A 57,671-nucleotide genomic window follows, 5' to 3' on the forward strand; every position below is an offset into this window, starting at 1 on the left:
TTTAAAATTAAAAAATTATGTACAATTTAATTAAATTATGTATAATAGAGAATGTAGTAATTTTTCAGAATAATAGAAAAGGGAGGTCTACAAGTGAAGAAATCAAAACTTTCACTACTTTTAGTATTATCACTAGTACTAAGCATGTTTCTAGCTGCATGTTCAGGCGGCGACAAAGACACAGGCTCAGACAAACCGAAAGACAAGGGCGGCGATAAAGCTGCAACTGAACAACTTGCCGACAAACAGGAGCTTAATGTTCTGGAGTCTGCCGAGATCCCAACAATGGACAGCGTTATGGGACAAGATACTTTAAGTTTCACAACTTTAAATGCTGTAAACGAAGGTCTTTATCGTTTGGATCAGGACCAAAAAGTTATCCCTGGTGTAGCTGATGGTATGCCAACTTATAATGATGACAAAACTGTTTTAACTATTAAATTGAAAAAAGATGTAAAATGGTCTAACGGTGACCCTGTTACTGCTAATGACTTTGTGTTTGCATGGCAACGTGCTATCAATCCAGATGTAGCTGCTCCATATGGTGCATACTTCATGGAAGGTAAAATCAAAAATGCATCTGAAATTGTTGCAGGTACTGCAAAGTTAGCAGATTTAGGAATTGTTGCTAAAGATGATAACACTTTGGAAATCACTTTAGTAAGAGCACTTCCATATATTGAATCTTACCTAACATTCCCATTGTTCTATCCACAAAACCAAAAGTATGTTGAAGCAGAAGGCACTAACTATGCAAAAGATGCTTCTCACTTACTTTACAATGGTCCATTCAAAATGACTAAGTGGGATGGCCCAACAGCTACTGAATGGGTATTAGAAAAAAATGCAGATTATTGGAATGCTAAAGATACTACTTTAGAAAAGATTAATTTTAACGTTTCTAAAGATCCACAAGCTTCAGCAAATGCATACACTGCTGGCGAAGCTGATATTACGCCTAAACTAGCACAAGCTGCCATTCTTTCACAATTTGAGGGTGCAGAAGATTTAATGCAATACTTAGAGCCATCTATCTGGTGGTTAAAAATGAATGAAAAGAACCCAGCATTGAAAAACGTAAACATCCGTAAAGCAATTGCCTTAACGGTAGATAAAAAAGCGTTGGTTGAAGATGTACTTGCAAACGGTTCTGTTGCGGCAGATTACCTTGTTCCAAAAGGTTTTTCTTTCAACCCAGTTGATAATAAGGATTTCCGTGAAACTGCAGGAACTTATTTGAAAACAAACAAAGAAAAAGCTGCAGAACTTTGGAAAAAGGGTCTTGAAGAAACAGGCCTTAAAGAAGTGAAATTCACTTACGTTGGTCAAGATACTGAAACATCAAAAGTTACTGATGCTTTCATTAAAGACCAATTAGAGAAGAACCTTCCTGGATTAAAGATTACAATCGAGGCTGTTCCATTCAAAATTCGTATCGCACGTGAAGATGCGGAAGATTATGATCTATTAATGGGTGGTTGGGGACCTGACTATGCAGACCCAATGACTTATATGGATCTTTGGGTTACTGGTGGCGGACAAAACCACATGAGCTATGGCAATCCGGAATTTGATAAGCTAATTAAATCAGCTAACGAAGAACTTGTTGCTGCAGGAAAAGAGCAAGATCGCTGGAAAGCACTTCAAGATGCAGAAAAAATCATGTTAGAGGATGATGCAGCAATTGCACCACTTTACCAACGTTCTGTTAACATCTTGATTAATCCTAAAGTAAAAGGATTTGCACACCATGCATTCGGTCCTGACTATAGTTATCAGTGGATTAAAATCACTAAATAATAGCAATTACTAATTAAATAAAAAGAGAGTATATTAAAGAAATATACTCTCTTTTTACCTGTATCGAAAATGTCGAAAAACGTCGAATATTCAATCAATTAGGAGGTGTAGGCATGGTAAAATATATATTACAACGTGTTGGCTATATGATCATTACACTATTTATTGTAACAACACTTACATTTTTCCTCATGAAGCTAATTCCTGGTAGCCCTTTTAATAACTTCGAAAAGCTCAATGAAGTTCAACGTCAGATCTTGTTGGATAAATATGGCTTGGACGAACCCGTGCCTGTTCAATATTACAATTATATGGTGAACATGGTTAAAGGTGACCTTGGAATCTCCTTTCAGTTTGATAATACCCCTGTAACAGAATTAATTGCTAACCGTATTGGTCCCTCCGCTCAACTAGGTTTGCAAGCAATGATTGTTGGTGCAATATTAGGTATTTTCTTGGGTGTAATAGCTGCCTTAAAGCAAAATACATGGGTGGATTACGGTTCTACATTTATTGCGGTAGTAGGGAAGTCAGTTCCTTCATTTATCTTTGCTGGATTGCTCCAGTATTACGTCTCGGTTAAATTAGGATGGCTGCCTGTTATGTTATGGAAAGGACCAGAATATACAATCCTTCCGACCATTGCATTAGCTATGTTTCCGATATCAATTGCTGCGCGGTTTATGCGTACTGAAATGATTGAGGTATTAGGGTCCGACTATATTACCCTTGCAAGAGCTAAGGGAGCAAGCCGCTGGCAAATTAGTATTAAACATGCATTAAGGAACGCCTTAATTCCTGTTGTAACTGTCCTTGGGCCATTGGCGGTAAGTTTAATGACTGGCTCTCTAGTTATTGAGCAAATTTTCGGAATCCCTGGATTAGGTGAGCAATTTGTTAAATCAATTAACATGAATGACTACCCCGTTATTATGGGAACGAATATTTTATTTGCGGTTTTATTTGTAGTAGTAATCTTGATTGTTGATATTCTATATGGAATTATCGACCCACGTATTCGGATATCGGGGGGGAAAGCTAAATGAGCAACAAAGAAACGACCATTTCAAAGGATATGTTTGCTCCTGCCCATATTGACCCATCCAAGAGTGAAAAAATTTCTAAACCAAGTTTAAACTTTTGGCAGGATTCATGGCTAAGGGTTCGGAAAAATAAAGGTGCAGTTGTAAGCATGGTGATTCTTGTTATTTTAATATTAATGGCATTTGTTGGCCCATTGATTACACCATATGCATTTGATACACAGAACACTAAACATAATAACCTGCCACCTCGTATACAGGGCATTGAAAATGTTCACTGGCTACCATTTGATGGTACTTTAACAAGGAGAGATGGGACAGAGTACAATGCGTACGAAGTACGAAAGGTTGATGCATATTATTGGTTTGGAACTGATAATTTAGGCCGGGACCAATTTGCACGTATTTGGAAAGGTACACAGGTATCGTTATTCATTGCTTTCATGGCCGCTTTAGTTGATATGGCCATAGGAGTCGCATATGGAGCTATTTCTGGCTATTTGGGAGGCCGTGTTGATGGTGTCATGCAACGTATTATAGAGGTTATTGTGGGTATACCAAACCTTATAGTCGTTGTTTTGATGATTCTAGTGTTAAAGCCGGGGATTATTCCGATTATTATTGCTTTAACAATCACAGGCTGGACAAGTATGGCTCGCGTTGTTCGAGCACAAGTATTGAAATTTAAAGGTCAAGAATTTGTATTGGCCGCAAAAACATTAGGGGCAGCGAATTCTTCTATCATTTTTAAGCATATGATTCCGAATATGTTTGGGGTCATCATTATTAACACGATGTTTTCCATTCCAAATGCTATTTTCTTTGAAGCATTTCTAAGCTTTATTGGTTTGGGTTTACAAGAACCGAATGCATCTTTGGGTACATTGGTAAACAGCGGATTTAAATCGATGATAGCTTTTCCATATCAAATGATAATTCCTTCCATTATGATTGCATTAATCATGGTATGTTTTAACTTAGTTGCTGATGGATTACGCGATGCGCTTGATCCAAAAATGCGCGATTAGAAGGTAGGTGAAGTAAAATGGAGAAAATTTTACAAGTAAAAGATTTAAATATTTCGTTCCATACCTTTGGCGGTGAAGTAAAAGCGATCCGTGGGGTAAACTTTGATTTATATAAAGGTGAAACTTTAGCAATCGTTGGCGAATCTGGTTCTGGAAAATCGGTTACAACAAAATCAATCATGCGCTTACTTCCGGAACATAATTCAGAGATAAAAAGTGGCGAGATTCTTTTTGCAGGAAAAGACCTTACAAAGCTGTCGGATAAACAAATGCAAAAAATCCGTGGCCATGATATCTCGATGATCTTTCAGGATCCAATGACCTCATTAAATCCAACGATGAAAATTGGAAACCAAATTATGGAGCCGCTAATAAAGCATCAACATATGAGCAAGCATACTGCAAAAGAAAGAGCACTTGAATTATTAAAACTTGTTGGAATACCAAAACCGGAGATTCGGATTAATCAATATCCACATCAATTTTCCGGTGGGATGAGACAACGGGTCGTTATCGCCATTGCTTTAGCTTGTAATCCTAAAGTACTTATCGCGGATGAACCAACTACGGCACTTGATGTAACGATTCAGGCGCAAATTTTAGAGTTAATGAAGGATTTGCAGAAGAAAATTGATACTTCAATTATATTTATCACACATGACCTTGGTGTAGTTGCTAATGTTGCCGACCGTGTAGCCGTTATGTATGGTGGAAAAATTGTGGAAATGGGGACAGCGGACGAAATTTTTTATAATCCACAGCATCCATACACATGGGGATTAATTAGTTCAATGCCTGATATGGATACAGATGATGAGGAATTGTTCTCTATTCCAGGTACGCCGCCTGATTTATTGGATCCGCCGAAGGGTGATGCATTTGCTCCACGAAACCCATTTGTAATGAAAATAGATTTAGAACAAGAACCACCATTCTTCAAAGTTTCGGATACACATTATGCAGCAACATGGTTACTGCATCCGGATGCACCAAAGGTCGAACCGCCAGCTGCGGTTAAAAGACGTCATATTCAATATGCAGGAAATACCGGCTCAACTTCAAAAGAAAATTTATTAGAGAAGACAGGTCAAAGTCAATTCCCTGGGAAGAAGGAGGGAAAATAAATGGCGCAACGAGAAAAATTACTTGAAATAAAAAACTTAAAGCAATACTTTAATGAAGGAAAAGTAAACGAAGTAAAGGCAGTGGATAACGTCTCTTTTGAAATATTTAAAGGTGAGGTTATGGGACTAGTTGGTGAGTCTGGCTGTGGAAAGTCCACAACAGGCCGTACCATAATAAGATTGTACGATGCAACTGGTGGAGAAGTGCTGTATAACGGTGTCAATGTCCATGGTAAAAAGTCAAAAAAACAATTAAAAGACTTTAATCGTAAAATGCAAATGATTTTCCAAGACCCGTACGCTTCCTTAAATCCAAGATTAAAAATTGCCGATGTTATTGCCGAGGGAATCGATATTCACGGATTGGCAAACTCAAAAAAAGAACGAATGGAACAAGTATATGAGCTGTTAGAAACCGTTGGTTTAAACAGGGAACACGCAAACCGCTATCCACATGAATTCAGTGGTGGTCAACGGCAGCGGATTGGTATTGCGCGTGCACTTGCTGTCCAACCTGAATTTATTATTGCCGATGAGCCGATTTCGGCGTTGGATGTTTCAATCCAAGCTCAGGTTGTTAACTTAATGAAAAAGCTGCAAAAAGAGAAAAACTTAACCTATTTGTTCATTGCCCATGACCTTTCAATGGTTAAATATATAAGTGATCGGATTGGCGTTATGTATTTTGGGAAAATGGTCGAGCTTGCACCAGCTGATGAGCTTTATAAAAACCCACTACATCCCTATACGCAGTCACTTTTATCGGCGATTCCCGCTCCAGATCCAATTAGTGAGCGGACACGAAAACGTAAATCCTATGATCCGGCATCTCATAATTATGCTGATAACGAATCAATTGAATTTAGAGAAGTTACCCCAGGACATTTTGTCCTTTGTTCGGAAAAAGAATATAAGCAATATCAGGCACAATCGAAATAATAATAAAAAAACGATCTCACTTTTTGAGATCGTTTTTTTTAATTCACTTTTACTTTCTATTCCCGCCAACAGTTTTCCAGCCTGTACGATATTTTGCACCTTCATCTGTAAATTCGGTTCGACGTTTACCACCGAAGATCTTTTCGCCAATGCCGTTAGAGATCCCACCCATAAAGGCAGTCAACCCAATGATTAGCAGTGCAACCATAGTTAAATCCGCTATGTAAGCCATCATGATAAAAACCCCTCCGTTTTAACTAATCAGAATACTCATCATGCTAAATTAAATATCCCCTTAGCTTTATTTTAAAAGAACTGATGACTTATTGAAAGAGGAAAATAGTGATTCTATCATAAAGTTTTCTAAAATAATGAATGCGTTTTCAATGGGAGTTTTTAATTGAGAATGAAGGTACTAAACTGGTAAGAATCTGAGGGTACAATCAAGTAATGCAATGAGGAACATATTATTTTAAAAAAGCACCCTCAAAAAAGGCTCCGGTAAAAACGAATCTTTTAGAAAAGATAGAAATGTTAATGAAATGTTTTACGATGAAATGGTACTAATTTATGAAACTTTTTGAGGAATCATTCGTCTAATATAATGTAACTAAAAAAATGATATATATTAGCCGATCAATAATTTTTGAAAAAAGGATACCTTTTTTAGAAACAGTGGTGTATAATTGATGATATAAATTACTTATTTATAATAATTTTAATTTAGAAAGTTTAATCCTTCACAATTGCATGTTTCAAATCCATTATATAGGGTATTAATAACATAAATCGTAAATAAATGAGGAGTGTGAATAACGATGGTAACACTATACACTTCACCAAGTTGTACATCATGTAGAAAAGCTAAGTCATGGTTGGAAGAACATGAAATCCCATACACTGAAAGAAATATTTTCTCTGAACCATTATCAATGGAGGAAATTAAAGAGATACTTCGTATGACGGAAGATGGCACTGATGAAATCATTTCCACCAGATCAAAAACGTTCCAAAAACTAGATGTCAATTTAGATTCAATGCCGCTGCAAGATTTATTCCGCTTGATTAAAGATAATCCAGGGCTATTACGGCGTCCAATCATCATTGATGAAAAACGATTACAGGTTGGATATAATGAAGATGAAATTAGACGATTCCTGCCAAGACGTGTGAGAACGTTCCAATTGCGCGAAGCACAACGTATGGTAAATTAAATAAAAAGACCTTCTAAACGGAGGTCTTTTTTTGTACAGTGGCAGAATATTTGTGGATTGGGATTCATTTTGCTACAATAAATAGAATACCTTAATAATAACCAATAGGCATTATAATGGTTTTTTAGATTTTCGCTTTTTTTATTTCCCTTATTAGTACTTTTGTCATAAAATGAAAGTACAAGATTATTTGCTTTTTTAGAGGTAATTTTTCATTGGATGATCTGCTTGGGGGTATTTAGTCCCTTCAATATGGAAAATGGAAGGGAGAGGTAATGATGGAGATTGAACGCATAAATGAGAATACTGTGAAATTCTACATTTCCTACGGTGATATTGAAGAAAGAGGCTTTGATCGCGAGGAAATTTGGTACAATCGGGAACGCAGTGAAGAACTCTTTTGGGAGATGATGGATGAGGTTCATGGTGAAGAGGATTTCGTTGCCGAAGGTCCACTATGGATTCAAGTTCAAGCACTTGATAAGGGTTTAGAGGTTCTTGTCACTAAAGCGCAATTGTCGAAAGATGGTCAAAAGTTTGAGCTCCCTATTCCAACTGATAAATTAAAAGATGTTCCTGTTGATGATAAAATCGAAGAGCTCTTGGATCAGCATTTTAACCCAAATCATCCTGCTGATGATGACCTGTTGATTGAGGAAGAAGCATTAGAATTCCTCCTTGCTTTTAAAGATTTCGAAGATGTTATCAGTTTATCGAATCGGGCAGGTTTAGATGATCTAGTGACCAAACTTTATCACTTTGAAGGTAAATATTATTTATATATAGAATTTCCGGAAGATTTATTTGAAGAAGAAGAAATTGACGATCTCCTTAGTGTATTGCTCGAATACGGGTATGAAACACAACTAACCATTCATCGGGTACATGAATATGGAAAAGAAATTATTTCAAACGATGTTTTTGAAGAGTTGCGAAAATATTTTAGATAATAAGTTTACCGATTTCATTTTGAAATCGGTATTTTAATATTATTCTTACTATGAAAAATTTGGCAGGTGAGTCCTTTGAAAAACACGGTTAGGGTGATCATATTTTTAGCGGTAATAGCCGGGCTCCTGTTTTTCTTTAGGGATCGATTGGAAAGTGGCATTTTTGGAATCTTAAGCGTTATGATTTCAATGTCAGTTATTTTTATTGGATTTGTTATTTTTCTTGAAAATCGCCACCCTACGCAAACAATCACATGGTTAGTAGTCTTAGGAAGCTTCCCGCTAATTGGTTTTATTTTTTATCTGTTATTTGGACGGAATTATCGGAAAGAGAAAACGTATAGAAAGAAATATTTTCTCGATAAACAAGCCTTTTTAACAGTTGAAGGGGATGATGATCCCAGGAGTGAGGAAAAGCTTCGGTTGATGGGTGAACACCAAGGCAGATTATTTAATTTAGCTCAAAAATTGGGTAACAGCCCAATATCGTTTGATACCGCTACAGAAGTGTTAACAAATGGTGAAGAAACCTTTCGCCATATAATTGAACAATTAAAAAGGGCTAGGCACCATATTCACCTTGAATATTATATCGTTCGCCATGACCATATTGGGCAGGAAATCAAAGACCTTTTAATTGAAAAGGCAAATCAGGGAGTAAAGGTTCGATTTTTGTTTGATGCGGTTGGGTCATGGAAGTTATCGAAGAGCTATATTCTTGATCTTAGAAATGCTGGTATAGAAACGGTTTCATTTGGCCCAGTAAAGCTACCGTTTTTAAATAATAAATTTAATTTCCGTAATCATCGAAAGATCATTGTCATTGATGGGACAATTGGATTTGTGGGCGGATTAAATATTGGCGATGAATATTTGGGAAGAAACAAAGAAATTGGCTATTGGCGTGATACACATTTAATGCTAAAAGGTGAAGCAGTTCGGACCCTGCAGCTCATTTTTTTGCAAGATTGGTATTATATGACGAATCACAGTTTTTTAACAGCGGAATACTTATCACCCCAAATTGATCAGAAGAGTCATGGTGGTGTTCAGCTTATTGCTGGCGGACCTGATAATGAATGGAGCGTTATAAAAAATATCTTTTTCTCAATGATTGCTTCAGCGAAAAAATCAGTTTGGATTGCTTCTCCCTATTTTATTCCGGATGAAGATATTTTTTCAGCCCTTAAAGTTGCGGCCCTTAGTGGTGTTGATGTCAGGTTGCTTGTACCGAATCGACCTGATAAACGAATTGTCTTTCATGCCTCAAGGTCTTACTTCCCTGAGCTTCTTGAAGCGGGGGTAAAAGTATTTGAATATGAACGAGGCTTTATGCACAGTAAAATAGTGATTGTTGATGATGAACTTGCCTCGATTGGGACATCCAATATGGATATGCGTAGTTTTCACTTGAATTTTGAGGTAAATGCATTCTTATTTCGCACAAAGAGTACACAAAAGCTTGTAGAAGAATATAGGAATGATCTTGAATATACAAAACAGTTAGAATTAAAGACGTTCCAAGAACGACATATTGGCTTTAGATTATTAGAATCAACGGCGCGGTTACTCTCACCGTTACTATAAGATTGTCTGAAACAAGTCTCGTCGAATTTCGACGGGATTTTAATTTTTTTATAGAAGGAATCTGATGGAATTTATCGAAATAGTAAGGAAAAAGGAGGGAGATTCATTGTTAACAGCAAAAACAAAAACAGGTAAAACGCTTTGCCTTGGGTATGATTATAAAAAGGAAACTCTTTTTGCATTACGAAAGAAAGAAGAATTTATTTGTCCGGATTGTGGTGAAAGTGTCGTACTAAAATTAGGTGACCAACGGATTTTTCACTTTGCACATAAACAAGGCAGCACTTGCCGAGTTATTTATGAAAATGAATCATATGAACATTTAGAAGGGAAACGGCAGCTATTTCAATGGCTTATCAGGCAAAAAGTTCCTTCGGTTTTGGAGTACTATGATCGGGAAATTCAGCAACGTCCAGACATTTTATTCAGGCATAATGGAAAGAAATATGCATTGGAGTACCAATGCTCAACATTACCGGAACATGTTTTTACGAAGAGAACGAAAACCTATCTTGAAAATGATTATATTCCATTATGGATAATAGCTGCCAGCCACATACATCCCAAGAGGAACGAAACACTTTCACTATCCAATTTTCATTATTCATTTATACGAAGCTCATCAACCGGTATTCTTTATATTCCTGCCTATTGCCCCGTAAAACATCTTTTTCAATTGGTAGAATCAATAACACCCTTCTCGATAAAAAATACCTTTGCGCACCAATCCTATTTTCCATCAGATAAAATTGATTTAGATGCCTTGCTGGAACCTAATCCTGTGAAAAAAATCCAGGTTCTACTTTCTAACTGGAACACAGAAAATGAAAGATATATTTTGAATCGGGTTCTCCATCCACAATTGGATCAAAAGATATTACTTCGTGAAATGTATAGCCATGGAATAAATCCTTTTTTATTACCTCCCGAAATTGGTCTCCCCGTTACACACTCTGTGCTTATTCAAACACCACCTATTATTTGGCAGACGTATATATTTCTTGATGTTTTAGCCAATAAAAACCCAAACGATGAACTTACAATTCAAGAGATTAGCAGCCATTTTAACAAGAGAATTCGAAGGAATAATATTAAATTAAGGGCATTGCCGCAGGTAGCGGATATTAAACCGATCCTTCCTGTCATCGAATATTTACAGACATTACAGTCACTGGGAATATTAACTCGAAAAGGAAGCCTGGTCTTTCAAGTACAAAGGAAACTAATCCTGCCGAAATCAAATCGGGAAAGGGAGGAAATAAAACGGTTATTTCTCCAAAAAAATAATATGCTCCTTTCAAAAAATAAATGAAAATGAACAAATGGGCATAATATAGTGGAGTGGAATGGTATTTCTTATGTTTTAAGAGGAAATAGCAGGTAAAAGGAGAATATATATTTTATGGAGTGAATTCTTTTCACTTTTCGAAAAACTGTATGGAGGTTAGAACATGGCAAACGAAACGGCTATAAAATCGCTCCCCTCAAGAAGTGACATCGCTGTGGAAGACACTTGGAAATTAGAAGATATTTTTGCAAGTGAACAGGAATGGGAAAAAGAGTTTCAAGAGGTAAAGAGTCAAATTTCCGGGATAAAAGAATATGAAGGTAAATTAGACGAAAATGCAGAAACGCTTTATAAGGCCCTTCAATTTCAAGATCAATTGTTAGAGCGGATTGGCAAGCTTTATACATACTCACATATGCGTTATGACCAGGACACGACAAACTCCTTTTACCAGGGGTTGGATGATAGAATGAAAAATCTATACTCACAAGCAGCGAGCCAGCTGGCATTTATTGTTCCAGAAATACTTTCGATTGATGAAAGTAAAGTTTTGCGCTTTTTGAAAGAGAAACAAGAGCTTAAGCTTTATGAACATGCGATTGAAGAAATTAATCAACAACGACCCCATGTACTAAGTGCTGAGCAGGAAGCCTTGTTGGCTGAGGCAGGAGAAGTGATGGATGCTTCAAGCAACACTTTCGGTATGTTGAACAATGCCGATATTAAGTTTCCAACAATTAAAGATACGAACGGGGAAGAGGTTGAAGTTACCCATGGACGGTACAGTAGGTTCTTAGAAAGCAGTGACCAGCGCGTTCGTCATGATGCGTTTAAGGCTGTTTATAAAACATATGGTGATTTTAAAAATACCTTTTCAAGTACGTTAAGCGGTAATGTTAAAAAGGACAACTTCAATGCAAGAGTAAGAAAATATGATTCGGCAAGACATGCAGCACTCTCAGCCAACAATATTCCTGAAAGTGTCTATGATAACCTTGTGAATACTGTTACTGATAATCTTCATTTATTGCATCGCTATGTGAAGCTACGAAAAAAAGTCTTAGGCTTAGAAGAACTTCACATGTATGACTTGTATACACCGTTAGTAAAAGATGTGAAAATGGAAATTAAGTATGATGAGGCAAAGGATTTAGTGATAAAGGGATTAGCCCCGTTAGGTGAGGAATATTCGAAGATTCTAAAAGAAGGTTTTGAGAACCGCTGGGTGGATGTCCATGAGAATAAAGGCAAGCGCAGTGGTGCTTACTCCTCCGGAGCCTATGGTACACATCCATATATTCTGATGAATTGGCAGGATAACGTAAACAATCTATTCACCTTAGCACATGAATTTGGCCATTCCGTCCATAGCTACTACACAAGGAAATCACAGCCGTATCCGTACGGAAACTACTCCATCTTCGTTGCTGAGGTAGCTTCTACTTGTAATGAAGCACTGTTAAATGATTATTTGTTAAAAACGATTGATGATGAGCAAAAACGAATTTACCTGCTTAATCATTATTTAGAGGGTTTTAGGGGCACCGTCTTCCGTCAGACAATGTTTGCAGAATTTGAACATTTGATTCATCAAAAAGCACAAAATAATGAGGCGCTAACAGCTGATGCTTTAACTGAAGCTTATTATGCGTTGAACAAGAAATATTTTGGTGAAGAGGATATTATTATTGATGAGGAAATCGGTTTAGAATGGGCTAGAATTCCGCATTTCTATTACAATTATTATGTGTACCAGTACGCAACCGGCTTTAGTGCAGCGACAGCCTTAAGCAAGCAGATCTTGGAAGAAGGCGAACCGGCAGTTAAACGCTATATTGAACAATTCCTAAGTGCTGGAAGCTCTGATTACCCGATAGAAGTACTTAAAAAGGCGGGAGTGGACATGACGAGCGCTGATCCAATTAAGAATGCATGTAAGGTATTCGAAGAGAAATTGAATGAATTAGAGCAGTTGCTGTCATAAATAATGTTAAAAGGGATGGCGCCGACTCGGCAGCCATCCCTTTAAAAGCCTCTAAAGCGTTTTCGATCATTAAGATATAATAGAAAAATCAGAATGGAAAAAAACAAAATGGGGGTACTGAGTAATAGCGGAAAAATCTTTAGTAAAGCTAATATATGGAGAAAAAAAGCCAACAATATAAAAAGAATGATAATAAAGAAAGGAATCTTGCGCATATTGAATTCCACCTTTACAAGGATATTCATTATTAGTCTATTGTCCATTTTATGTTTATATGACTTTTTGACAATTATGTGAAATAAAGCACATACTTATTGTCATCCATATAAATTGCATGGTATATTTAATGCGTGAAGTTAATCACTACAAACATATACCCCTTTGTTTGACCGTGAAAAATTTCTCCCATCCCCTTTGTTCGTATTTATAGAAAATGCCTTGCAGTTCGGAAAAACTGCAAGGCATTTTTTGTTTCCTAATATAGAGATAATACCTGATCAATAGTGAACCGACATGTAGTTATTCCTTAATATATCTCCAAAATGTTCCGTACTTTGCGGGAATTTGTTCCACAACTTGTTTTAAAAGCAGCTTTTTCATTTCCCTTTCAATTTGTGAAACTGACATATTGTAAACAACAGCAATTTCCTTTGAAGCAACAAATTTAAAAACTTTCATAAACGACTCTAATGATGGTGGAGGAGATATGATCGGTTTTTCCGATAGCATTTCCTCTAGTATTTGGACATATACCTCATATGGATAAGAACCGGTAATTTTGATACCTTCATCCTCAATATTTTCATTAAAAAAGACTAAGGTAGGAATTTCATTAACAGCCATTTCGGAAGTGATTTTCAAATCACATTGGAAGGCCTTGGCTGCGCTGTCAGAATGAATATCTGCCATAAATTCTTCTACATCTAAACCTGAACTTCCTGCACAGCCCTTTAACACCTCAAGATTAGAAGTATTCTGTTTTTCTAGAAATAACATTTCTTGAATTCTCCGAAGAAAACGTAGACCTGCTCTTCTGCCTTGTAATTCGGCTGCTTTTAAGGCAATGGAGACCGTATAGGGATTGTCCACCGGATTTTCTAACCACAAGCTGCCATCACATGACATACCCGTTCTGCTCGCTGTTTTTTCCCATAATTGAGCGATATTTTCATAGTTCCTTTTTTTGTTTAAATCGGCCAATCGCCCGCTTAATACATGCTTAATTGAAAAATATCTTCCATATTCAATTTGCAGCTTCTTTAAGATTGGTTCAAGTGCCCAGCATTCGGGACACAATGGATCAATAAACATATAAATTTCAATCGGTTTTTTATCACTGCCGCTGCAACGGTTCCCGGGGCCCGGCAATTTAGCATTACTCACGATTCTTCACCTAGTATCTCGCCTTCATCAGGCGTGTTAATCATATGCTGTGCTGTAAGTGTAAGTCGGTAGTAAAATTCATCCCTAATGGGGCCTTGTAAGTCAATCTGATCCATTGCCTGTTTCATGCAGGCTAACCAGGCCGCGGCACGGCGGGGCGTAACCGGAAATGGCAAATGGCGTGCACGCATCATTGGATGTCCATGTTCCTCTGTGTAGGCTTGAGGACCGCCTAAGTATTGTGTCAAGAATTGCTTTTGCTTTCGCGCAATTTCTGTAAATTGATTTGGGAATATTGGAGCTAAATCAGGATGTTGTGCAACAAGGCCATAAAATGTGTCGACAAGTGTGTTTAATGTTTCTTCACCAATGGCCTCAAAAGGTGAAGGCTTTTTTTCAATCATGTTGACAACTCCTTTAAGTCTTTTTGTATTCATATTTTATCAATGCCTATTTCATATCTCAAATGAATTGCCTTGAAAAAGGTAATTTTCAACCCAAATATGTTATTAATGTTTACATTGAGTTGTTTTCTTAGTAGTACGGGAGAAATTTATCAAATGGTAAAAAATACTGTGCTTACCATTGGCTAGAGTCTGACTCCGTATATTTTTGCTGATAAAAGCGGCGGATTTTATTATCCGTTTGCCGTTCGGGAATCGTAAATTGTGCCAGCAGCTCTTTGAATTCCTCCAGCCCTTCTGTATAGTTTTCAACTTCGTATTCTAGTTCATAATCTTCTTTAGTTAGATAGCAACTATGATCAAGAACCAGTAATCCATTCTTGTAGTTAACTTCTACTCTATTTGTAGTCAGCGACCCAAAATATTGGATTTCCGAAAAAGGGATTTTCTGCGCTTCGATTAAACGTTGAATTTCTCCCCCCGGCAGCTTTCCAAATTTGATGGAGTTCACCGCTTCATCTTCACTAATGATTTGATTGGTTTCAAGAAGTCCCACTGAAGCAGGCTGCTTTAAAGTCATTTCGAAGGCATCGCCTTTTTTTCGAATTCTTAATGCAGCACCCATTCCTTTTAAGGAAAAATTCACTGTATCAAAGTAGTGGTTTTCTTGTGAAAAAATATCGCTTTTTTTAATGTGGAATGCCTTTAGTAATTTTTCATATTCCATGTGTGTAAGCATATTTTTAAATTCAATTTCAATATTTTGTGACATCCGTTGTCTTCCTTTCGCAGGCGGTGTTAGTTAATCATACCTATGAATGCGGTTACCTGTCTACTTGGAGGATTCCAACTGCAATCCTTGGGAGAAATGGATGAATTATGCTAAAATGAGGAGGTGAAAGATGGAGGGAAGAAGGATGCAGAAAAGAATAACAATCTTAAAAGCAAACATGCAAGAAAGCAAACTTTTATTAGAAAGTAATGAACCGATAAATGGATTAGTTCCGGGGGAACAGATTCTCGTGGATTCTGACCATTATTCCTTCATATACTTAATGGAGAACCAAGAAGATTATACATATATCGTTCTACCTGAAGAATTATGGTCCAGCTTAAAGGCTGCAAACGAACAGGGGATTCCTGTATGCCTTTTATTTGAGGGTGAACAGATAGAACTACTCAATTTTCATGATGAATTAGAATATGTAATAAGTAATATTAAAGGTAATAGTAACTATGGGAATGAAATGGTTACAAGGGTAGATCGGATTTTCTAAACTGTTTTTTGAGGTGGAATCATGAAGCATTGGGATCAATTTTTAGCCCCATATAAACAAGCTGTTTCAGAACTAAAAATAAAATTAAAGGGGACGAGGGGGCAATTTGAACTTGACTCCTCACATTCTCCAATCGAATTTGTGACAGGCCGTGTAAAACCAATCGCCAGTATTCTCGATAAAGCGAATCAAAAGGGGATTCCGCTTGAGAGATTGGAAGAGGAAATGCAAGATATTGCCGGGATGCGCATTATGTGCCAGTTCGTCGATGATATACATACGGTTGTCAATTTATTAAGGAACCGCAATGATTTTGAAATCGTGGAAGAAAGAGATTATATTTCCCATAAAAAGACCAGTGGGTACCGCTCATACCATGTGGTGATTCAATACCCTGTTCAAACCATCCATGGAGAAAAGAAAATTCTTGCTGAAATTCAAATCAGGACGCTTGCCATGAATTTTTGGGCGACCATTGAACATTCACTAAACTATAAGTATAAAGGGGCATTTCCATCAGATATCCGGATGAGATTGCAACGAGCCTCGGAAGCAGCCTTTCGGTTAGATGAGGAAATGTCATTAATTCGCGGAGAAATCCAAGAAGCTCAAGCCTTTTTTACACGAAAGAAAGAATTGAAGCAAGAGGAAAAACATTAGTGGCAGGTCCTTGGTTTAAAGGCCATTCTGCATAAGGAGCATAACAATATGAAATTTGCGATTACGTCAAAAGGAGATCAAAAATCAAACATATTGATGCATAAAATGCGGACATATTTACTTGATTTTGATCTTATATACGATGAGGATCAGCCCGATATAGTTGTTTCTATTGGCGGTGATGGAACATTACTTTACGCTTTTCACCGCTATAGCAGCCGTTTGAGTAAAACTGCATTTGTCGGAATCCATACGGGACACCTGGGTTTTTATGCTGACTGGATTCCGGATGAAATTGAAAAGCTTGTGATCGCGATAGCGAAAACTCCTTACCAAGTTGTTGAATATCCTTTGCTTGAAGTGATCATTCGTTACTCGCATGGTGGAAAGGAATCAAGATATTTGGCACTTAACGAATCGACTGTGAAAAGTGTGGAGGGGACACTTGTCATGGATGTGGAAATTCGCGGCGAGCATTTTGAGCGGTTCCGTGGAGATGGCCTCTGTGTTTCAACCCCATCTGGAAGTACGGCATATAATAAGGCCCTCGGCGGCGCGATTATCCATCCTTCGATTTCGGCCATACAGGTCGCAGAAATGGCATCGATTAATAATAAGGTATTTAGAACAGTTGGTTCACCCTTAATTCTACCGGCACATCATAATTGTATGCTGAAACCTGTTAACCGCTCTGATTTCCAGGTGACAGTTGATCATCTGACCCTGCTCCATAAAGACGTTAAATCGATTCAATTTAGAGTGCCGGAGGAAAAAATCCGCTTTGCCCGCTTCCGTCCGTTTCCATTTTGGAAAAGAGTTCATGATTCGTTTATTTCTGATTAAGCAGAGGTACCTTTATAATGACTTCTCGATTTACGTTGAAATGGGTTATAGAAAACGAACAAGCTGGATTGTTAATAAAGGATTTTTTGAAAAATGAGGAGATCTCCCGTACAGCTTTAACGGATATCAAGTTTAAGGGCGGAAGTATCCAGGTAAATAAAGAAGAGGTAAATGTCCGCTACAAGCTAAGGGAGGGCGAGGTACTAACAGTAATGTTTCCTGCTGAGCATCCTAGCGTTGGAGTTCTTGGCGAGGATATCCCGTTAACCATTCTGTTTGAGGACGAGTATCTACTTGTAGTTTGCAAACCCCCTGGCATGAATACGATTCCCTCAAGGGAACACCCTTCGGGCAGTCTTGCCCATGCACTTGTCGGCTATTATCAGCGAATTGGGCTTGAGGCAACGTCTCACATCGTCACTCGGCTTGATCGTGATACTTCTGGGATTGTATTAATTGCTAAGCATCGGCACGTGCATCATTTATTTAGTAAAATGCAGCAGAGCGGGCTGGTAAAAAGAACATATGAGGCTTTTGCAGCTGGTCTGCTTGCTGGAGAAAATGGGACAATTGTGGAACCGATTGGCCGCAAAGAGGACAGTATCATTGAAAGAGAAGTCCGGGATGACGGTCAATTCGCCTGTACACATTATCGTGTGCTTAAAAGATATCGTACCTTTACACACATAGAGCTACAGCTTGAAACGGGGAGAACCCATCAAATAAGGGTACATATGTCCTACCTTGGTCATCCGTTGCTTGGGGATGATTTATACGGTGGGGATACAACGATGATGAATCGCCAGGCTCTTCATTGCCGAAAAATTATATTTACACACCCATTCCTTGGTAAGGAAATGACATTTGAAGCACCGTTGCCTAAGGATATGTGGGATATTTTAGAGGCTGATCCGCTTTTATAGGGATCGCCTCTATTTTGTTGAATTAGGCTTATTATTTGTAGAATCCTTCGATTAATTGTTAGAATAACCTATAACATTTGTAGAAAAGAAAGCTATTCAATCAAAGTCTTTAAACTTTCCCTCGGCATATGGCATTGTAGAAGGGACCGAAATGAGTTCCATTTCAGGATATCTTAATGCAGTAAGCTGCCCGCCGAACACGGCTCCGGTATCAATGTTATATGTATGGTTGAGGATTCGGGGAGCTTTTACTGGCGTATGCCCATAAACAATACAGGCTTCTCCGTGATAGGATTTCGCCCAATCTCGTCTGACGGGTGAACCGTCAGGGTGTTTTTCACCTGTGATATCCCCATATAGGACAAATTCTTTGACCTTTGCATGCTTCTGCCCGATCAAGTCTTCTTTAATTCCTGCATGCGCAATAATGAGCTTATGATTGTCTAATACTACATACAAGGGTGCTTTTTCATAAAGCTCGATAAATTTTTTACGAATGGATTGCCGGTCTTTTTTATATAATGATTCATATTCTGCAACGGTTGTTTCGAGACCGTGAGCGATTTGGACTTTGTTCCCAAGAAAAAAGCGGTATAGCTTATTACAATGGTTTCCGGGCACGTAATATGCCTGGTTCCGCTGGATGACGAGCTCCCAAACCAGCTCAATCACTCTCAATGATTCGGGACCTCTGTCAGTTAAGTCGCCAACAAAACCAAGAGCTCTATTTTCTGGATGGCTAGGAATCCCTCCAGTCTCCCATTTGTAGCCAAGTTTTGAGATCAGTTCTTTTAATTCACTAAAACAACCATGGATATCACCAATTATATCTATTTTCATATGCTGCATCCTCCTATTCATTATTTTTTGTTTTAATGTTAGTTTTTAATCAGAATCCTTATTTGAGAGAGGTGAAACAAAGATGGAACAACACGTATCCGTCATTTCCTTACTTGTTGTTGTCACAATGGCCTTTTTAACTCCTATTATCCTTCATCGGTTTAAATTAAATTTTATCCCGGTGGTTGTTGCCGAAATCATAATGGGCCTAATTATTGGAAAAACAGGCTTCAATATCGTTCATCAGGATGTCTGGCTTTCAACACTTTCATCACTTGGCTTTATCTTTCTTATGTTCTTAAGTGGACTTGAAATTGATTTTACGGCCTTCACGGGGAGTAAAAAGCGGGAAATTCTCCCGAATGGAAAAAAGGAACCTAATACCTTTGTTGTAGCGAGCATCATCTTTACTGGGGTCTTTATTTTTTCTCTGGGACTATCCTATTTGTTTGTTATCGCAGGCTTTATCGATAATGCCTTTTTAATGACATTGATCATTTCCACGATTTCATTAGGAGTGGTTGTGCCCACCTTAAAGGAGGCGCACCTAATGAAGACTGTTATCGGGCAAATCATTTTACTAATTGCAGTTATTGCAGATTTGGCCACGATGATTTTGCTCGCCGTTTTTGTCTCGCTGTATGAAGCAGGGCACGGAAATACATGGTTACTGTTAATTTTATTCGCTGCCGGGATCGTCCTTTATTTTGTGGGCAAAAGATTTAAGAATCGCACCTTTATTGAGACATTATCAACTGGGACTGTCCAGATTGGAACAAGAGCCGTGTTCACACTGATTATCGTCTTAGTAGGTTTATCTGAATCAGTCGGTGCCGAAAATATTCTTGGAGCCTTTCTAGCGGGCGTGCTCGTCTCCTTATTATCACCCAACCAAGACCTTGTACATAAGCTTGATTCCTTTGGCTACGGGTTTTTAATTCCGATATTTTTCGTGATGGTTGGTGTGAATCTTGATGTGTGGTCCTTATTTAGTGAGAAGAAGCTCTTGTTGTTAATCCCGCTTTTACTGATCGGACTGTTATTATCAAAGCTTGTACCAGTTTATCTCTTGAAAATTTGGTATGATATGAAAACAGTTATTTCTTCAGGCTTTTTACTCACCTCAACGCTGTCACTCGTCATTGCGGCGGCAACGATTGGGGAGAGAATAGGGGTTATTACAGAACATATGAAGGGAACATTAATTTTGGTTGCGGTCATCACATCCATTTTTACCCCGATTGTGTTTAAGAAGCTGTTCCCTAAAGAGACGGTAGCAGGAAAAAAGGTCAGTGTCGCTTTCTTGGGGGCCAATCAAGTTACATTGCCAGTATCGCGGGAGTTAAAGTCTGGTCTATATGATCCGATCCTTTATCATCCAAAAATGGAAAAGTCGGAAAAACAGATTGCAAATTCACTATTTGATATTGTGGAAATCCCGGATTATTCACTCGATACCATTTCCCAAACAAAAGTTTTTCAATCAGAAATTGTGGTCATTTCAACCGGTGATGAGAACCGAAATGCGACCCTTTCCATCGCTGCCAAAGAAAATCACGTTCCAAGGGTTATTGCCCGAATTGAAAGCCCTGATTTGGAGCAAAGCCTGCGTGAGCATGGGATCGAAATGTATTCTGCATTTAAATCATCGCAAACGCTGCTTAGGGCATTAATTGAGTCACCAACCCTCATGAATATTCTTACGAACGAGGAAGAAGGACTTTTTGAAATTGTGATGAAGAATCCATATTTTGAAGAAATGTCATTACGAAAATTCCCCTTTACGGGTGATATCATTATTGTTCGGATTTTTAGAGGCAAGGATTCAATCGTACCCCATGGTGATACAGAATTACAGATGCATGACCGCTTGATAGTAACGGGCTCGAAGGAATATGTAGATGAGTTGAAAAGAGAATTGGAGTTTTGTGAAATCTGCTAACCGAAACCGTTTTAAAAAATCACATGCTTTTCATTTGTGGGAAATTAGTGTAAAATTAGTACCAAGTGCTAATATCTTGTAATTATCCTAGGAGGACTTTTAAATATGAATCTTTCTTTAACCGGAAAAACATATGTTGTAATGGGTGTGGCAAATAAACGAAGTATTGCATGGGGAATTGCCCGTTCACTGCATAATGCAGGAGCAAGATTGATTTTTACGTATGCAGGGGAAAGAATTGAGAGTAGTGTTCGCGAATTAGCCAATTCTTTGGAAGCCGAAGGGACACTTGTTCTACCTTGTGATGTGACTAGTGATGAAGCGATTGCCACTTGTTTTGCCGAAATAAAAGAGGCTGTGGGAACGATTCACGGGCTGGCACACTGTATTGCCTTTGCTAAAACAGAGGAGCTGAAAGGTGAATTTGTTAACACATCAAGGGATGGATTCCTGCTTGCGCAAAATATCAGTGCATTTTCCTTAACAGCTGTTGCAAAAGAAGCACAAGGCCTGATGACGGAAGGCGGCAGTATTGTGACCTTAACCTATTTAGGCGGCGAACGTGCCATTCCGAATTATAATGTAATGGGTGTCGCGAAAGCATCTTTAGATGCCAGCGTCCGTTATTTAGCCGCAAACCTTGGGCAATATGGAATTCGAGTAAATTCTATCTCTGCAGGACCGATTCGTACCTTATCAGCTAAAGCTATCGGGGAATTTAACACTATTTTAAATGAAATTGAAGAGAAGTCCCCATTACGGAGAACCACTTCACCAGAAGAAGTTGGCGACACGGCTGTATTCCTTTTCAGTGACCTTTCTCGTGGAATTACCGGTGAAAACATTCACGTTGATTCCGGATTCCATATTCTTTAATACGATTTTAACCAAGCCCGCTTAAAATAAGCGGGCTCTTATTATATATTCTTTTACTAAGTGAAAAAACCTTATGAACCGGTATAGGCATTTCGCATACATATAAAGTGTAGGAATTACGTCGATAGGAGGTGCCATGCATGTCGAAAATGAAGAGTAGGGGTCCGCTTTTATATGTCCATCAGTCATTTTCAAGGACTCCAACAAACAACAACATGCAGGAAGTTTATTCAAACAGGAAAGAGCAGGAAACACCAGAGGAAGTAGTACCGCAGGGAAAAGAAACCCTAAAGAAAATTTCACTTGCAAAAAAGGAGCTTTTCCAAGAGCAAATTCCGATTGAAATAGTGAAAGCAGAAACTCCACATGCGGTACAGCAACAGCAAACATCACGGACTTCATTAAAAAGAGTAAAACCCTTTAAGGAGATGGAATTAACCGAGCGTTTAGACTATCTAATCAATTTTCCAAAAGTACTGCCTCCAGTCCCGTGCAACTTTTATACAGTTGAAGGAAACTATCAAGGATACCTAGCGGAATACAATCAGCATCAGGTAACCATAACATTTCATGATCAAACATCAAAAACCTTACCTATAGAAGAATTAAAGGATGTCATGATGATTGGGATAAAAAAAGTGTAAACAAGGAAACAAAGAAGCCAGCCGATTTACCGACTGGCTCATTTCATTGGATATCTTCTTAATCACATAAACCTAGGTTAACGTCGGCAATGCATTGGACTGCACAGAAGCAGCTTAAGTCAACAGTGATGCAATCTCTGCTTGCGCGGAATCTTTCAACCTGGCAAACCTTTGTAAGGTCAACACAGCATTTATCGCTGCTTGAAACAAGGTTTACTGGAGCAAAGTGTCCGCTGCTATCGCGGTGTCCAGGTACTAACACGCGAAGTGTGGCACAGCAATTATCGAATACCTCTTCTACGCGGAAGTAGATGGATACACAAGCATTGCCCTCGTGTGTTAAAAATGCATGAAACGGTGACCCGTCTGCTGTACTTAATACAAACACCCGTGTATCAACAGGCTCTCTCCTAGCAGGCGACACCATTGATCCTAAAGGCTCCGTAAAACAACTGGAACACTCTGCACATTCTTCTTCTACGGCATTATCTTGTATATCTTTAATGGCACGAACTACTTCACACACACAGTTACCAGTGCGAAAATCGTTATTATTATTTCCACAACCCATTTATTTTTCCTCCTTATTCCGTGATATATCTTACATTACTAACATATTTCACAGACCGCTTTTGGGTTACGGACAATTGCCTTGTTTGGCAAAATTAGGCGGATGTTTGGTTAATTTCACATAGAAAGGATCAATTTGGGATGAAAATAACCTTTTTAAGCTTTGTTATATTTTCACTTTCGAGCTTTCGGCTAACAAGATTACTTGTTTTCGATAAAATTACCGAGTTTATTCGCGAGCCATTTTTCGATGAAGTAGTGGAAGAGAATGAAGAGGGAGAAAAAGATGTTTATTACCTTCCTAAAAAAACAGGATTTAAGAAATTTATGGGTGAACTGCTCAGCTGCTACTGGTGTACAGGAATTTGGGCGGCAGCCCTCATTATCGTGTTTTATTATATATCCCCAGCCGTTTCAACGCCAATCATCCTTATATTAGCGGTTGCCGGCTTGGCTGCAATCGTAGAGGTATTCGTACAATATTTTATTTAAAAATTAATTCTTTCGCTGAGACAAGACTTTTATCCGTTTCATATTCTAACTAGTAGAAAAAGAATTTCAGGGGAGAGTGGAAACATGAACAACAAAAAGCAAAGCAAGGGAACAAAAACCATCCAATCCTCAAACACAAAGAGGAAAAAGGGCTGCGGGTGCGGTAAAAAGTCATCCAAGTAAGGGAAGAACTGCTGGTAATCCGGCAGTTTTTTTTGATGAAGCGCAAAAATTTGTTATCCAGTCATAATTTCCGCGAATGTCGAAAAAACTAGATAGTACTAGTCAGTATAAAAAATGGGACAAGGAAAGGGATAAAATGATCACTAGATACGGATTGATTTTGGTCACTTGTTTATTTTTATTAGGAGCTTGTAACAATAAGCAACAAGAAAAGGACAGTCAACTAGCGTTGATAAAGACAACAAATCCCACTCCTCTTATGACGGACAAAACAAAGAAGAACCACAAGGTCAATGAGATTAAAGAGGTGGTCAGTACTTTTCCGGAACTTTACGATATCGCTGTTGTGAAAGGAAAAGGGGATACTCTTGTTGCTTATAAGGTAAAGCATTTACACAGATTTAAAATGAAAAAAATCGAAAAGGGAGTAACCAAAAAGTTGAAGAAAAAGTTTCCGAAAGAAGAATTTACAGTATCAAGCGACTATAAAATTTTTCTTGAAACCGTGAGGCTGGATGAAAAGATGCATTCCAAAAACTTTTCAAAGCACGATGCCGAAAAACGCTTTAAGGAAATCGTCAAAATGACGGAAGACATAAAGTAAGAAGGGAGAATGAAGATGGCGAACAAGGAGCAGCAACAAAACATGACCCCGCAGCAGCGAAACTATCAACAGCTGCAGCAAAAGCATGAGTTAAAGAGACCAGTTCTAAAGAATTGCATCAAGGCATTTTTAGTTGGCGGCCTCATTTGTGCTATTGGTCAGGCAGTCAGTTATTTTTACATATATTTTTTTAATTTTACTGAGCAGAGTGTTGGAAATCCGACCGTGGCAACGATGGTCTTTTTCTCGATGCTATTAACGGGATGGGGAGTTTATGATCGAATGGGACAATTTGCAGGTGCAGGGAGTGCTGTGCCAGTTACCGGCTTTGGAAATGCTGTGATCTCAGCTGCGATTGAGCATCGGACAGAAGGGTTTGTGCTGGGCGTGGGCGGGAATATGTTTAAACTGGCAGGTTCCGTCATCCTCTTCGGCGTATTCTCTGCATTTGTGGTTGCATTAATTAAAACGCTACTCATCATTTGGGGGGTGTTGTAATTGCTAAGAGGGCATCAATCATGGGTATTCGCCAATCGGCCAATGATCACAGCCACAGGCGTTACAGGCGGACCGTTTGAGGCAAATGGAAAATTGGCAAATGATTTTGATTTATTATTTGAGGACCTATGGATGGGAAAAGAGTCGTATGAGAAGGCTCATCGTTTATTGCTTGAAGAGGCAATAAAAGTGGCATTACAAAAGGGGAATATTCAAAAAGAGCAGGTGCAATTTTTATTTGCCGGGGATTTAATTAATCAAATTACGCCAACCAGCTTTGCAGCAAGAACGATGCAAATTCCCTATTTTGGTCTTTTCGGTGCCTGCTCCACATCCATGGAGGGTTTGGCACTCTCATCCTTTGTCGTAAATTATGAAGGGGCAAAATACGTACTGACAGGTGCCTCTAGCCATAATGCTGCGGTAGAAAAGCAGTTCCGTTATCCGACTGAATATGGTGGCCAAAAGCCACCGACAGCGCAATGGACGATTACAGGTGCCGGTGTAGCACTTGTAGAGCCGAATGAACCAGGTAAGCAGCATCCAGTGACAACCGCAGCAACCATCGGAAAGGTCGTTGATATGGGACTATCAGACCCGTTTAACATGGGCGGGGCAATGGCACCGGCAGCGGCAGATACAATCATGGCTCATTTCCGCGACCTGCAATTGGATCCATCCTACTACGATTTAATCGTTACCGGTGATCTAGGGAGAGTCGGCCACGATACGGCATTTGAATTGCTCAACAAAAGCGGTTTGAATTTGCAAAGAAAACAATTTCAGGATTGCGGATTATTAATGTATAAAGAGGATCAACCGGTTCAGTCCGGTGGAAGCGGTGCAGGGTGCTCAGCTACTGTTTTATATGGACATCTTCTTAATCAGTTAAAAAAGGGTACCTATAAACGAATATTAGTTGTCGCTACGGGGGCATTATTGTCGCCGCTCAGTTTTCAGCAAAATGAATCCATTCCATGTATTGCCCATGCTGTTGCAATAGAGTTGAATGAAGAAAAGGGGTGAGGTAAATGCTGGCAATGTTCTTTTGGGCATTTGTGATTGGCGGGTTAATTTGTGTGATAGGGCAGCTTTTATTTGATGTTGCAAAACTAACTCCGGGCCATACCTTAAGTCTGCTTGTTGTCATCGGAGCAGTTTTGGATGGATTCGGGTTATATGAACCATTAGTGGATTTTGCCGGAGCAGGAGCAAGCATTCCCATCACCAGTTTTGGGAATGCCTTAGTGCATGGAGCGATGCAGGATGCACAAGCACATGGAATTATTGGTGTATTAACAGGGATGTTTCAAGTAACAAGTTCAGGAATCTCCGCAGCCATTATATTTGGATTTATTGGGGCCCTTATTTTTAAACCAAAAGGGTAAAAGTACATTTTTTTTCTACCTTTTCGAATAGGTTGTCATGCCTATACACTTTATTAAGTCATTTCATATGTTATTAATGAGATTACTTAAGTGAGGTGACAGTCTATGTGCTTTGGATATGGCGGCTACGGCTACGGCGGTGGCGGTTTCTACGGAGGTTCTACTTTCGTATTAATCGTTGTATTGTTCATCCTTTTAATCATTGTCGGTGCAAGCTTCTATTAATAAGTAAGCTTATTTAGATGGGGGGGGCTGGCCTGAAAAAGTGGCCAGCCCTTTCTTTCCCCTTTATTCACAATTTTCTTTTTCCTTCATACAATAAAGTAGTTTATGAAGGAGTGTGAGTTTTGAACATGGATAATGGGTTCTTTAAAAACATCGAAAAGAAAACGGGCGTTAATATGAAAGACATCTTTGACTTAGCTAACTCCTTACAGAATGCAAATTTTAAAGATGAAAAAACAGTCCGTAATGTGATTCGCAGAGTGTCTCAAATTGCTAATAAACCGGTAAGTAAGGACATGGAAGATCAAATTGTGAAATCTATCATTAATGATGGGAAGCAGCTTGATTTTAATACAATTGCTAACATGATGAATAAGAAATAAAAAGAAGAAGACCAATCCTAAATTTTAGGAATCGGTCTTCTTCTTTTTGTTAATGGGTGCTAGAAATCTAGAGCGGTTTGCTTTTTTTCCTCGTCTGCTGCTTGGTAAGGAGATATAAAGCTGCTCTTTGGCACGGGTCATTGCTACATAAAATAATCGTCTCTCTTCTTCGAGCGCTGTAAAATCGCCATTTCGGTAAGCTTCAAGGGCAAAATCATGTGGCAGGCTTCCATCTACAGCCCCAACCATATAAACGGTTTGGTACTCAAGTCCTTTTGCCCTGTGGATGGTGCTAAGGCTGATCGCATCCGTAAAATGCTTGCTTAACTTCTTAATTTCCTTGTTCATGGCTGACATATGCTCTGCATGAACTAATAATGCCTCGATAGATGTAAAGCTTTTTGCAGCCACTTTAAGGTCCTTAAGATCATCGGAACCCTTTTCAAGTTTACTCGATTCATTACCCCGTTTCTTTAAAAAATCAAGAAACCCAATGTCTTTTTCAATCTTTTCAATGGCTGAAATGGGGGACAAATGCTTCAGGCCACGTATCAGGGTTACGGTCTTTTTTAACTTTTTCTCTTGAAAGACGTGTGCAGTTTTCAAGTGTGACAGGGCCTCAAGAAAACTGCAATCTTTGAGGATGCTCTCTGCTTTAATATCTTTAAGAACTGTTTGTTTTAAAAATAATAACGGCAAAATATCTGCGAGCGCCTGTGGGTCATCTTCCTTTAAGCAAATCTTTAAAAAGGAAAGGGCACTTCTGACAATATAGCGGTCATAAAAGCTTTCTGCATCCTGGTCAATTTTAAACGGCAGATTTGAGCTGGCCAATCGTTCAAATATTGACCGTGAGGCGACATTTGTCCGATAAAGAATCGCAAAATCCCCAGGGTTTGCTCCCTTCGCAATCTGCTCTTGGATATCTGTGGCAATCATGGTTGCCTCTTCCTCCTCATCGTAAGGGAAAAATAACATTGGCAGCGCTCCAGATGAAAATTGTGCCTTCATCTTCTTTGTTCTTCTCACTTTATTCGCAGCAATCATTTGATTGGCGGCTGCGACAATTTCATGGGAAGATCGATAGTTTTGGTCTAAGGTAACCAATTTAGAATATGGAAAGTCTTTTTCAAACTCAAGCAAATAGGTGGGATCACTTCCCCTAAAGGAGTAAATCGCTTGATCATCATCGCCAACAGCACATACATTTCGATGTTTACCAGAAAGTAGTTTAATGAGTTCGTATTGAACCTTGTTTATATCTTGAAACTCGTCAATTAAAAAGTAATGAAAACGATTTTGATATTGTTCAAGCAGGTCAGGAGTATTCCTTAGAAGCTGATGGCAGCCTATAAGCATATCGTCAAAATCAAATAGTCCTTCCTGTTGTTTATATTCCTCATACTTTCGATAAAGGAATGCAGCCTTTTCTTCCCACTCGGTTATGGGCTGTACCTCATCTGGAAACAGAAGTGAGTTTTTCCAGAAGCCAATTTGCTGCAACACTAAGTCATAGGCAAATTCCTTTTCAGATAGGTTAAGCTCTTTACCGGCGGCCTTCAAAATTTTATCCCGCTGCCATTCTTTTTTCAGCAGCTTGTCAGATGACCAATTTGCACCATCATGGAACATAAGGATCCGATAGAAAATACTGTGAAACGTGCCGGTAACGATGCGATTGATTGTTTCTCTTTTCATATTTGGATACGACTGCAAACGATTCTTCATTTCAGCGGCGGCCTTTGAAGTAAAGGTGACAAGCATGATAGAACTTGGATCGATTTGTTTTTCATTCAGCATATAGGACGTACGTGCTGTGAGCACCCGGGTCTTCCCGCTTCCAGCACCTGCAAGGACTAATAACGAGCCTTCGGTTTCCATGACGGCTTCTGCCTGACTTTGATCAAGGACGGTCCCATTTTCAGCAAGCTGCTGTAAATAGGGTGGATAATCACGAGGGATATTCCCAATTGGTTGGTTAAAAGGGACAGTGTATTCAATGTGTTTTGCAGGTTTGAAGAGTTCTAAATCTGTAGGGGACGCTGTAATGGTTCTGCCCTGCGGGATCTTAAATCCGTTCCTTTCGATATGGTGTTGTTCATGATCATCCATTTTAACAATGGGAGGGAGCGGGTCCGGACAATGCCTTTCCGGCGAGTGAGGATGGAAAAAATATGGGTTACCATAGATTCCAAGATACATACGCACCTTCTCATTGCAACAAGGGCAGTGGAGCTCATTATTTTTTCCAGCAAGATATATTTTTTGAAATTGATCCCGTGCTAGTTTAGTTAGATCAATAGTTTGATTTTTATAGATAGCTGTTTTCATATTTAAACCTCTATTTCTTGAAGTAAGACATGTTCTATCATAACAAAACAGGTGGGGAACGGAAAGTGTTTGCTTTATTATCCAAAAATAGAAAAAACACTTGCCACGGATTGGCAAGTGTAGAGGTTAAACTTCTTTAATCATCGTTCGATGGGGAATTCCTGCATCCATAAATTCCTCTGAGACTACTTCATAGCCAAGTCTAGCATAGAAGGGAATGGCTTGTGTCTGGGCATTAAGTTTTAATTTGTGTAATCCCTGCATTTGGGCATAGCTTTCTATTTCGTTCATAAGCGCCTTGCCTGTACCTGTCTTTCGGGCTTCTTTCATCACACAAATTCGTTCCACTTTCCCATAGCCGTCAACAATCCGAAATCTGCCGGCACCGACAGGAGCACCTTCCTGGTACATGACAAAATGAGTGGCTACATCCTCGAATTGGTCGATTTCCTCTTCAAGCGGAACATTTTGTTCTTCCACAAAAACAATCTTTCTAACAGAAAAAGCATCTTCAAGTTCATTTTGATTCTCGACAATCTTAACTTTCACCATAACCTATTCCTTTCCCAGACGAAAAGTTTCATAAACAGTCCATGATCCATTTTCCAATTGATAAAGTAAATGGAAGCGGTCCACCGTTTCTTCGTGATTCACTTTAGTCATCCTTAGTGAACCAAACACATCGGAGTGCTCATCATTGGAAAGCTTTTGTCCAATTGTAATATGGGGCACAAAGGCATAGTCTGACGTTTGTTCGTTAAATTCCTGTTTAATCTCAGCATGCAAGTTTAAAAGTTCTTCAGTTGGCTCTATTTTAAAATAGATAACATTATTTACAGGTTGAAAAGAGCTAATTTTAGATGTTTTTAAGGTGAAAGGTTTTGTATTGCCAGCGATTTGCCGTAATTTATCAGCATATTCCTTGGCATCCTCTTCAAGAGCTTCAAAACCATTCTTTATCGTTACATGTGGAGGAATAAGGGAATAATGTGGGTCATAGCGTTTGCGATAAGAATTCACTAAGTCTTGAAGCTTTTTGGATGGGAAAATAACTACACCAAATTTCATACGTTTACCTCCATTGAATTAAAATATTTTAGTAAAATAACATAGGACTTCTTGTTATTATAGCAAATTTTCAAAATATATAAAATGACTTTAGTACTAATGTAATGTCTGTTAGACTAAAACAGCATTTTAAGGGCTCGTCTTAAATCCGGCTGCCAGTATGTCCATGTATGATTGCCCCTAAATTCTTCATAAAAATAGGTAAAAGGTTTCTCCGTCATCACTTTGGAAAGCTGTCGGTTGGGGCTTAAGAAATCACTTGTTTTTCCATCGGTAGTTTTTACTTCTATTTCTTGTGTGCCAATAACGTGATAAATCTCGATTAGCTGTGCCTCTTTAAACTCATCGACTAATTTCAATACCTTATCGTTAACCAAAGGAGACTGTAGCAGCACTTTCCCAAAGGTATGCGGGTAATAAAGCGCAGTCATTAATGAGACGGTTGCCCCTAAAGAGTCACCAATTAGTGCCCTTGTCGAGCCCATATGGTAGGTAGGAAATTCCTTATCAAGAAAAGGCACTAATTCATGCGCAAGAAACCGTATGTATTGTTGATTTTGCTCACCGTCCGGGTGGTACTTTCGTCGGCGGTCCTCCACATTCTTATAGGGTATCCCAACTATAATAATATTTTCAATTTCCCGTTCAAAAAGAAACTCATCTGCCAATCGACCAATTCGACCAAGCTGAAAATAATCCCGTCCATCCTGAGCGATTAGCAGCGAGTATTTATAGAGCGGCGAGAAGTTTGCAGGCAGATAAATAAGGAGCTGCATTTCTTCTCCAAGTTCGTTACTTTGAAAGGTAAGTTCTTTGATTGTGCCTCTTGGAAATTCCATTACGACAATTCCCCCCATGATTCGAATAGTACAAATGCATTTTACCATAATCGTTGTGGAAATGCTTTCAGAAGGTGAAGGGTTGGTGGATGTGTGGGCAGGCAGGTTTAATGAAGGTAGCGATGAATCGAACGAGAGTCAGGCATAATCGATAAAATATTTTCGCGCTTAAAGGTCCGCATTTGTTTCCGTGTCAAACAATAGGCGCGAATGTAGTCATCATGAACTTCCTTTACAATGAGTTTGCGCTGTGATAATTCTTGGTTTTCTGCAAGGTATATCATCTCCAATGGCATATGTTCTTCGATTGATCTGATTAAAAGTCCATCCATTTTGGATCACTCCTTCGATTATCAATAATACCATTATAACCGAACGTTAGTTCTTTATTCAAGTTAATTAGGAATGTACGTTCTATTCGTAGGGAGATTTTTAATCATGCTAAAAGAAAATGGCTATTGACATTTTTGGTTTTTTTACTATAATTAAATTTGTACTTAATAAGCGACTTGTTAGCTCAGTGGGAGAGCACTTCCTTGACAGGGAAGGGGTCGTGGGTTCGAATCCCTCACAGGTCATCACTTAAGACGCTACTTTAAAGAGTAGCGTCTTTTATTATGCTTTCGTTTCAGTTCGTTACTTATCAATTCCCGGTCTAAAAATCTGTTCTACCTCTTTTTAATCCTAAATCTGGTTTTCATTTTTAGGAAGTTCGTAATAGGGGTCTACCCTTTCATCCTCTCACATTGTACTTTCGGAACAATAAATAAAGACCTAGTAGCATCTAGGTCTTTTGTTTGGTTATCTTGGGTATGTATTGATTTTATTTTTAATGAAGAACGATCTAATAAGCCCTAAAAACACTAATATCCAAACGGTTATCGCAATAAAAATCATTATTTTAGGTACAACCATTAGGAAGGGAAATTCTAATGCCTTGGAAAGTTGAATGGTACAAGTTGTATACATAGCTAAAGGGAACGCCATACCCCAAAACTGTGGGTCATATGTTATATGAATTTTTTCATAAATATATTTCCAAATCATCAGTATGAATAACAATGGGATCCACCAGGTTCCCGTAATCCAATAAAATAGTGTAAACCCTTTTAAAAATGGAATAACCTCAGTCAATAGTGTTGAATGTTTGGCATTTAAAATTAAGTTTGACCCGGCTAATGTCGCGATAGCAACAGCACCCATATTAATCCAATAAGGGGGTGTTAGTGATTCATGTTTAAAATCAACAAATGTAAATCGATAAAAGATTAATGCAATAATGTTTAGGTATAACATACAGCCTAATAAAAACATGGAGAATGTAAAAAATAAAATAATTTCTTTCCCATTTGTAAAATGTGGAGATAATAGTGTTCCTAAAACAGATACCGATTGCGTAGCAACAGCAGCGATTAACCATGCACCATTAATCCCTTGAGCAATCCTGGGTTTTTCCTTCCTAATGGTTACAGAAAAGAAAAAGGAATACATGATAAGTAGCCACAAGAAAATAGAAAAAAACCACAAGTATTTTGCTAGGTGAAAAACGTCTCCAACGATGATTAATTGGGAGCCAAAAACACAAGTTCCAGCAATAAGTGTGAAAAAACCTGGACCCTTTTCGTGGCTAGTTAGATCCGCTATTACCTTCGGAAAATGCCATATTAATCGCAATATAGTTAATATCCATAAAATAATATAAAATAAACTATTTGCATAAAGTAAAATTTTTGCCATGAAGTGAACGTCGAGGAGAAATAAAGAAATAGACAAAGCCCCAGTTGCCATGGTTAAGGCAAAATATCCTGTAAATAAATTAGATGTCTTTTCTTTTAAAAAGGAAATCATAAATTTTTGCCTCACTTTTTGCTTACTTTTAAACCAGGATCAAAATAGATTCTGGCTTTTATATATGTAATACTGCCGTTTCCTTCTTTCGGCAATCCCATACTGAAGTATATTATAACAAAACTAACGCACGATTAAGAATACTAAAATGTGATTCTAATGAATCATCCAATTACACATACCAGATAATGGGCACCCCTTAAACATCGGGTAATCCAGAATTTCTTGTTATTAATGGTACAACGCTTTATTTAATATAGAACACGCCATAGATAAAACGTGGCATAGGATTGCCAGCCCTCCCAGCGTATAGAAAGCTTCAAAAGCTCTTCCTTCGTAGGCTTATTCATCGCCTTGGTTAGATGCCTAATGGCGTTGTGCAGTCCGACATCATCAATCGGATATGCCGAGGGATTACGTAAGCAGCGCATAATTACATAATTCGCTGTCCATGGACCAATTCCGCGGATAGTAATTAAACCTTTTTCAGCTTCTTTAAGGTTTTCCATTCTCATTAATTTTTCTTTTGATAATTTACCGCTGGCCATTAATTGGGCAATGCCAATGATGTATTCACTCTTTTTCAATGTCATTTTAATATCAGCCAAATCTGCAGGTGTTAAGAGGGCAATTTGTTCGCAAGTTGGAAAGATCCAATAGATCCTCCCATTCCATTTGATTGAATCACCAAACTTTTCAACAAATTGTCTTTTTAAGCTGTAGGCAAATGCTAGATTGATTTGCTGCCCTAAAACTCCCCAACAAAGGGCCTCAAATAAATCGGGCACTCCGATTACACGTAAACCATAAAATTGTTGGACAGGCCACTTAAGTAGTGGGTCTGCTTTTGCCATAGCATAAAATGGTGTTAAATCGCGATCGAGATCAAACCATTCACGAATATATTGGACGACTTCAGCGCGCTGCGACCGGTTTAGAGGTCTGGACACGATTAAGAACCTGACGACCATTTGATTGCTGTCATTCACGTGTATTTGTACTAAAGTTCGTGTTTCGCCAACGACAATCACCCTCGTGATCATTTCGTTCTCAACCTCAAACAGACACTCATTTTTATTGCGCACTAAATAGTCAAGGTTGGCCTCACTATTAAAATCATCTGGTAGGTTGATGTGAATGTTCTCATCGATCTCCTGCCAATCTTGTTTATCTTCTTTCATTTCAATGCCTCCACGTTAATTTCTACTACTATTATCACAAAAATTACTTTCGATTTCTTGCCTTTCCATCCTGTATGCTTACCTACAGTCTAATCGAAGGTTATAATAGAAACTAGAGGTGGATCAATTGAAAATAGGAAATTTCAGTAGGAGAACCATTTCCGAAGTAATTGGATTGGAGGAACGACGTTATGAAACCAAAGAATAAGATGACGATATATTGGTCGCTGCTTACATTTAAGGATTGGAATCTAAATATAGCTGCTACAGACAAAGGACTATGTTACGTTGGGGCACTGAACAAGTCATTTGAGGAATTGACCATATGGGCGGAAAAGCAGTTTCCAGGGGCGCTTCTTGTGGAAGATAGGGAGGAGCTAGAGCCTTATGTAACGGAACTAATTGAATATTTCGAGGGGAAGCGGAAGAATTTCTCTGTCCCTTTTGATTATCAAGGTACAGATTTTCAAGTTGCTGTTTGGAATGCACTTTGTGAGATTCCGTTTGGGGAGACAAGGTCCTATTCCGATATCGCAAACCATATCGATAAACCGTCGGCAGTCCGTGCAGTAGGATCGGCCATTGGTGCAAATCCTGTATTGATTACTGTGCCCTGCCATCGTGTTGTTGGAAAAAATGGCTCACTCACAGGCTATCGCGGTGGATTAGAGATGAAGAAACAATTGCTTGGTTTAGAGCAAAAGTATTAAAAGTGGTTGATTAATCATATTTATAAATTTTTCTCTATTTGTGAATACTATCTCCATATAGATTAGATCATTGGAGTGGGTATACATATGGAGGACAAATCAAAGATACCATTAACAGCTGCCGAAATGAGTGGATTATGGACGCAATATATGAATGACTCATTGGCAGTGTGTGTAAATAGGTATTATTTAGAGACTGTGGAGGACGAGGAGGTTCGACCGATCGTTGAATTTACCTTAAACACGGCAAAAAAGAATATATTAATAATGGAGGATATATTTAAAAGAGAGGATTTCCCTACACCAATGGGATTTACCGACCAAGATGTAAACACAAAAGCACCAAAGCTGTTTTCTGATACGTTTGTCTTAACCTATCTGAGGCACATGTCAATTATTGCCATGCAGGCGAGTGGTGGTGTTTTAGGACTTGCCACTCGCCCTGATATAGTCACTTTTCATAAAAGTGTCCTAAACGCTGCTATTGAATTACAGGATTTAACACGGAACTTGTTGTTGAAACAAGGAACATACATAAAGCCACCCTACATCACACCACCTGATTCTGTAGAATTTGTAAAGCAGACTCATTTTTTAGCAGGCTTTTTGGGTAAGAAAAGGGCCATAACCTCAGTGGAAATCAGCCATTTATTTTTTAATTTAAAAACGAATGCAATTGGAAGAGCATTGATCACGGGATTTGCCCAAATAGCTGAGGACAAAGACGTGAAGCAGTTTTTTGTAAGAGGGATGCAAATGGCTCGGGATCATATGGATATCTTTAGTAACTTTTTAAAGGAAGAAGAACTGCCTGTTCCGATGAGTTCGGATGCAAATGTTTCAGATTGTACATCTAGGATTTTTTCTGACAAGCTAATGATGTTTCATATTGCAGCAATGAATACGTCAGGAATTGGTAATTACGCTATGTCAATGGCAGCAAGTCCGCGAAGGGATATTGGAATGAAATATGCCTCCTTAATACCGGAAGTGTCACTTTATGCTGAGGATGGTGCCAAAATAATGATTAGAAAAGGATGGATGGAGGAACCACCTCAAGCAGATGACCGGGAAGAGTTAGTCCAAGGACATTAGTCGTAATATGTTCACTTTAACAAATGCAGTGCTTTTAGAGAGCATTGCATTTTATTGTGCCTCCTGACAAGAGTATAATAAAAGAGAAAAAAATAAAAGGAGGGGACAAAATGAAATACATAAACATCGCTAATACTGACTTAACTGTTTCAAATATGATTATGGGCAATATGCGTTTAACACAGCTGTCATTGCCTGAATCCGAGAAGTTAATCAGAACAGCAATGGAGGAAGGAATCAACTTTTTTGATCATGCCGATATTTAGGGTAAGGGCAAGTGTGAGGAGATTTTTTCTGATGCCATTCAAATGAGTGCGAGCATTCGTGAAAAAATGATTATCCAAAGTAAATGCGGGATTATTTCACCAGAGGGCTATTTTGACTTTTCGAAGGAACATATCATTGCGTCTGTTAATGGGATTTTAAATCGATTAAAAACAGAGTATCTTGATATTCTGTTGCTGCATCGCCCAGATCCATTGATGGAACCTGCCGAGGTAGCGGAGGCGTTTGAGGAGCTGCACTCTAGCGGCAAGGTGAAGTATTTTGGTGTTTCAAATCATAATCCTGCACAGATTGAACTTTTACAAAAATATATACCGTATAAACTGGTGGTTAATCAACTCCAGTTTAGTATTGCGCATACACCGATGATTGACTCAGGTATTACCTTAAATATGAAGAATGACCAAGCGATAAACCGCGATAGCAGTATTTTGGAATATTGTCGTTTACATGATATTACGATGCAAGCATGGTCACCCTATCAGCACGGTTTCTTTGAAGGATCGTTTTTAGGTGATTTGGATCGTTTTCCAAAATTAAATGAAGTAGTAGACACCATTGCCGCAAAGTATGACGTAACGAATACTGCCATAGCCACTGCATGGATTACCCGTCATCCTGCTAACATCCAGGTGGTACTTGGCACAACCAATCCAGAGCGGATGAAAGCGGCATGTAAAGGTGCTGAAATCAGATTGACGAGGGAAGAATGGTATCAAATTTACAAGGCAGCGGGGAACATCGTACCATAAAAAGTTAAAAACGGACTGAATTTAAAATTCAGTCCGTTTTACTAGTCATTAAGATACCGATTTTTCAGGAAATGTTAACTCCTGTTCAGCCAGTTTCTGTATCTCCATAAATAATATATGATGTTCTTCCATTTCCTTTATTCTAAATGAAAATCCGTCCAATTCAATACTATCACCAATTTCAGCATCGAATTTTTTAGACAAAAACCAGCCGCCGATTGTGTCTAAATCCTTATTTGAAATCGATGTACCCAAAAGGTCATTGACTGTCTCAATAAGAACTTTACCGCTGATAATATAATGCTGGTCCTTGATCTTTCGGACCTCAGAAACTTCATCTGCATCAAATTCATCGCGGATTTCCCCAACAATTTCTTCAAGGATATCTTCAACCGTAACAATACCCGAAGTACCCCCGAACTCATCTAAAAGGATGGCCATATGGGTTCTTTCCTTTTGCATTTTCAACAGTAAATTTTGAATGGGGATCGTTTCAATTACGCTAATGACCGGTTTGACGAAAGGCTTAATCGACTTCTTATTTACAATGTCATTCGATATTTTTGTGGTTAAGATATCTTTGATATTCACAATACCAATAATGTTGTCCTTATCACCGTTAATAACGGGATAGCGTGTATATTTTTGTTCTTTCATGAGCGAAAGGATATTTTTCGGCTGATCATCGATAGAAATACCTACCATTTCAGTTCTAGGAACCATAATTTCTTTGGCAATCCGATTATTAAAATCAAATACGTTATTTACATAGGTTAATTCTGATTCATTAATTTCACCGCTTTGATAACTTTCAGAAAGAATTATCCTTAATTCATCCTCTGAATGGGCTAACTCGTTTTCTGAGGCTGGTTTAAGCCCGAATAGCCCCGTAATCTTCCTCGAGGAAGTATTAAGCAGCCAGATGAAGGGATAAAACAATTTGTAAAACCAGATCATCGGTCTAGCAAATAAAAGAGTAACCGTTTCAGCTTTCTGTATGGCAAAAGATTTAGGTGCCAATTCCCCGACAACCACATTAATAAATGTCACTAGGGCAAAGGAAATAACCATGGATAATATATGGGATATTGAATGATTGATATGAACAAGATTAAATAAAGGTTCAAGCAGTTTTGATACAGTTGGTTCCCCCAGCCAGCCTATCCCTAGCGCGGTAACGGTAATACCAAGCTGACAGGCCGATAAATATTCATCCAAGTGTGTTACTACCTGTTTGGCAGACTGTGCTCCCCTTTTTCCTTCATTCATTAATTGATCGATACGTGTACCTCTTACTTTTACAATCGCAAATTCTACCGCAACAAAAAATGCAGTTAGCGCGATAAGGATAGCAATGATGAACAAGTTTATTATGTCCAAATGGTTGGCCTTAACATAGTAAGGCTCACACCTCCAGTTGTATTTTTAATTAGTAATCTACTTTAATTGGGTAGTATTAACATGAACTAAAGTTCAATTATTGCACAACTATGTTATTTTGTCAATATAACATGAACTGAAGTTCATGTTTATCATCTGTGCTTTTCTATACAATTTTTCCAATTATTGACGAAACTTTCCCGTGTTTATATCGTATACTTAATAGGAATATTTTACATAAGTGGAAATAGAGGTGTATAAAATGGAATTGGAAAAAGAGATGCATGTGAAGAAAGAGAATCCGAGTTTGGTAGGAATGTTTACGAGTCCTGGGTTGCAATTTGAAAGAATTAAGGGGAATCCTAAAATTTGGGTGCCGCTGATTCTTATTAGTATTATTTATGTAATAGGAATGACGTTAATGGCGCTGTCGATGGACGTGGAAGCCTTAATTGATTCGGGGGTGCCGGAAGATCAAGCGGAAATAGTACTGGCGATTACAAAGGTAACGATTGCCGTTACAGGAATTTTTGCGCCCATTTTTGGTGTTCTTATTAGCAGTGTGATTCAATTAATTATTGCCAAAATTGCTAATGCAACGGTTACTTTTAAACAGTTATTTTCAATGAATACTTATATCATGATCATCGGGGCAATCGGGCTATTAGTAAACATGGCGATTAGGTTTGGAATTGGCGGAAATCCGGAAATCTATCTGACTAGTTTAGCAGGCTTGTTAAATTCAGAAAAGGCAGGTGTTTTAGGCTCATTTGAAGTGTTTGGGATCTGGGGCGTTATCTTAACCGCTTTAGGACTTCATAAAACAGCGCAATTTTCTAAAGGGCTGGCTTGGACAATTGCGATTGTCTTCTTCTTACTTCAAATTGGATTTGGCTTGATTGGCACACTATTTCAAGGAGCGCCGAAGCTATAATGAAGAAAAAATCGTGGATTGCAGTGTGTGTAATTAGCTTGGTGGTTATCATGATTTCCGTCAGCGTTTATCGGCAAGTTTTTGCAAAAGGTCCTTCTGTTAAAACAGCCGAAATCAAACAGGAGGAAATTTCCTCACAGCTGATGATTCCTGGTACGGTAAAGCTACAGGTAGAGCAAATGGTATATGCCGCCCCTGAAAAGGGAGAACTAAAGGAACTGCTTGTGGAAGAAGGGCAGGAAGTCAAGAAGGGAACTGTTGTGGCAAAACTTCAAAATCCTCAGCTTGACTTAGAAATCGAACAAAACAAATTAGCAATTGAATCGGCTAATTTGAAAATTAATCAAATGGATAAGAAAATAAAACAGCTGAAAGAGAAAGAAAAGACTTTAGCAGACCAGATTGGTAAGGAGGAAGCAAAGAAACAGCTGGTACCGGAGTTTGAACAGCTAGAGATGGAAAAGAAATTAGCAAATTTGGATTTGAAGCAAACTTCACTTCAAAAGGATATGATCGGCAAACGTCAAGCAGATTTAGAGATAAAGAGTACAATAGACGGTGTGGTGTTATCTGCGAAGAAGCCTGATTCTACTTCAGTGGATGGAACTATGGCTGTGCCCGTTATACATATTGGTCAGCTTGCAGAAATGACAGCGACCGGACTTTTATCTGAATATGACACGTTAAAAGTTAGCAGGGGACAAAAGGTGATCGTAAAGTCTGATGCTGTGCCTGGGCAGGAATGGCAAGGAGAAATTGCAAAGATTGCCATTCTACCGCAGCAAAGCCAAATAGGCACACAAAATGGCAGCCAGGCTGTCCAGTATCCCGTGACTGTAAAAATTTCAGGTGACATAAAGAACTTAAAACCGGGTTTCCAGGTAATTATGGAAATTGAGACTGAAAAAAGGACTGCTATGGTGCTGCCCATTGATGCAATCCATGATGATGGGGATAAGCCATCTGTGTTTATTATAAAGGATGGAAAGGCCAGTAAGCAGAAGGTGAAAACAGGGATTACATCCGGTGACAAGATTGAAATCCTTGAGGGTGTTGCAAAAGGAGATCGTGTCATTATTAAAGGACCCGATAATCTAAAGAACGGGTTGGAAGTGACAGTCAAATGATCCGGCTCGATTCCATCACTAAATCGTTTTTACTAGGAAAAGAACGTGTGCATGTATTAAATGGCATTAGCCTTGAGATAATCCAAGGTGAGTTTGTTGCCATTATGGGGCCCTCAGGTTCAGGGAAATCAACCTTAATGAATATCATTGGCTGTTTGGATAAGCCTTCTGAAGGGGACTACTACCTCGGAGGGGAAAATGTCTCGCATTATAATGATAAGGAATTGGCGCGGGTTAGGAATCAGTCAATCGGTTTTGTTTTTCAGCAATTTCATCTTCTGCCACGCTTGTCTGCATTAAAAAATGTTGAACTTCCGATGATCTATGCCGGGGTATCAAAAAAAGAGCGTCAGATCCGAGCAGAAGAGGCTTTAACGAAAGTAGGGCTGTCAGATCGGATGGAACATCTTCCTAATGCACTGTCAGGCGGACAAAAGCAGCGGGTAGCCATTGCTAGATCAATTGTGAATCGACCTAAGCTTATTTTAGCGGATGAACCGACAGGGGCACTTGATACGAAAACAAGTAAAGATATCATGGAACAATTTCGCGAGCTTAATATGGAAGGTGTAACCGTTATTGTTGTTACCCATGAGCCTGAAGTAGCGGAGTATGCCAATCGGACGATTATGGTTAGGGATGGAATACTTCAATCCCCTGCTGCGATGGAGAGGGGGCGGTTCAAATGAGTTTTATGGAAAACCTCTCCATGGCATTAAGTTCGCTTAAAGCACATAAGATGCGCAGTATTCTGACAATGTTGGGTATCATCATTGGGGTTGGTGCTGTCATTATTGTTGTGGCGATCGGACAGGGTGGAGAAGCGATGCTGAAATCTCAGATCACCGGTCCAGGCAATACCATTGAATTGTTTTATCAGCCCTCTGAAGAGGAAATGAGGGCCAACCCTAACGTCCTTATGCAAGCTCCATTTAAACAGGAAGATATCCGTGCCCTCGAACAAATTCCAGAAATTAAGCGGGTTGTCGCTTCGAGTACGCAATTATCTTCGGCCAGATTGCAAAAAGATGTTGTGGATATCTCGACTACCGGGATTAATCAAGCTTACCTGCAACTAAATGGGATAAAGGTGGCAAAGGGCAGAAGCTTAGCCACTTCCGATTTTCTTGGTGCCAGGCGTGCAGGACTCATTAGCGATAAATTGAAAGAGGAATTATTTAAGGAAGAAAATCCTGTTGGAAAAGTACTATTGCTAGGTAACCAACCAATCGAGATTATCGGTGTATTGGAAAAGCCGACGGGTCTCCTTGCATTTGGTTCAATGGAGGTTTACCTTCCCTTCCAAACTTGGAAAAATATGTACGGAAGCAGTGATTTTACCCAAGTAACTCTGCAAGCCGCCTCACCTGAACAGTTGCAGGTTGCTGGTAAAAAGGCGGCAAAGCTGCTCAATAATATGCATAATACAGAAAAATCCTATCAGGTAATCAATATGGAGGAAATCGCCCAAGGGATCGGTCAGATTACAAAAATCATGACGTTGATTATCGGGAGCATTGCTGGAATTTCATTGTTTGTTGGTGGTATCGGGGTCATGAACATAATGCTTGTATCTGTAACGGAAAGAACAAGGGAGATTGGTATCCGTATGGCACTGGGAGCAACTAGGGGACAGGTCTTAACCCAATTCCTCATTGAATCGATTACATTGACATTAATTGGCGGTATTTTAGGGATTTTCCTTGGCTGGGGGACTGCAACAATCGTCAGCTTCTTTGCCGGCTGGCCTTCATTGGTATCATGGCAAGTCGTGTTAGGAGGGGTTTTGTTTTCAATGATCATTGGTGTCTTATTCGGACTGCTTCCGGCCAATAAAGCCGCCAAGCTTGATCCGATTGATTCACTTCGGTATGAATAGTGATTATTTTTACAGCGTATGGTGCCTTTTTATGCATAACAACGTGGTTGATAAGTTGGCAGAATGGGCACAGTATGATAAAATAATTAATGAAATATTCAGTTAATTGATTCGGATTACTGATCCAAAATGATAGTTTAGAAGGAGACGAGACGAGGATGGAAAAAGTAAGTGTAGCGAGCAAAGGTTATTTTGGAGAATTTGGCGGCAGCTTTGTTCCTGATGATTTACAGAAAGTAATGAATGAACTTGAGGAACAATTTTTAAAATACAAGGACGACCGGGAATTCATAAAAGAATATAAATATTATTTGAAAGAATATATCGGCAGGGAAAATCCGCTGACATTTGCCGAAAATTTAACGAAGCAAATGGGCGGAGCAAAAATCTATCTCAAACGTGAGGATTTAAACCATACTGGTGCACATAAAATTAATAATGCGATTGGACAAATTTTATTAGCAAAACGGATGGGTGTGAAGCGGATTATTGCAGAAACGGGGGCTGGCCAGCATGGTGTTGCGACGGCAACAGCATGTGCCATGTTTGGGATGGAATGTATTATTTATATGGGCAAACTGGATACCGAGCGTCAGGCCTTGAATGTCTTTCGGATGGAATTATTGGGTGCGAAAGTTGTTCCCGTTGAAAAGGGGCAGGGCCGCTTAAAGGATGCTGTTGATGAAGCATTGGGTGACCTGGTGCAAAACTATAAAAATACTTTTTATTTACTAGGTTCGGCGGTGGGGCCGCATCCATATCCTACCATGGTCAAACACTTCCAAGCGATTATCAGCGAAGAATCAAAGCGCCAGATCCTTGAAAAAGAAAGAAAACTGCCAACTGCCGTGATTGCCTGCGCAGGCGGCGGCAGTAATGCAATAGGGGCGTTCGCCCATTATATTGATGAGCCAAATGTTCGTTTAATTGGGGCCGAACCGGCAGAAGCACCTACCTTAAGCGAAGGGGTTCCTGCGGTTATTCATGGCTTTAAATGTTTAACATTACTGGATGACAACGGTGATCCGAAACCAACATACTCCATTGCGGCAGGTTTGGATTATCCAGGTGTTGGTCCAGAGCATAGTTATTTGAAAACAAGCGGCAGAGCTGAGTACGTGACAGTCACTGGTCAAGAGGCTTTGGAGGCATTCCAATTGTTAAGTAAAACGGAAGGGATCATCCCGGCGTTAGAAAGCTCGCATGCGGTTGCCTATGCTATTAAACTGGCAAAGGAATTAACTCCAGATGACGTGTTGATTGTGAACCTTTCAGGCCGTGGTGATAAAGATGTTGAACAAGTTTTCCATATGTTAAAAAAATAAAAGCGGGACGGGTCGATTCAACAGACTCGTCCTTTTTATATAGGGTTATGAAAAATGACTAAAGATAAATCGAACATTTAAGGGACTTGGAAAAACATGATTGAAATTTGTGGAAAAAAATGAGATGGTGAAGTTGATTCCTTGTAAATAAAAATACTATATATTGGAGTAGAGAATATGATTAAGAAAAGAATCCGCCATATTCAACGCTACCGAGACATTGTCTATGCTTTTACCAAATATGGTTTCGGTTTTATCATAAATGAAATGGGACTTACTGAACTTTTAGCGGTTCCAAAAAAGGTATTTACTGAAGGAAATAAAACACTACGCCATAAAACTACTGGTGAAAGGATTAGGCTATTTTTGGAGGAGCTCGGTCCAACCTTTGTAAAAATGGGCCAAATTGCCAGTACGAGACCGGATTTGATTCCTGCTGATATTATTCAAGAACTGGTAAAACTTCAGGACCAGGTCCAACTATTTCCATTTAAGGAAGTCGAACGAATTATTGAACATGAATTCGCGGAATCAATGGAAACATTATTCGCTGCCTTTAGTGAGCAACCCCTGGCCGCAGCCTCAATTGGCCAAGTACATTATGCAGAACTGCATACTGGGGAGCGAGTAGCTGTTAAGATTCAACGTCCCAATATCCGAAAAATTATCGAAACGGATTTAGAAATTTTGCAGGATTTAGCTAGATTGGCAGAAACGAAATTAAACTGGGCGGAAAGATATCAAATACGTGATATAGTCGCTGAATTGGCGCAATCCATTCGCCTGGAATTGGACTATGAAATCGAGGGGAGAAATGCTGAAAAGATTGCTAGACAATTTATTACTAATCCTGATGTAAGAATTCCAAAGATCTACTGGGAAAACACCACTCCCAAAGTATTGACGATGGAATATTTAGAGGGCGTAAAATTGAATGAGGTCGAAAAACTTCATAAAGAAGGTTATGAAAGTAAAATCCTGGCGGAAAGGGTTGTAAACGCCGTCTTCCAACAAATTTTAATAGATGGCTTCTTTCATGGAGATCCCCATCCCGGAAATATTTTAGCCTTACCGGGGAACGCGATAGCTTTTATGGATTTTGGTATTGTTGGCCAATTAACACCGGAGATGAAGCAGTATGTTTCCTCTTTTGTAATAGCGATGATGAACCAAAATACCGATGAAGTTGTCAGAGTAATTACAAATATGGGTCTAGTGCCGGATGAAGTTAACCATAGAAAATTAAGAGCCGATGTTGATATGCTGCGGGAAAAATATAGCCATGTTCCCTTTAGCGAAATGAGCCTCGGCAGGGCAGTTAATGATTTGTTTTCAGTTGCCTTCCGTCATCGGATTAAAATACCAACTGATTTAACCATTTTAGGGAAGACACTGCTGACGATGGAAGGAATTGTTGAAAAGCTTAATCCGGAGTTAAGCATTATTAAAATTGCTAAACCGTTTGGAAGAAGATTGATAAAAGAACGGTTTCATCCAAAGAATGTAGCGGAAAAGGTCAGGATGCAGTTCTCTGAATATGAAGAAATCTTTACTGAAATGCCACAAACGTTAAAAGATATTACCACCATCATGAAAAAAGGGAAAATGAAAATAGAAATTACGACACCAGAGTTGGATTTATTTTTAAAGAAAGTAAATCGAATTAGTAATCGCATGTCTTTCAGTATAGTGCTCCTAGCATTTAGTATCATCATGGCTGGAGTAATTATTGGCGCATCATTATCGGGACAAACATCGACCATGCTGACAAAAATCCCAGCCATTGAAATTGGCTTTGTTATCGCCACAACTATGTTTCTATGGCTCTTATATTCCATTTTCAAATCGGGTCGATTTTAAATTCTGCGTAACAACTTTGATTAAGGACATAAAAGATACTTGTTCTAGGGAGATTAGGTAAATGGGAAAATTATTATTTGTTAAAGGGTATCACGATAACGAACGATTAAGGAACAGCTTTAACCAACTGGCTTTAAACACGTTTGGGATTGAGTTTGAAACTTGGTTTCAGCACGGATATTGGACAGAAAAATATCAACCATACTCCTACATAGATAACGGGATGGTGGTGGCCAATGTATCTGTAAATCTCTTAAATCTTGTAATTAGTGATGAGTCTAAACAAGCAATTCAAATTGGTACAGTCATGACGCACCCTGATTATCGGGATAAAGGGCTATCCAGAAGGCTGATGGAAAAGGTTTTAGAGGATTTTTGCCATGTTGACATAGTTTATTTATTTGCGAATCAAACTGTTTTAGATTTTTATCCGAAGTTTGGCTTTCAGAGGGTGGAGGAAGTGGAGTTTTCAATGAGTTACAGCCAAAAGCCCTCACCAAATCTACCAAAGATTAAAAAATTAGATGGCGGAAATTCTGATGATTTAGCATTCATCTATGCGTTGGCGGCTGATAGAGTTTCATGCTCGGGGACTTTTGGAACATCAGGCAGTGAGGAACTTTTCATGTTTTATAGTATTATGGTATTCAGTCAAGATCTCTACTATCTTGAAGAGGAAAAGGCGCTGGTCATCTTTCAAATTGAAGGTGATATCCTACACCTTTATGATGTAGTTTGTAGGGAGAAAGTAAATGCTCCTGGTATTTTGTCCAAGATTGCCGGAGAAAATATAAATAAAGTGGTATTCCACTTTCAGCCCGAGATGACAGAAGCTGCAAAGATGGACGTGCAGCCACACGAAACTAGAAATCCCCTCTTTATCAGAAACCAAACCAACGTCATCTTACCGGCCGTGTTTAAACATCCATTTACCTCACAGGCATAGAGTAAATGGTGCCTGTCACCATTGCTAACCTTCCGTTAGTGGCAAACTTGTTTTTGCTTCTGGCGGTTTTTATATTTTTATTGGTGCTGAGGTGAATTTTTTTTTGTTGCCGGAATATATTTAACCATAATTAGTGGCTGTAATTTGTCATTTGTATTGGAAAGGGGGGCTTATGTATTGGACAAGGGTCAGGTTTTATTTAAACCATAATAGGTCGGAAAATCTATCTATCTACAAGCGCGGTTGTTTTATCTTTTTGGGATCGTCTCTTGTCGCCCTATCCTTGCAATTACTATTGGTGAAAAATTTCGTCATTGACGGGGGCATTATTGGCATTAGCATTATTCTCTCTTATATTACCCGCGAGGAAGTGGGATTGTTTCTCTTACTGTTGAATACCCCTTTTTTCATTCTTGCTTATACCTACCTTGGAAGCAGGTTTCTCATACTTAGCCTATTCGCAATCCTTATTCTGTCAATAGGAACGTATCTACTTGAACCTTTACCTGTCTTAACCCATAATCCCATTTTAGTGATTTTCCTGGGGGGATTCAGTTTAGGGTTGGGTGTCGGAATCACTATTCGATATGGCGGCTGTTTAGATGGGACGGAGGTATTAGCCATCCTATTTAGTAAACGTTCTCCTTTTTCGATCGGGCAATATGTGCTTTTATTTAATTTATTCATCTTTGGAAGTTCTGTTTTCATATTTGGTTTATACGAGGCGATCTACTCATTAGCCACTTTTTGTGTCGCGTATAAAACAATTGATTTATCTATAAAGGGCCACTAATTATTAATCAGAAGCTATGTTTACTCTGGTTTCTAGTTTTTATTATTACTTATATAGAAAATGCCCGATCGCCATTATGACCGGGCATTTTCATATTCTTATTGTTTTCCTAAAAACTCTAGTATTTTTTTATTCACTAAATCAACGGCTTCGGTTACATAGATGTGTCCGGCCCCTTGAATAGTCAGAAATTCAGCTCCATTTATATTCTCCGCCAATGTAACTCCATTTTGATACGGAACTAATCTGTCTTCATTACCGTGTATGACTAGAGTCGGTACGGTAATTTGGTCAATCTCACTCGAGGTATCATGTGCCATGCAGGCTTGAAGCTGTAACATATAAGCATAGGGCTGAACCGGTAACTCAATTCGTTTTTGAATATCTTCGGCAATCCTATCTCGATGATTTTCAATAAAGAATTGACTGTAAAGTATCGGAACAGACGCCCATGCCATTTCTTCAGGGGTAGCAATGGAAGAAGCCCTTGAAAGCATGAGCATGGCGACATCTGAACTGGGTTGTACATGATCAACACCGCCCGGGGTTGTACATCCTAAGATGAGTGACCGAATTCGTTCGGGATATTTAAGGGCGAGCCTTTGGGCAATCATTCCCCCCATCGAAATTCCATATACGTGTGCGGTCTCAACACCTGATGCATCCAAAACAGCCCTTGCATCTTCCGCCATAAGCTCAATTGAATAAGGGGTATTAGGTTTACCGCTTAGTCCTACGCCGCGATTATCAAAGATAATGACCTTGTATTTTTCGCTTAGGGCTGGGACTGTTCTAAACCAAGATTTTGAATGAAGTGATAACCCCATTATTAATAATAAGGGTTCACCTTCACCATGGATTTCATAATATAAGTCAATTCCATTCGCATTCGTTATTGGCATGCAAACCACCACTCCTTTTCATCCAGATAATAGTAGATTATATGATAATAGGAACTTTAGAAGAACCGAAACTAGGAAAGAATACCATGCTGTTTGTATCGAACAAAATCATCTTTGTTTGTAACCAAGATCAGAGAAAGTCTTATAGAGATATACCATTCGTGTCTGGCAAGATCTGTTAACCCTAAACAAACTTTTGAAAAAATTAACATCTATTATGAAGTCGGTTAATACTCCGAGAAATATTTTCCGACAAACTTCGTCAAGCTCCACTGTAATTGGTAATGGGGATTTTATAAAAGCTGTGTGGTAGTAAGGAATTTTGAAAGGGTGAAAATTCCTTGTGTAGATCAGCATGCTCGATTGTGGAAAAATGTCGATAACGTTTGGTTTACAAAACAACACTTTGCGACAATAATCATAATTATATTAATATTCTAATTAATAAAGTATCCTGGCATCCAAGAAATGTAACAGCTTTTTAAAAGAATATTGATATGATCAAAAATTTTAGGAGGCATCGTTGTTTATGGTTTATCAGCAAAAGCCGTGGTTGAACATTTATGACTCAAGAATTGAAGAACATGTCAGTATTGAACATCATTCACTTTATAATTTCTTAGAAGATGCAGCAAACCGGTATCAGAATAAACCGGCATTTACCTTTTTTGGCAGGGTCTTGAGCTTCAATGAAACAAAAGCAATAACTGATCGTTTAGCCTCAGCATTACATAAAGAAGGCTTTAAAAAAGGTGACCGACTTTCCATCATGCTTCCGAATGCCCCGCACTATATTTTTGCACTTTTTGGGGTTTTTCGTCTTGGCGGTATCGCGGTTCAAGTAAATCCAATGTATGTAGAAAGAGAGATTGAACACGTATTAAATGATTCCGGTTCGGAATACATAGTTGTTCTAGATGCATTATATCCAAAGGTAAAAAAGGCACAGCCAAAAACGTCCTTAAAAAAGGTAATTGTGGTAAGCTTTGGCGGCCAGAAGATGGACCTTGCTGAGGGCGACTGTTATTTTGAAGAATTCCTTAACACTGAGCTTGACATACCTACTGTTGAGATCAATCGTGATGAGGATGTTGCCCTATTGCAGTATACGGGGGGGACTACCGGACTTTCCAAAGGTGTTATGCTTACACACACAAACCTTTTAGCTAATTTCAATCAAGTCTGTGATTTTGCCTATAAAACATGTGAGGATAAGCCGGAAGATTTTAAAATGATTACTGTCCTGCCAATGTTCCATGTTTACGGTCTTTCCAGTACTGCCCTTTGTGGAATTAGAGAAGGTGCGAACCAAATCCTGTTGCCACGATTTGATCCGAAAGAGATTATGGAGATCGTTAAGCGCGAAAAGCCTTTCCAAATGTCAGGCGTACCTACGATGTTTTTTGCCTTAAACTCTAGCCTTGGTCTAGAGGAATGCGGCTTTGATGATCTTTACTATATAAGTTGTGGCGGTGCACCATTGCCAGTGGAAGCGGCAAAATTATTCGAAAAGCGTACAGGTGCCATGCTTCTGGATGGATATGGACTATCTGAGGCAGCTCCAACGGTTATTTTTAACCCTCCGTTTGTGCCTAGAAAATATGGCAGTATCGGCATCCCAGTCCAAAGCACCACAGTTCGAATCGTCCAAGAAACAGATGATGGTTATGTGGATGCGCCAGTTGGAGAAGAGGGTGAGTTAATTGTCCAAGGCCCGCAGGTGATGAAAGGCTACTGGAATCTTCCAGAAGAGACAGCTGCTACATTGAAGGACGGTTGGTTATTTACCGGTGATATTGGCAAAATGGATGCGGAAGGCTATTTTTATATCCTTGATCGGAAAAAGGACATGATTATTGCAAGCGGCTACAATGTGTATCCGCGTGAAATCGAAGAAGTCCTATATCAACTTGAAGCGATTGAAGAAGTGCTTGTTGTCGGAGTACCTGATCCATATCGCGGAGAAACAGTGAAGGCCTATGTCAAGCTAAAACCGGGACATACGATTTCAGAAGAGGAAATCAAACAATATGGTAAGGAAAATCTTGCACCGTATAAAGCTCCAAAAGATGTAGAAATACGTGAGGATCTGCCTAAATCAACGGTTGGAAAACTATTAAGAAGAGTACTAAAAGACCAGGAGAAAATGAAAGTTAAAGCTTAATCGAATGAGGTGAGGAAAATGAATATTCAGGATTTGTTTAGCTTAAAAGGAAAAACGGCAATTGTTACTGGCGGCGGAAGAGGGTTAGGGCAGCAAATTGCCATAGCCTATGCGGAAGCAGGGGCCAATATTGTTGTTTGCTCAAGAAATGTCGATGCCTGCAAGCAATTTACGGAAGGGCTTCAAGAAAAAGGAGTTCGTGCACTTGCTTTAAAATGTGATGTATCTAATTCGAATGACATTCAGCATGTGGTAGACGAAACAATGAAGGAATTTGGCAGAATTGATATTTTAGTCAATAATAGCGGGACTAGCTGGGGAGCGCCTGCACTCGAGATGCCTGCCGATAAATGGGATAAGGTGATGGATATTAATCTCAAGGCCGTTTTCCTATTTTCTCAGGCCGTTGGCAAAATTATGGTCGAGCAAAAATCCGGTAAGATTATTAATATTGCATCGATTGCCGGTATGGGCGGGCAAGACCCTTTAGTCATGGATGCGATTGGCTATTCTGCCAGTAAGGGTGCGGTCATTACCTTAACAAAGGATTTAGCTGTTAAATGGGCTCCATATAATGTTCATGTAAACGCGATTGCCCCTGGTTTTTTCCCGACAAAAATGGCAAAAGCCATCTTGGATTATTCAGGCGAAAAGATTCTTGAACGGACACCTGCAGGCCGCTTCGGATCGGATGATGATATGAAAGGTCCGGCATTGTTCCTAGCTTCAGATGCTTCAGATTATGTTTTTGGCCATGTTTTGATTGTCGATGGCGGAACAACGGCAGGGGTTCAATAACTTTTCATTTTTAATTGAATATAATGATTGACTTAATGGCTTGTATTTATTATGTTTAGGTAAACATACCAACTGGTTAGTTAAGAGGGAAAGTCATGGATTCAAAGCAACGTGATCTCGTTTCATTCTATAAAAAAATCGAAGCACAGATGAATAAAAGAATCCATGCAAAGACCAATACACGAACCTTTACAAAGGCTTTTGGAAGGGCAATGGAGGCCCATCTGAAAAAGGCAAGGATTCACAGAAGGTTAACAACTAGGTGGTTAAATCGGCAAGGACTTGCGAATAAGGATGAACTAGCAGCCATTTCTAACAGAATAATAGTTTTTGAAGAAAAGATTGATCTAATGGATGATTCCATCTTTTCCATGAACAAGACCATAAAGGAAAATGATATCCAGTTAAAAATGATTCGGAAATCGTGGGATGAATGGTTTATTTTTCTAAAGAGTGAAGTAAAGTCAATACACGATAACAAGATCAATACACTAGAAAAAGAACTTCAGGAATTAAAGCAATTATTTCATAATGAATTGGATTGGGAGGAGAATGAAAATGACTGAAACAAACGAAAAGGTACTAGGGAGTCAAGAAACGGAGGGCAGCCTTGAAACGAGCCTTGACCTATTATGGAAACTTGGTTTTGACGAGGTAGATGCATGGGCGGAGCGTTTCAATAAACGTGATGAACGTTTCCTAGCGGCAGTGAAGAACTTCGTCGAAAAGGTAAAACAAAATCAAGAAAATGTGATCACGATTGCCGCACAATTTAGCGTGGAACTAAAGGATTGGGAAAAAGCAGCACGTGAGGAATTCCTAGCAACCACCACGCCATTACAGCATTTCTTCCCGGTTAAATCATATGAAGAAATCAATCAAGTTGTGGAAGACATTCAAAACAAAACAGCCCAATTATTGTTAACGCCTGCACAAGCATTAACAACCGGTCAATTTCAAGCTCTTGATAAGTATTTAGAAACAGTTGAACAATATATTTCTTTCAGAAAAAAAGCGAGAGAAAAATATATTGAAAGTGTCAAGAAAACAACAAATGTCTTATATGAAAACCAAAAATTATTTGTGAATTTATTTGCAAAGCAAGTAAAAACCGCGATGTTCCCATTTCAAAAGTACATGAAAAGTGTATCAGATTTAACAAAAGCGTAACGAGGTGAATGTAGATGTCTGGGAAAAAGCCTTACGATCCATATGAATCCCTTCATAAGTTTAGCTTATTATGGGAAAAACAGGTTAATGATTTTATCTATCTTTGGACAAATAATAAGGAATTTGTGAAAATGTCTCATTTAGGAACGGAATTTCATTCCCGTTCGCTTGAAACATTCAAAAAAAATCAAGAGGCAATTGCAAGTATGTTAAATTTGCCTACTAAAAATGATGTGACGAATGTAGCGAGCCTAACGCTTCAAGCAGAGGAAAAAGTGGAGGCTTTAGAGGAGCAAATATGGGAGCTGCAGGATGCCGTAAAATCTCAAAGTAAAGAGATTGAAAGTGTTGTTGCGGTATCTAAGGAAGTTATTAAACTAACAAAGCAATTGAAGACAGAGTTAGTAAAAACAAAAAAGGATCTGGCCGATACCAAGGATTTACATGCTGAACTTCAGGAATTGAAATTTGAATTATTGAAACTAAATGATTTTAAAGAGGAATTTGAGACCATCAAGGGTCTTATTAAACAGGACAGGGCGTCAGAACCAGTATTAACTGGTGCTGGATCAGGAAATTAATAGAAAGGAGCGAAAAACACCTTGGCGATAGAATCACCTTTTAAAGGATTCATTCCAGAGTTGGATGTTGAAAAAGAAAAGAAGCGCTGGGAACAACTGTTTAAGGTTTTTAGTGAGCCGGAGCCAAAGATTGGTCATACACCAAGAAATGAAGTATGGCGAAAAAATAAATCGGTATTATGGCATTATCCAGCGAAACAGAAAAAATACGAAATCCCATTATTTTTCGTGTATTCCCTATTTAATAAACCATATATCTTAGATATCGCTCCAAAGGCAAGTGTGATTGAAGGACTTACCAATATGGGTTATGAGGTGTATTTATTAGATTGGGGTTCCCCTGGCTATGAAGATAAAAAGATGGGTCTCGACACCTACATTGAAAAGTACCTAAAGACGGCTGTTAAGCGGGCAATTCGCCATTCAGGTGCGGAAGAAATTACCCTTATCGGTTATTGCTTAGGGGGCACGATTGCATCTATTTACACTTCGATTGCCGATGAGCCAATAAAAAATTTGATTGTAGCAACGGTTCCGATTGATTTTAACCCTTTTATCGGTCCAGATCAATGGGCAGAAGGCATGAGGCAGGGCGATATCAACATTGACCGTTTTATTGATGTGTACGGGGTGGTCCCGCCGCAATTGGTAGAGGGGATGTTCAGGGCAATTGGGGCGCCAATTTATTTTACGAACTATACCATGCTATTAAGCCGAGCGCACGATCAGCGCTATGTTGATAAGTGGCGCAGGATGAATAGATGGACATTGGATCAAGTCCCTTTTGCAGGTGAAGCCTATAAACAATTAGCCAATGACCTTTTTAAAGAAAACAAGCTTGTTAAAGGCGAATTGATGATTGGCAATAAAAAGGTAGACTTGAAGAATATCACAGCAAACTTGTATGTAGTTTCCGGGTCAAGAGATAATTTAATTTTGGAAGAGCAAAGTAAACCATTAATGGATTTGGCCTCAAGCGAGGATAAAACCTATGTTTCGGTTGAAGCAGGCCATGTTAGTCTGGCACTTTCCGGACTATTCGCAAAAATCGTCGATCAATGGGCATCCAGTCGTTCAAATCAGCTTTAACAAGATTTTGTAATAATGTTGGGTACATGTAAATAAATTATTTATAGGCAAATAAGTAGGGGAAGGATGAGTCCTTCCCCCTTAGCTTGCCATTTTATGCTTATTTAAAAAATTTCGCAGGACTTTGTTAAATTCATCCTTGGCCTCGAGTTTTGCAATATGGCCGGTATTCCTGAAAATGACAAATTCCGAATGGGGAATTTGTTTGTGCATCAACAATTGAACCCAGACAGGAATAACAGAATCATATTGTCCACCTATGATTAAAGTAGGGACATTGATAGTTGATAATAAGCCTAAATTATTTACTTTAAGGCAAGCCTCCATTGATTTGAAATAGAATTCACTATTTGGCCTGTAAAATTGATAAAATTCTTCGAAATTCTCTCTTGTCCAGGAATAAAGACATATCTTTGCAGCCGTTTCCCTGAGGACATCTGGGGATTTATTTTCAGCACGGGCCTGACGATATTTTAAAAAAAGCTTTCCCAAATTTTTTGGGGCATAGTGGAAGGTGCTGACAAGCATTAATGAACGGCACATTTTAGGAGCCTGGCGATAAATTTCTTGTGCTACCATACCACCCATTGACAAACCGCAAATGTGTGCGCTTTCAATCCCAAGACCTTTTAAAAGAGTAATGATGTCATGAGCAAAGTTTTTGATGGAGATTTCACCTGGTGATTGATACTCACCGTGTCCACGTAAATCCGGTATAATTAAATCGTATTGTTCAGCAAATTCAAATTGCTTCGACCAACCCTCTTTTACCTCTCCAAGACCATGAATAAAAACTAATGGTTCACCAGCGCCAAACCGCAAATAAGGAATATCGGAGCATAACTTAAATAATTCTCCCAATGTGGATTCCTCCTAATGTTTTTATTAACATATGTTGCCTAGATTTGCGAGGTGTAAACATTTATAATATTCTGATTAGTTAAGTATACCGAGGCTATAATCATTTTATTACCTTATATATGTAAATTACATATATAAAACAAGCGTGATTTTTTGAATGTGAAAGCATTGTACGGTAATATAGAGCTAGTAAGGTAATTTTTTGCAAATGAGGTCTTGGAATGATTAAAAGGTATTTCACTTTTGAAAAAAATAATGGCATTGCACCATATACATGGACGATTCTTTGCATATTACCTTTTTACTTTATATTTCAATCCCCTTCTACAATTGAAATAGTTGTTGGGATATTACTTACCTTGGTATTCTTTATCCTCTACCGGATTGCATTTATGTCAAAAGGCTGGCCAGTGTATCTATGGACATTGATTCTCATTGGAATCTCCATCACAGCCTCAAGCCTTTTTAGTTATGTTTATTTTGCCTTTTTCTTGGCCTATTTTATCGGCAATATAAAAGAACGGATTCCCTTTTTCACTTTATATTTTATTCATTTGATTAGTACTTCTGCTGCAATTAATTTTAACATCGTCGTTCACGAGAAATTATTCTTAACACAGCTTCCTTTTGTTATTATCATTTGGATAAGTGTCATCCTCCTCCCGTTTAGCATCCATAATCGGAAAGAGCGAGGACAGTTAGAAGAAAAACTGGAAGATGCAAACAAAAGGATTTCAGAACTGATCAAAATTGAGGAGCGGAATCGTATTGCTCGTGACCTTCATGATACACTTGGACAAAAGCTGTCATTGATTGGTTTGAAGTCAGATTTGGCGCGGAGATTGATTGTAAAGGATCCAGAGCAGGCGCGCCAAGAATTAAAGGATGTTCAACAAACAGCCCGGACAGCGTTAAGCGAAGTCAGAAAAATGGTTTCTTCGATGCGAGGTATTCGCTTAAAAGATGAGATTCTTCGTGTAAAAGAAATCATCAAAGCGGCTCAGATCAATTTTGAATCTGAAGGCGATTTTAACTTGGCAAATGTGTCGCTTTTAACTGAGAATATATTAAGTATGTGTTTGAAAGAGGCCGTAAACAATGTGGTGAAACATAGTGAAGCTAATTCCTGTTTCATATCAATCGAGCAAACGTGGAAGGAAACCGTGATGACGATTCGTGACGACGGTGTCTTTAAGAATGGAACAGGGATTTTAGCTGAGGGTCATGGCCTAATTGGAATGAAGGAACGGCTGGAATTTATCAATGGCAATCTTAAGCTAGTTACAAAGGGCGGAACTACATTAATTATTAGCGTGCCCAATGATGTCAAACCATTAGAAAAGGAGGGACGTAAATGATTAGAATCGTTATCGCTGAGGACCAGCAAATGCTTTTAGGTGCCTTTGGCTCACTGCTTAGTCTTGAAGAGGATATGGAGGTAATTGGAAAAGCCTCAAACGGCGAGGAAGCCGTAGCGTTAGTAAAGAAATTTCTGCCTGATGTTTGCATTATGGATATTGAAATGCCGGGTAAGAGTGGTCTTGAGGCGGCTGAAGAGGTTAAAGGATTAGGCTGTAAAGTAATCATTTTAACCACCTTCGCCCGAACTGGTTATTTTCAACGTGCGTTAAAGGCTGGTGTCAGTGGATATTTGTTGAAGGATAGTCCAAGTGAAGAGTTGGCGAGCTCCATTCGAAACGTCATGGCAGGCAGACGAATTTATGCACCCGAATTGATGGACGATGTGTACGGGGAGGAAAATCCGCTAACTGATCGTGAGAAAGAAGTGTTAGAGCTTGTTGCAGATGGAAAGAACACGAAAGAAATCGCTGAAGAGCTTAGCATTAAAACCGGAACTGTCCGTAACTATATTTCCATTATTTTAGACAAACTCGAAGTGAAAAATCGTATTGAGGCCATCACCCAATCAAAAGAAAAAGGATGGTTTAAATGATATGCCGGCAGCCGATCTTAAGAATCTGCTGCCGTTTTAAAAGTCCCTATAAAATTTTTAATATATTCGAACACCTCGTTGGGACGTTCTTCCGGGAGAGCATGGCCGCTTTCTTTTAAAATGATCAATTCCGAATTGGATAAATCTTTGTTAAGTTGTTCCCCAACCTTAAGAGGCATCGATTTATCATGATCACCCCAAAGCAATAAGCAAGGGGTCTTAATTTGCCTAAGAATGTAGGCGGGCAGATCCCCCTCACGGTCGCGAATCATTCGTGTAAGTGCCACGAAAATTTCATCCTGTAAAAAGGGTTCTAAGTAGCCATTAATCATTTCATCATTAATAATGGAGTGGTTATAGAGGGTTTCCTGTAAGTTTTTCTTCACTCCCATGCGGGCAAACTTATATTTCACAAAAAGGTGGAAATACGGAATATAACTAGAGATGATTAATGGCAATTTAAAGCGTTTCAGATAGGCTGAACTACAAAGAAGGATAGCTTTATCAGCGAGCTCTGGCATCATGTGAAGGATATTCAGGACAATTTGTCCGCCCATTGAATGACCAATAAAGGTCATTTTTTTTAATCCTAATGATTCGGTAAGGTTGATAACGGTTTGAGCGAGATTCTTATAAGAATATACATAATGATTGCATTTTGCACTTTTTCCAAATGGAGGAAGATCAATTGACAACACTTGATACTC

At 38.9% G+C, this 57,671-nt stretch carries 59 protein-coding genes, 1 tRNA gene and 1 pseudogene (1 of these 61 running past the window's edge); 44 read left to right on the forward strand and 17 right to left on the reverse strand.

All coding sequences use genetic code 11. The annotated features are described in order from the left end of the window. Window positions 1-93: 93 nt before the first annotated feature. The 5 genes from G6554_RS00005 (at window position 94) to G6554_RS00025 (ending at window position 5,934) form a co-directional block, all read left to right on the forward strand. Window positions 94-1,800 (forward strand): ABC transporter substrate-binding protein, encoded by a 1,707-nt coding sequence (locus tag G6554_RS00005; RefSeq protein WP_166237600.1) that lies wholly within the window; start codon window positions 94-96, stop codon window positions 1,798-1,800. A 113-nt stretch (window positions 1,801-1,913) separates the two neighbouring features. Further along, window positions 1,914-2,846, forward strand: coding sequence for an oligopeptide ABC transporter permease (gene opp3b / locus G6554_RS00010; RefSeq protein WP_166237601.1), 933 nt, complete (start codon window positions 1,914-1,916; stop codon window positions 2,844-2,846). After that, window positions 2,843-3,871, forward strand: coding sequence for an oligopeptide ABC transporter permease (gene opp3C / locus G6554_RS00015; RefSeq protein ID WP_166237602.1), 1,029 nt, complete (start codon window positions 2,843-2,845; stop codon window positions 3,869-3,871). The genes opp3b and opp3C overlap by 4 nt, the downstream gene beginning before the upstream one ends. Window positions 3,872-3,888: 17 nt before the next feature. Continuing rightward, the gene (locus G6554_RS00020; RefSeq protein ID WP_166237603.1) at window positions 3,889-4,995 is read left to right on the forward strand and encodes an ABC transporter ATP-binding protein; all 1,107 of its coding nucleotides are present in this window, start codon (window positions 3,889-3,891) and stop codon (window positions 4,993-4,995) included. After that, the gene (locus G6554_RS00025; protein WP_166237604.1) at window positions 4,996-5,934 is read left to right on the forward strand and encodes an ABC transporter ATP-binding protein; all 939 of its coding nucleotides are present in this window, start codon (window positions 4,996-4,998) and stop codon (window positions 5,932-5,934) included. It abuts the gene before it with no gap. 49 nt (window positions 5,935-5,983) lie between these two features. Here the strand turns inward: G6554_RS00025 and G6554_RS00030 are convergent, their stop codons facing one another. Next, complete coding sequence (locus G6554_RS00030) at window positions 5,984-6,169, reverse strand: hypothetical protein (RefSeq protein ID WP_166237605.1); 186 nt, start codon at window positions 6,167-6,169, stop codon at window positions 5,984-5,986. Between the two features lie 583 nt (window positions 6,170-6,752). Between G6554_RS00030 and spxA the strand changes: the two genes are divergently transcribed. The 5 genes from spxA to pepF all read left to right on the forward strand — a co-directional run bounded on the left by spxA (window position 6,753) and on the right by pepF (window position 12,957). Continuing rightward, the gene (gene spxA / locus G6554_RS00035) at window positions 6,753-7,148 is read left to right on the forward strand and encodes a transcriptional regulator SpxA (protein ID WP_166237606.1); all 396 of its coding nucleotides are present in this window, start codon (window positions 6,753-6,755) and stop codon (window positions 7,146-7,148) included. A 278-nt stretch (window positions 7,149-7,426) separates the two neighbouring features. Beyond that, window positions 7,427-8,098, forward strand: a complete 672-nt coding sequence (gene mecA, locus G6554_RS00040) for an adaptor protein MecA (RefSeq protein WP_166238105.1) — start codon at window positions 7,427-7,429, stop codon at window positions 8,096-8,098. Between the two features lie 75 nt (window positions 8,099-8,173). Further along, window positions 8,174-9,685, forward strand: a complete 1,512-nt coding sequence (gene cls, locus G6554_RS00045) for a cardiolipin synthase (protein ID WP_166237607.1) — start codon at window positions 8,174-8,176, stop codon at window positions 9,683-9,685. Between the two features lie 106 nt (window positions 9,686-9,791). After that, window positions 9,792-10,997 (forward strand): competence protein CoiA, encoded by a 1,206-nt coding sequence (locus G6554_RS00050; protein WP_166237608.1) that lies wholly within the window; start codon window positions 9,792-9,794, stop codon window positions 10,995-10,997. A 139-nt stretch (window positions 10,998-11,136) separates the two neighbouring features. Beyond that, window positions 11,137-12,957: an oligoendopeptidase F gene (pepF, locus tag G6554_RS00055; protein WP_166237609.1), complete on the forward strand. Its 1,821-nt coding sequence runs from the start codon at window positions 11,137-11,139 to the stop codon at window positions 12,955-12,957. A 519-nt stretch (window positions 12,958-13,476) separates the two neighbouring features. On the opposite strand, the gene G6554_RS00060 is transcribed toward pepF, so the two are convergent. The 3 genes from G6554_RS00060 to G6554_RS00070 form a co-directional block, all read right to left on the reverse strand. After that, window positions 13,477-14,340, reverse strand: a complete 864-nt coding sequence (locus G6554_RS00060) for a DsbA family protein (protein ID WP_166237610.1) — start codon at window positions 14,338-14,340, stop codon at window positions 13,477-13,479. Next, window positions 14,337-14,744, reverse strand: a complete 408-nt coding sequence (locus G6554_RS00065; protein ID WP_166237611.1) for a globin domain-containing protein — start codon at window positions 14,742-14,744, stop codon at window positions 14,337-14,339. The genes G6554_RS00060 and G6554_RS00065 overlap by 4 nt, the downstream gene beginning before the upstream one ends. A gap of 175 nt (window positions 14,745-14,919) precedes the next feature. Next, window positions 14,920-15,516, reverse strand: a complete 597-nt coding sequence (locus G6554_RS00070) for a CYTH domain-containing protein (protein ID WP_166237612.1) — start codon at window positions 15,514-15,516, stop codon at window positions 14,920-14,922. A 145-nt stretch (window positions 15,517-15,661) separates the two neighbouring features. Here G6554_RS00070 and G6554_RS00075 point away from each other — a divergent pair, with 145 nt between their 5' ends. Genes G6554_RS00075 through G6554_RS00090 form a run of 4 tightly spaced genes read left to right on the forward strand, consistent with a single transcriptional unit; the run spans window position 15,662 to window position 18,447 of the window. Further along, a complete protein-coding gene (locus G6554_RS00075) occupies window positions 15,662-16,021 on the forward strand; it encodes a UPF0738 family protein (RefSeq protein WP_166237613.1) in 360 nt (119 codons plus the stop codon). A 21-nt stretch (window positions 16,022-16,042) separates the two neighbouring features. Continuing rightward, a complete protein-coding gene (gene yjbM, locus G6554_RS00080; protein WP_166237614.1) occupies window positions 16,043-16,681 on the forward strand; it encodes a GTP diphosphokinase in 639 nt (212 codons plus the stop codon). Window positions 16,682-16,729: 48 nt separating this feature from the next. Beyond that, a complete protein-coding gene (locus G6554_RS00085) occupies window positions 16,730-17,524 on the forward strand; it encodes an NAD kinase (RefSeq protein ID WP_166237615.1) in 795 nt (264 codons plus the stop codon). Window positions 17,525-17,541: 17 nt separating this feature from the next. Beyond that, window positions 17,542-18,447, forward strand: a complete 906-nt coding sequence (locus tag G6554_RS00090; RefSeq protein ID WP_166237616.1) for an RluA family pseudouridine synthase — start codon at window positions 17,542-17,544, stop codon at window positions 18,445-18,447. A gap of 96 nt (window positions 18,448-18,543) precedes the next feature. On the opposite strand, the gene prpE is transcribed toward G6554_RS00090, so the two are convergent. Further along, the gene (gene prpE / locus G6554_RS00095) at window positions 18,544-19,287 is read right to left on the reverse strand and encodes a bis(5'-nucleosyl)-tetraphosphatase PrpE (RefSeq protein WP_166237617.1); all 744 of its coding nucleotides are present in this window, start codon (window positions 19,285-19,287) and stop codon (window positions 18,544-18,546) included. An 82-nt stretch (window positions 19,288-19,369) separates the two neighbouring features. On the opposite strand from prpE, the gene G6554_RS00100 reads away from it, so the two are divergent. From G6554_RS00100 to G6554_RS00110, 3 genes are all read left to right on the forward strand, one after another. Further along, window positions 19,370-21,229, forward strand: a complete 1,860-nt coding sequence (locus tag G6554_RS00100) for a monovalent cation:proton antiporter family protein (RefSeq protein WP_166237618.1) — start codon at window positions 19,370-19,372, stop codon at window positions 21,227-21,229. A 105-nt stretch (window positions 21,230-21,334) separates the two neighbouring features. Continuing rightward, the gene (fabI, locus tag G6554_RS00105) at window positions 21,335-22,105 is read left to right on the forward strand and encodes an enoyl-ACP reductase FabI (RefSeq protein ID WP_166237619.1); all 771 of its coding nucleotides are present in this window, start codon (window positions 21,335-21,337) and stop codon (window positions 22,103-22,105) included. 140 nt (window positions 22,106-22,245) lie between these two features. Beyond that, window positions 22,246-22,749 (forward strand): CotO family spore coat protein, encoded by a 504-nt coding sequence (locus G6554_RS00110; protein ID WP_166237620.1) that lies wholly within the window; start codon window positions 22,246-22,248, stop codon window positions 22,747-22,749. A 58-nt stretch (window positions 22,750-22,807) separates the two neighbouring features. Here G6554_RS00110 and G6554_RS00115 read toward each other — a convergent pair whose 3' ends face one another. Continuing rightward, the gene (locus tag G6554_RS00115) at window positions 22,808-23,320 is read right to left on the reverse strand and encodes a CotY/CotZ family spore coat protein (RefSeq protein WP_166237621.1); all 513 of its coding nucleotides are present in this window, start codon (window positions 23,318-23,320) and stop codon (window positions 22,808-22,810) included. A 140-nt stretch (window positions 23,321-23,460) separates the two neighbouring features. Between G6554_RS00115 and G6554_RS00120 the strand changes: the two genes are divergently transcribed. The 7 genes from G6554_RS00120 (at window position 23,461) to spoVIF (ending at window position 27,092) form a co-directional block, all read left to right on the forward strand. Beyond that, a complete protein-coding gene (locus G6554_RS00120; protein WP_166237622.1) occupies window positions 23,461-23,811 on the forward strand; it encodes a DUF1360 domain-containing protein in 351 nt (116 codons plus the stop codon). A gap of 319 nt (window positions 23,812-24,130) precedes the next feature. Further along, complete coding sequence (locus tag G6554_RS00125; protein WP_166237623.1) at window positions 24,131-24,598, forward strand: YhcN/YlaJ family sporulation lipoprotein; 468 nt, start codon at window positions 24,131-24,133, stop codon at window positions 24,596-24,598. Between the two features lie 15 nt (window positions 24,599-24,613). Further along, window positions 24,614-25,096, forward strand: coding sequence for a stage V sporulation protein AC (gene spoVAC / locus G6554_RS00130; RefSeq protein WP_166237624.1), 483 nt, complete (start codon window positions 24,614-24,616; stop codon window positions 25,094-25,096). Beyond that, window positions 25,097-26,122 carry a stage V sporulation protein AD gene (gene spoVAD, locus G6554_RS00135; RefSeq protein ID WP_166237625.1) on the forward strand — a complete coding sequence of 342 codons (1,026 nt, stop codon included), beginning with the start codon at window positions 25,097-25,099 and terminating at the stop codon, window positions 26,120-26,122. It begins immediately after the preceding gene. 5 nt (window positions 26,123-26,127) lie between these two features. Next, the gene (gene spoVAE / locus G6554_RS00140; RefSeq protein WP_007085455.1) at window positions 26,128-26,484 is read left to right on the forward strand and encodes a stage V sporulation protein AE; all 357 of its coding nucleotides are present in this window, start codon (window positions 26,128-26,130) and stop codon (window positions 26,482-26,484) included. A gap of 105 nt (window positions 26,485-26,589) precedes the next feature. Next, window positions 26,590-26,709: a YjcZ family sporulation protein gene (locus G6554_RS00145; RefSeq protein ID WP_166237626.1), complete on the forward strand. Its 120-nt coding sequence runs from the start codon at window positions 26,590-26,592 to the stop codon at window positions 26,707-26,709. A 128-nt stretch (window positions 26,710-26,837) separates the two neighbouring features. Further along, on the forward strand, window positions 26,838-27,092 hold the full coding sequence (gene spoVIF / locus G6554_RS00150; protein ID WP_166238107.1) for a sporulation-specific transcription regulator SpoVIF: 255 nt from the start codon (window positions 26,838-26,840) through the stop codon (window positions 27,090-27,092). 24 nt (window positions 27,093-27,116) lie between these two features. Here spoVIF and G6554_RS00155 read toward each other — a convergent pair whose 3' ends face one another. The 5 genes from G6554_RS00155 to G6554_RS00175 form a co-directional block, all read right to left on the reverse strand. Beyond that, entirely contained in the window at window positions 27,117-29,423 is a 2,307-nt protein-coding gene (locus G6554_RS00155) for a UvrD-helicase domain-containing protein (protein ID WP_166237627.1), read from the reverse strand. 126 nt (window positions 29,424-29,549) lie between these two features. Further along, window positions 29,550-29,972 carry a GNAT family N-acetyltransferase gene (locus G6554_RS00160; RefSeq protein WP_166238109.1) on the reverse strand — a complete coding sequence of 141 codons (423 nt, stop codon included), beginning with the start codon at window positions 29,970-29,972 and terminating at the stop codon, window positions 29,550-29,552. A 6-nt stretch (window positions 29,973-29,978) separates the two neighbouring features. Next, window positions 29,979-30,491 carry a YjcG family protein gene (locus tag G6554_RS00165; RefSeq protein ID WP_166237628.1) on the reverse strand — a complete coding sequence of 171 codons (513 nt, stop codon included), beginning with the start codon at window positions 30,489-30,491 and terminating at the stop codon, window positions 29,979-29,981. Window positions 30,492-30,607: 116 nt separating this feature from the next. Continuing rightward, window positions 30,608-31,330, reverse strand: coding sequence for an alpha/beta hydrolase (locus G6554_RS00170; protein WP_166237629.1), 723 nt, complete (start codon window positions 31,328-31,330; stop codon window positions 30,608-30,610). Between the two features lie 107 nt (window positions 31,331-31,437). After that, window positions 31,438-31,662 carry a hypothetical protein gene (locus tag G6554_RS00175; protein WP_166237630.1) on the reverse strand — a complete coding sequence of 75 codons (225 nt, stop codon included), beginning with the start codon at window positions 31,660-31,662 and terminating at the stop codon, window positions 31,438-31,440. Between the two features lie 174 nt (window positions 31,663-31,836). Between G6554_RS00175 and G6554_RS00180 the strand changes: the two genes are divergently transcribed. After that, window positions 31,837-31,908, forward strand: a tRNA-Val gene (locus G6554_RS00180). A 223-nt stretch (window positions 31,909-32,131) separates the two neighbouring features. Here G6554_RS00180 and G6554_RS00185 read toward each other — a convergent pair. Both G6554_RS00185 and G6554_RS00190 read right to left on the reverse strand, forming a co-directional pair. Further along, entirely contained in the window at window positions 32,132-33,178 is a 1,047-nt protein-coding gene (locus G6554_RS00185; protein WP_166237631.1) for a tellurite resistance/C4-dicarboxylate transporter family protein, read from the reverse strand. Between the two features lie 251 nt (window positions 33,179-33,429). Next, window positions 33,430-34,359 (reverse strand): DNA-3-methyladenine glycosylase family protein, encoded by a 930-nt coding sequence (locus G6554_RS00190; RefSeq protein WP_166237632.1) that lies wholly within the window; start codon window positions 34,357-34,359, stop codon window positions 33,430-33,432. A gap of 191 nt (window positions 34,360-34,550) precedes the next feature. Between G6554_RS00190 and G6554_RS00195 the strand changes: the two genes are divergently transcribed. The 3 genes and pseudogenes from G6554_RS00195 to G6554_RS00205 all read left to right on the forward strand — a co-directional run bounded on the left by G6554_RS00195 (window position 34,551) and on the right by G6554_RS00205 (window position 37,201). Continuing rightward, a complete protein-coding gene (locus G6554_RS00195; RefSeq protein ID WP_166237633.1) occupies window positions 34,551-35,069 on the forward strand; it encodes a methylated-DNA--[protein]-cysteine S-methyltransferase in 519 nt (172 codons plus the stop codon). 87 nt (window positions 35,070-35,156) lie between these two features. Beyond that, complete coding sequence (locus tag G6554_RS00200) at window positions 35,157-36,164, forward strand: DUF3231 family protein (protein ID WP_166237634.1); 1,008 nt, start codon at window positions 35,157-35,159, stop codon at window positions 36,162-36,164. Window positions 36,165-36,274: 110 nt separating this feature from the next. Next, window positions 36,275-37,201: pseudogene (locus G6554_RS00205) on the forward strand (aldo/keto reductase). A gap of 48 nt (window positions 37,202-37,249) precedes the next feature. Here the strand turns inward: G6554_RS00205 and G6554_RS00210 are convergent. Beyond that, window positions 37,250-38,581 carry a hemolysin family protein gene (locus G6554_RS00210; RefSeq protein ID WP_166237635.1) on the reverse strand — a complete coding sequence of 444 codons (1,332 nt, stop codon included), beginning with the start codon at window positions 38,579-38,581 and terminating at the stop codon, window positions 37,250-37,252. 262 nt (window positions 38,582-38,843) lie between these two features. On the opposite strand from G6554_RS00210, the gene yknW reads away from it, so the two are divergent. From yknW to G6554_RS00250, 8 genes are all read left to right on the forward strand, one after another. Next, window positions 38,844-39,515, forward strand: a complete 672-nt coding sequence (gene yknW / locus G6554_RS00215; RefSeq protein WP_166237636.1) for a YknW family membrane protein — start codon at window positions 38,844-38,846, stop codon at window positions 39,513-39,515. Further along, window positions 39,515-40,642: an efflux RND transporter periplasmic adaptor subunit gene (locus tag G6554_RS00220; protein ID WP_166237637.1), complete on the forward strand. Its 1,128-nt coding sequence runs from the start codon at window positions 39,515-39,517 to the stop codon at window positions 40,640-40,642. The genes yknW and G6554_RS00220 overlap by 1 nt, the downstream gene beginning before the upstream one ends. Further along, entirely contained in the window at window positions 40,639-41,331 is a 693-nt protein-coding gene (locus G6554_RS00225) for an ABC transporter ATP-binding protein (protein ID WP_166237638.1), read from the forward strand. Before G6554_RS00220 ends, G6554_RS00225 begins: the two co-directional genes overlap by 4 nt. After that, window positions 41,328-42,521, forward strand: coding sequence for an ABC transporter permease (locus G6554_RS00230; protein ID WP_166237639.1), 1,194 nt, complete (start codon window positions 41,328-41,330; stop codon window positions 42,519-42,521). Before G6554_RS00225 ends, G6554_RS00230 begins: the two co-directional genes overlap by 4 nt. A 158-nt stretch (window positions 42,522-42,679) precedes the next feature. Continuing rightward, on the forward strand, window positions 42,680-43,846 hold the full coding sequence (gene trpB / locus G6554_RS00235; RefSeq protein ID WP_166237640.1) for a tryptophan synthase subunit beta: 1,167 nt from the start codon (window positions 42,680-42,682) through the stop codon (window positions 43,844-43,846). Between the two features lie 177 nt (window positions 43,847-44,023). Continuing rightward, window positions 44,024-45,706, forward strand: coding sequence for an ABC1 kinase family protein (locus G6554_RS00240; protein WP_166237641.1), 1,683 nt, complete (start codon window positions 44,024-44,026; stop codon window positions 45,704-45,706). Window positions 45,707-45,767: 61 nt separating this feature from the next. Continuing rightward, the gene (locus G6554_RS00245; RefSeq protein ID WP_166237642.1) at window positions 45,768-46,652 is read left to right on the forward strand and encodes a GNAT family N-acetyltransferase; all 885 of its coding nucleotides are present in this window, start codon (window positions 45,768-45,770) and stop codon (window positions 46,650-46,652) included. 172 nt (window positions 46,653-46,824) lie between these two features. Further along, the gene (locus tag G6554_RS00250; RefSeq protein ID WP_166237643.1) at window positions 46,825-47,445 is read left to right on the forward strand and encodes a YitT family protein; all 621 of its coding nucleotides are present in this window, start codon (window positions 46,825-46,827) and stop codon (window positions 47,443-47,445) included. A gap of 98 nt (window positions 47,446-47,543) precedes the next feature. On the opposite strand, the gene G6554_RS00255 is transcribed toward G6554_RS00250, so the two are convergent. Continuing rightward, window positions 47,544-48,347, reverse strand: a complete 804-nt coding sequence (locus tag G6554_RS00255; RefSeq protein ID WP_166237644.1) for an alpha/beta fold hydrolase — start codon at window positions 48,345-48,347, stop codon at window positions 47,544-47,546. Between the two features lie 529 nt (window positions 48,348-48,876). On the opposite strand from G6554_RS00255, the gene G6554_RS00260 reads away from it, so the two are divergent. From G6554_RS00260 to G6554_RS00285, 6 genes are all read left to right on the forward strand, one after another. Next, a complete protein-coding gene (locus G6554_RS00260; RefSeq protein WP_166237645.1) occupies window positions 48,877-50,511 on the forward strand; it encodes a long-chain-fatty-acid--CoA ligase in 1,635 nt (544 codons plus the stop codon). Window positions 50,512-50,529: 18 nt separating this feature from the next. Then, window positions 50,530-51,309: an SDR family oxidoreductase gene (locus tag G6554_RS00265; RefSeq protein ID WP_166237646.1), complete on the forward strand. Its 780-nt coding sequence runs from the start codon at window positions 50,530-50,532 to the stop codon at window positions 51,307-51,309. Window positions 51,310-51,404: 95 nt separating this feature from the next. Beyond that, a complete protein-coding gene (locus tag G6554_RS00270; protein WP_166237647.1) occupies window positions 51,405-51,875 on the forward strand; it encodes a hypothetical protein in 471 nt (156 codons plus the stop codon). Further along, the gene (locus G6554_RS00275; RefSeq protein ID WP_166237648.1) at window positions 51,868-52,479 is read left to right on the forward strand and encodes a hypothetical protein; all 612 of its coding nucleotides are present in this window, start codon (window positions 51,868-51,870) and stop codon (window positions 52,477-52,479) included. Before G6554_RS00270 ends, G6554_RS00275 begins: the two co-directional genes overlap by 8 nt. Before the next feature lie 14 nt (window positions 52,480-52,493). Beyond that, window positions 52,494-53,060 carry a polyhydroxyalkanoate biosynthesis repressor PhaR gene (locus G6554_RS00280; RefSeq protein ID WP_166237649.1) on the forward strand — a complete coding sequence of 189 codons (567 nt, stop codon included), beginning with the start codon at window positions 52,494-52,496 and terminating at the stop codon, window positions 53,058-53,060. Between the two features lie 21 nt (window positions 53,061-53,081). Next, window positions 53,082-54,149 carry an alpha/beta fold hydrolase gene (locus tag G6554_RS00285; RefSeq protein ID WP_166237650.1) on the forward strand — a complete coding sequence of 356 codons (1,068 nt, stop codon included), beginning with the start codon at window positions 53,082-53,084 and terminating at the stop codon, window positions 54,147-54,149. Window positions 54,150-54,230: 81 nt separating this feature from the next. Here G6554_RS00285 and G6554_RS00290 read toward each other — a convergent pair whose 3' ends face one another. Beyond that, a complete protein-coding gene (locus tag G6554_RS00290) occupies window positions 54,231-55,010 on the reverse strand; it encodes an alpha/beta fold hydrolase (RefSeq protein WP_166237651.1) in 780 nt (259 codons plus the stop codon). Between the two features lie 221 nt (window positions 55,011-55,231). Here G6554_RS00290 and G6554_RS00295 point away from each other — a divergent pair, with 221 nt between their 5' ends. After that, window positions 55,232-56,368, forward strand: coding sequence for a sensor histidine kinase (locus tag G6554_RS00295; RefSeq protein WP_166237652.1), 1,137 nt, complete (start codon window positions 55,232-55,234; stop codon window positions 56,366-56,368). After that, window positions 56,365-56,964, forward strand: coding sequence for a response regulator transcription factor (locus G6554_RS00300; protein WP_166237653.1), 600 nt, complete (start codon window positions 56,365-56,367; stop codon window positions 56,962-56,964). The genes G6554_RS00295 and G6554_RS00300 overlap by 4 nt, the downstream gene beginning before the upstream one ends. 17 nt (window positions 56,965-56,981) lie before the next feature. Here the strand turns inward: G6554_RS00300 and G6554_RS00305 are convergent, their stop codons facing one another. Continuing rightward, a protein-coding gene (locus tag G6554_RS00305; protein WP_166237654.1) for an alpha/beta fold hydrolase crosses the window boundary here: on the reverse strand, window positions 56,982-57,671 show its 3' portion. 159 nt of this gene lie beyond the right edge of the window; only the last 690 of its 849 coding nucleotides appear in the window; the start codon falls outside the window, past its right edge; its stop codon occupies window positions 56,982-56,984.

The organism is Bacillus sp. MM2020_4 (assembly GCF_011250555.1).
Lineage (GTDB): Bacteria > Bacillota > Bacilli > Bacillales > Cytobacillaceae > Neobacillus.

Bases quoted from the DNA above. Each gene is read 5' to 3' on its own strand.
- spoVAE (WP_007085455.1), top strand. From the start codon at position 26,128: ATGCTGGCAATGTTCTTTTGGGCATTTGTGATTGGCGGGTTAATTTGT.
- opp3b (WP_166237601.1), top strand. From the start codon at position 1,914: ATGGTAAAATATATATTACAACGTGTTGGCTATATGATCATTACACTA.
- G6554_RS00115 (WP_166237621.1), bottom strand. From the start codon at position 23,320: ATGGGTTGTGGAAATAATAATAACGATTTTCGCACTGGTAACTGTGTG.
- G6554_RS00300 (WP_166237653.1), top strand. From the start codon at position 56,365: ATGATTAGAATCGTTATCGCTGAGGACCAGCAAATGCTTTTAGGTGCC.
- G6554_RS00275 (WP_166237648.1), top strand. From the start codon at position 51,868: ATGACTGAAACAAACGAAAAGGTACTAGGGAGTCAAGAAACGGAGGGC.
- G6554_RS00190 (WP_166237632.1), bottom strand. From the start codon at position 34,359: ATGAAAGAAGATAAACAAGATTGGCAGGAGATCGATGAGAACATTCAC.
- G6554_RS00265 (WP_166237646.1), top strand. From the start codon at position 50,530: ATGAATATTCAGGATTTGTTTAGCTTAAAAGGAAAAACGGCAATTGTT.
- G6554_RS00030 (WP_166237605.1), bottom strand. From the start codon at position 6,169: ATGATGGCTTACATAGCGGATTTAACTATGGTTGCACTGCTAATCATT.
- spxA (WP_166237606.1), top strand. From the start codon at position 6,753: ATGGTAACACTATACACTTCACCAAGTTGTACATCATGTAGAAAAGCT.
- G6554_RS00260 (WP_166237645.1), top strand. From the start codon at position 48,877: ATGGTTTATCAGCAAAAGCCGTGGTTGAACATTTATGACTCAAGAATT.
- G6554_RS00145 (WP_166237626.1), top strand. From the start codon at position 26,590: ATGTGCTTTGGATATGGCGGCTACGGCTACGGCGGTGGCGGTTTCTAC.
- yjbM (WP_166237614.1), top strand. From the start codon at position 16,043: ATGAAGCATTGGGATCAATTTTTAGCCCCATATAAACAAGCTGTTTCA.
- G6554_RS00125 (WP_166237623.1), top strand. From the start codon at position 24,131: ATGATCACTAGATACGGATTGATTTTGGTCACTTGTTTATTTTTATTA.
- G6554_RS00070 (WP_166237612.1), bottom strand. From the start codon at position 15,516: ATGTCACAAAATATTGAAATTGAATTTAAAAATATGCTTACACACATG.
- opp3C (WP_166237602.1), top strand. From the start codon at position 2,843: ATGAGCAACAAAGAAACGACCATTTCAAAGGATATGTTTGCTCCTGCC.
- G6554_RS00200 (WP_166237634.1), top strand. From the start codon at position 35,157: ATGGAGGACAAATCAAAGATACCATTAACAGCTGCCGAAATGAGTGGA.
- G6554_RS00185 (WP_166237631.1), bottom strand. From the start codon at position 33,178: ATGATTTCCTTTTTAAAAGAAAAGACATCTAATTTATTTACAGGATAT.
- G6554_RS00270 (WP_166237647.1), top strand. From the start codon at position 51,405: ATGGATTCAAAGCAACGTGATCTCGTTTCATTCTATAAAAAAATCGAA.
- spoVIF (WP_166238107.1), top strand. From the start codon at position 26,838: ATGGATAATGGGTTCTTTAAAAACATCGAAAAGAAAACGGGCGTTAAT.
- G6554_RS00170 (WP_166237629.1), bottom strand. From the start codon at position 31,330: ATGGAATTTCCAAGAGGCACAATCAAAGAACTTACCTTTCAAAGTAAC.
- G6554_RS00280 (WP_166237649.1), top strand. From the start codon at position 52,494: ATGTCTGGGAAAAAGCCTTACGATCCATATGAATCCCTTCATAAGTTT.
- G6554_RS00085 (WP_166237615.1), top strand. From the start codon at position 16,730: ATGAAATTTGCGATTACGTCAAAAGGAGATCAAAAATCAAACATATTG.
- G6554_RS00155 (WP_166237627.1), bottom strand. From the start codon at position 29,423: ATGAAAACAGCTATCTATAAAAATCAAACTATTGATCTAACTAAACTA.
- G6554_RS00100 (WP_166237618.1), top strand. From the start codon at position 19,370: ATGGAACAACACGTATCCGTCATTTCCTTACTTGTTGTTGTCACAATG.
- G6554_RS00225 (WP_166237638.1), top strand. From the start codon at position 40,639: ATGATCCGGCTCGATTCCATCACTAAATCGTTTTTACTAGGAAAAGAA.
- G6554_RS00020 (WP_166237603.1), top strand. From the start codon at position 3,889: ATGGAGAAAATTTTACAAGTAAAAGATTTAAATATTTCGTTCCATACC.
- mecA (WP_166238105.1), top strand. From the start codon at position 7,427: ATGGAGATTGAACGCATAAATGAGAATACTGTGAAATTCTACATTTCC.
- G6554_RS00075 (WP_166237613.1), top strand. From the start codon at position 15,662: ATGCAGAAAAGAATAACAATCTTAAAAGCAAACATGCAAGAAAGCAAA.
- pepF (WP_166237609.1), top strand. From the start codon at position 11,137: ATGGCAAACGAAACGGCTATAAAATCGCTCCCCTCAAGAAGTGACATC.
- spoVAC (WP_166237624.1), top strand. From the start codon at position 24,614: ATGGCGAACAAGGAGCAGCAACAAAACATGACCCCGCAGCAGCGAAAC.
- G6554_RS00250 (WP_166237643.1), top strand. From the start codon at position 46,825: ATGTATTGGACAAGGGTCAGGTTTTATTTAAACCATAATAGGTCGGAA.
- G6554_RS00220 (WP_166237637.1), top strand. From the start codon at position 39,515: ATGAAGAAAAAATCGTGGATTGCAGTGTGTGTAATTAGCTTGGTGGTT.
- prpE (WP_166237617.1), bottom strand. From the start codon at position 19,287: ATGAAAATAGATATAATTGGTGATATCCATGGTTGTTTTAGTGAATTA.
- G6554_RS00120 (WP_166237622.1), top strand. From the start codon at position 23,461: ATGAAAATAACCTTTTTAAGCTTTGTTATATTTTCACTTTCGAGCTTT.
- G6554_RS00110 (WP_166237620.1), top strand. From the start codon at position 22,246: ATGTCGAAAATGAAGAGTAGGGGTCCGCTTTTATATGTCCATCAGTCA.
- G6554_RS00195 (WP_166237633.1), top strand. From the start codon at position 34,551: ATGAAACCAAAGAATAAGATGACGATATATTGGTCGCTGCTTACATTT.
- G6554_RS00090 (WP_166237616.1), top strand. From the start codon at position 17,542: ATGACTTCTCGATTTACGTTGAAATGGGTTATAGAAAACGAACAAGCT.
- G6554_RS00295 (WP_166237652.1), top strand. From the start codon at position 55,232: ATGATTAAAAGGTATTTCACTTTTGAAAAAAATAATGGCATTGCACCA.
- G6554_RS00025 (WP_166237604.1), top strand. From the start codon at position 4,996: ATGGCGCAACGAGAAAAATTACTTGAAATAAAAAACTTAAAGCAATAC.
- G6554_RS00230 (WP_166237639.1), top strand. From the start codon at position 41,328: ATGAGTTTTATGGAAAACCTCTCCATGGCATTAAGTTCGCTTAAAGCA.
- yknW (WP_166237636.1), top strand. From the start codon at position 38,844: ATGGAATTGGAAAAAGAGATGCATGTGAAGAAAGAGAATCCGAGTTTG.
- G6554_RS00240 (WP_166237641.1), top strand. From the start codon at position 44,024: ATGATTAAGAAAAGAATCCGCCATATTCAACGCTACCGAGACATTGTC.
- trpB (WP_166237640.1), top strand. From the start codon at position 42,680: ATGGAAAAAGTAAGTGTAGCGAGCAAAGGTTATTTTGGAGAATTTGGC.
- G6554_RS00065 (WP_166237611.1), bottom strand. From the start codon at position 14,744: ATGATTGAAAAAAAGCCTTCACCTTTTGAGGCCATTGGTGAAGAAACA.
- G6554_RS00245 (WP_166237642.1), top strand. From the start codon at position 45,768: ATGGGAAAATTATTATTTGTTAAAGGGTATCACGATAACGAACGATTA.
- G6554_RS00255 (WP_166237644.1), bottom strand. From the start codon at position 48,347: ATGCCAATAACGAATGCGAATGGAATTGACTTATATTATGAAATCCAT.
- G6554_RS00175 (WP_166237630.1), bottom strand. From the start codon at position 31,662: ATGGATGGACTTTTAATCAGATCAATCGAAGAACATATGCCATTGGAG.
- fabI (WP_166237619.1), top strand. From the start codon at position 21,335: ATGAATCTTTCTTTAACCGGAAAAACATATGTTGTAATGGGTGTGGCA.
- G6554_RS00165 (WP_166237628.1), bottom strand. From the start codon at position 30,491: ATGAAATTTGGTGTAGTTATTTTCCCATCCAAAAAGCTTCAAGACTTA.